Below are 57671 nucleotides of genomic sequence, written 5' to 3' on the forward strand. Positions count from 1 at the left end.
AAGAAGGCTTGAGCCGTATGATGGGAAACTGTCACGTACGGTTCTGAGGGGAGTTGGGGGCAGCGATGCCCCCCGCTTACCCGACTAAATAAGCTATCCATATGGGGCAGCTTTTTTGTTTTTTGCTCAGTGTAGCTTTTTAAATTGTATATGAATTCAATATTAATAATATATATCCTAAAATTTGGTTTTTGTATTTTGGGATTTTTTTCTTTTTACCTACATTAATTATTTATTAGAATATCTTTTATGTTTAAAATAAAATTTTTTGATAAAAGGGGATATAAGTATTTTTATAATAAGTCACCTAGAAAAACAATGTATTATTGTATTTTTTTACTAACTAATTCAGCTTTAAGCGATAAAAACAATGGCTACATGCTAACTGTAAAATATTATCCATATAAAATTATTCCTCTTTAATATTTCTGAAAATATAAAAATATTAATTTTATAAATATACACGTTATAATGAGGGCGTCGAGAGAAATTTTATTATCTCTGGAGAAAATATAAAAAATGCGATTATTAGTAAGAAAGGTGTGTGATTAGAGGCGAAATGTATGTAATGTGCTTCAGTGGCTTGTGTGAGCAATATCATCAGTGCTACCGAAGTTATGAAAGTAATGTATAGAATTGAGAAAGAAATGCCTCGCAAATGAAGAGAGGCCGGTTTAGCTAAAATTACTTTTAAAAGTAAAAAAGAGAAACCATTAAAGTAATACACTGTTATTAGAAATGTTGCAACGTATTTATGAAGTCTATTCTATATTGTTCTCTTAAGGGGTCTTTATATAAAGAGCGGATATTACGAGTAAACTTTTTTGTGAACGCTAACAATTATATTAGGACGCTAATTAGCGAATGTTTCAATTTGGATTCATTATGATGAAGGACATACAATGTGGGGCAACTTGTAAGGAATTCATTTTCCAGAAAGGGAATATTTGTTAGGTGCAAAGAGAGATGCAGGAATAGATACAAGGGGGAGTTATTATATGAACGGGAATACTGCAAAGAAAATAGAAGTTCAAGCTGAAAATACCGCACGAAAAAATGAGCAATATGCAGATCCGAAAAAGTGGCATAAGCAGGATACTACATGGGCACTCAGTCTATTTGGAACTGCAATTGGAGCAGGGGTGCTCTTTTTACCGATTAATGCAGGTTCAGGTGGTTTATTATCTTTACTACTAATTACATTACTTGCATATCCAGTTATGTATTACTCACATAGGGCGCTTGCTAAAATGATATACGCTTCTAATTCTGCTGATGAGGGGATCACAGGTACAATTAGAGAGTATTTCGGAAATAAAGCGAGTATCATTTTTAACATCGTATATTTCGGTTCAATTTATACAATCGTACTAATGTATTCGGTTGCGCTTACAAACACTGCAAGTAGTTTTATCGTGCATCAATTGCACATGCCAGAACCTCCAAGAGCTATTTTATCACTTGTATTAGTTCTTGGTCTTATCGCTATACTGAATTTTGGTCAAGATATTACTGTAAAGGTAATGAGTATGTTAGTGTATCCTTTCATAGTTTCTCTACTTTTTATCGCAATATCTTTAATTCCACAGTGGAATACGTCAATGCTTAGTTTTTCAGCTGTTTCAACTGCTTCAACAGGAACAGGCTATTTTGGAACGATATTGATGATTCTACCAATCATCGTATTCTCATTTAATCATTCACCTATGATTTCATCATTTGTTGTGAAACAGAGAGCTACGTATGGAATCGAAGCCACTGATGCTAAATGTGCGCAAATACAAAAGGTTTGTTATATCATGACATTCGCTGTTGTTATGTTCTTCGTTTGGAGTAGCGCATTGAGCTTGACTCCAGATGATATAAAAATGGCAAAAGAACAAAACTTATCAATTCTTTCATATCTTGCTAATGAGCTTAATTCGCCTGTAATCACTATTGCAGCTCCAATTATTGCTTTTGTGGCTATTACAAAGTCTTTCCTTGGCCATTATATCGGAGCATTTGAAGTAATGCGTGACATGATTATTAAGTTCGGTAAATCACGTGGAAAAGATATTGAAGAAAAAACAATTAAGACAATAATCCTTACTTTTGTTGTATTATCATGCTGGTTTGTTGCTTATACAAATCCAAGTATTCTTGGACTTATTGATTCTCTAAGCGGTCCTTTAGTTGCTGCTATCTTATGTCTATTACCGATGTATGCGATTCAAAAAGTGCCGGTACTAGCTAAATACAAAGGGAAAATGAGTAACGTATTTGTTATTATTGTAGGTGTACTTACTGTCTTAGCAAGTATTAAATCATTATTCTAATTCACTACTGTTGGTTTTAGTATCAAAATAGTTGGATCTGAGAAAAGAAGGAGCAAGTTTTGAATAGTTTTTTTCAAAACTTGCTCTTAAAATATTCTAATGAATTAATTTTACAAATAAGTTTATTCATATTAGTCATCTAGCATTTTGGTTATATACTCATCCAATATTATCAAGACCTAAATCGAGAAATTTTAAATATCAAGCGCCTAACGTATTATATATCCCTAATATGTTAGGCGCTTTTATTTTGGATAATAAATTTTGAACCTGAATTTGAATAGTATCTCTATTTGATGCTTATTTAATATTGTAAAATTTGTATTGAAAATTCGAGGTTTTAAAAGTACTATATACATATTCAAACATTTGAAGATGTATATGGTACTTTTGAAAATTGAGGAAAAGTAACGGAGGGATTTCAATGGGAAACGAAATGCAACAATTTAAAGCAGATTTCTTTAAAGCCTTAGCACACCCTTTGCGAATAGGTATCTTAGAATTATTGTCAGAAGGTGAAAAAAGCGTAAACGAAATTCAAGATATTCTAAATAAGGAAGGTTCAGCTGTTTCTCAGCAATTAAGTGTACTACGTTCAAAAAACATTGTTGTTGGTAGAAAAGATGGAAAAAGAGTTTTATATTCTTTACGAGACCCTATTATTGTGGATTTATTGGTGGTTGCACGGAAGATTTTTAACAACCATTTAATCGATACGATTTCAATGTTAGAAGAGCTAGATGGAGCAGAAAGTGAAATGATGGCTAAGGAGGGATAGGTTGAGTATTGAGGTTAAGAAAGAAGATATCATCCAACATGGGATTGAAACATTTCGCTCATTAGGAGCTCATTACGTTTGTGAAGTTTGTATAAAAAGTGGAAATTCTTGTTGTTTTTCATGCCAACATTTACAAGATGGAGTTGGATGTCGAAAAAGAAATACTGCTTGTACAGCTTGGTTATGTGGAATTCAAGGTTTTTTATTTGATCAAATAGGATTACTGGATGAATGGAATCGTTTTTGGAGTGAAATTCCAGGACAAATGTTTCGTAGAGATATTACTCCAGATAAGGTAAGGATTAGATCGTTTATTGATACGAAGAAGCTAGATAGTCGAGCCGGAGAACGTCTAGCAGAAAGATTGAAATCCTATGTACAACAAGGTGGAGATATAGGTGAATTGGAGTGTCATTTAAGTAAAACATATAGTAAATATTAGGATGGTTTTTCTTTTTGTGAAAAGGACAATTTTCTGTATAAGGGACCGAGAAATACATTTGTAATCCAGATCTATTAAAAATAGAAAAGAAGGGTTTGTAATGAGAAAGTTATTTACAGGAAGGTTTGAAGGATATTCATTAGCACATTTTCAAAAGGATCTTCTTTCAGGAATGATTGTTGGAGTTGTTGCGATTCCACTTGCTATGTCTTTTGCTATTGCCTCTGGTGTTAAGCCAGAGTATGGGATTTATACAACCTGTATTGCTGGAATACTCATTTCACTGTTTGGTGGTTCGAAGTATCAAATTGGAGGACCTACAGGTGCTTTTGTTCCGATTCTTTTAGGAGTTGTAATTACCTATGGATACGAAAATTTACTACTCGCGGGTTTGTTAGCTGGAATTATTTTATGTCTTATGGGAATCTTCAAGCTAGGCTCTTTAATTAAGTTTATTCCACGTCCTGTAACAATTGGTTTTACTTCAGGTATTGCTGTTATTATTTTTACGGGACAAATTGCTAGTTTTTTAGGTTTAACAGGTATAAAAAAGCATGAGGAATTTCTAGCGAATTTGAAGGAACTCTTCACTCATATCAGTACTACCAATTTTTATAGTGTTATAACTGCTTTGATTTGCTTTTTTGTTATACTCATAACACCAAAGATTTTACCAAAAGTGCCTGGTTCATTAGTAGGTGTTGTTATTTCAACTGTAATTGCAACTGTATTTTTCTCAGGTTATGTACCTACTATTGGTACAGCATATGGTACGATTCCAAATACACTTCCTCATTTTGATATACCAGAAATCACATTAGAACGTATAAAGCAGTTAATTGGTCCTGCATTTGTTATTGCGATGCTCGGTGGAATTGAATCACTTTTATCCGCTGTCGTGGCAGATGGTATGACAAATAGTAAACACAACAGTAACAAAGAGCTTATCGGTCAGGGGATTGCCAATATTGTTACCCCGTTATTTGGCGGAATTCCGGCAACTGGAGCGATTGCACGTACAGCAACTAATATTAAGAGTGGAGCTGTATCTCCGATGGCGGGTGTTATTCACGGAGGATTTGTGTTATTTACACTTCTACTGTTAGCGCCATATGCTTCACATATTCCACTTGCTAGTATGGCCCCGATTTTAATGGTGGTAGCTTGGAATATGAGCGAGCAGAAACATTTTTATCACATACTTAAAATGAAGACGGGAGATTCTCTTGTATTATTGGTAACATTTTTACTTACTGTATTTACTAGTTTAACAACAGCTGTAGAGATTGGTCTTATATTAGCTATTATTTTGTTTACAAAACGTATGAGTAATATGCTTGTCATATCAAAAGTGCTTCCTGATCATACAAAAAGAAATGAAAAATTGCTACCACATGTGGTAAATAAAGCTCATGATTGCCCACAAATTAGCATTTATACAATAGAAGGGCCATTATTTTTTGGGGCTGCTCAAACATTTGAACAAAATATTTTAGCGACTATTCATTATAAACCTAATGTTTTAATTTTACGTATGGGAAAAGTTCCTTTTATTGATACCACAGGAGAGTCTTACTTTAGGAATATTGTTCAGCACTTCAAAAAACAAGGTGGCGTACTTCTTATTTCTGGAATTCAATCAGAGCTAAAAGCCAATCTAGATAAGAATGGATTGTACGCTGAGATAGGGGAAGAAAACTTTTTTAATCATACCGGAGAAGCAATTAATTGTGCTTTAGGACATCTGAATACAAAAAAATGTATAGGGTGTAAGCATTTTGCTTTTCATGAATGTACAGGGCTTTCTCAGCAATCTCAGGAAATCAATACAATAAAGAATAAAGAAAATGCATTAGATTTTTAAAAATTTCACTTCACATACAAAGTTTGTTTGAGTTAATCTACTTTTTTAATCATTTTATTAAAAAAGTAGAGAAGAAGAAAGTTTGCTTTGGAGAATGTGGAGAAGATTTTTTACAAGGTGTGAACAAGTAGTTTTTTTATACATTCAACAAATAAGTATCAAAAAGCAAGAAGAGAATATTTTCCGTACATTTAAACGAAAAACGGAAATTAAAAATAATATTTATTTAATAGAATAAACGAAAACGAGTGGAGGAAATAAAAATATGCCTAATTTACCAAATTGTCCAAAATGTAATTCAGAATACACTTACGAAGATGTGAATCTTTTTGTTTGTCCAGAATGTGCTCATGAGTGGACTTTAGAATTAGAAGCTGAAAATAGTGAAGATACAAAGGTAATTAAAGATGCAAATGGAAATATTTTAAACGATGGTGATTCTGTAACAGTAATTAAAGATCTTAAAGTAAAAGGAACTTCATCAGTTGTAAAAATTGGTACAAAAGTAAAGAGTATCCGATTAGTTGATGGAGATCATGATATTGATTGTAAAATTGATGGTTTTGGAGCTATGAAATTAAAATCTGAATTCGTTAAAAAGGTATAAATACAAATTTTGTTACATCAAAATTAGTTTGAAGTTAATGAATATACACTGTTTTTCAGCTGTACCCCGTGCCCGACAACTTAAGAATTTCGAATTACCCCGAAATGATAAAATGAACTTTTTGGTTATGATTCAGCAGATTTTTTTTGAGTACCATGAAATTTTAGCTTGCTAGCGATATAGTACTGCCGAAATATTTGAAATAGCTATAAGACTATTCTTTCGATGGTATGATGAAAGATGTGGAAAAGGAATAGGTCTCAATCAGACCTCAATATTAATCTTCACCATTAGCAACAAAAAACCACCTCTCATAAAGGTGGTTTTTCAGTATTAATATATTTTAATTAATCACGTCTAAATGGACCTTTTGGAGCAATTAGCTCTAAATTAGTACCATCTGGATCACGGAAGTAGGCAACGCCTGTGCCAAATCCAGATTTCTAGCCGTCTTCTTGAAAGATAATTGGTTCGTCATATGGGTACTATCCTATGCCCATCAAGCTAACAAAATGGATTGCCTCTGAAACAAAAATGATTTTTATTACTATAAAAAACGTAAAGTATCTGTTTTTAGAAAAAATTAATTTTTATAAATTGATGGAGATATAACTCAATTCTTTTATATATGTAGTTAAATATGATTGTCAGAATGAACTTAAAGTAATTATGATTTCTAGAAATGCGAACTGATGTTTTGAATTGGTTTAAAGTTGCTGGAACAAAATAAAACCAATTGAGCAAAAAAACTTGCAAAAATAAAAAGAGAGATGTATATTAATTGATGTATCAATAATTGATATATCAATTAATATTTTAACAAGAAAGAAAAGGAACTTTTTATGAAGGAAATGTTCGTAAATATCAGTGGAGAAGAACGAAAAATACTTATTCATGTTCTATTACAGATGCAAAAAAATGTAGAGAATATTAAAGAATAGAGAGTGTAGGGGGCAGAATAGTGTGGAAATAATCGCAGCTATTTTAGTCGGGATCGTAGCATTAGAACATTTGTTTATCATGATCCTTGAAATGTTTTTTATTGATTCAAAAGTAGCGAAACGTGCTTTCAAATTACCGAAGCATTTAGAAGGAGATCGAAACGTAGCCATTATGTTTGCAAACCAAGGTTTATATAATGGATTTTTAGCGGCTGGTCTCATTTTGGGACTTGTACTTGGGCTCAATCCAATTGGTTATATGGTCCAATTATTTTTCGTGATTTGTGTGGTGATAGCAGCTATTTTCGGAGGTTTCACATCTAATAAATCGATTATTGTGAAACAAGGATTTCCAGCTGTTTTAGCACTGGTTGCCCTTTTATGTATGATATAGAATCAAAGTTTCTCAATAAAAGAACTCATTTTTGAAAAGAATACGCTATTCTTTCTTTAGAATTATAGGAAAGGATGGCGTTTTTGTATGTCTATTTCTATACGTAGTGAATTATAACTATTCCCTCAAGGGACTCAACTGCTTTTCAGCTTTTGGATATACTTTCATCCATCTTTGTTTCCTCCTATTGTTGGATAGTGTAATAATTGATAAAAATTTTGATGAAATTGGATTATAACGATTGATCAAAAAAGTTAGTGATTAAAAATATTATTCTTTAGTACATACATTTTTAAGATGTTAAATATATTTCATAATAGTCTCTGTAAGATAGGGATAAGTAGAATAGTACTTTTTATAACTTTGAATGTCATTCATAATAGCACCAGTAAGAAGAAAACAAGCTTTACGGTACTACTAGTTATCAAAAATGTTACAGTAGTTTATTTAGAATCAGTGTGATTGAAAGGTTGTACTATATGGCCTAATAATTTCGAAAACATGTCGGTGTGGCATAAAACAATTATGGAGGTTAAAGATATGAGTACTTCAAATTTGAATGAAATAAGTAAACAAATTTTAAAAGAGGAGGAAACACTTCAATTTTCCTCTTTTACAAATGAAGATGCCTTGCAACTAGGTTTATTTATCGTTGAAACAGCAAAGCAAGAGGGGAAATTGATTGCTGTTGATATAACGAAAAATGGTGTGCAATTATTTCATTTCAAGATGACAGGGACAAATGAGGAAAATACGAAATGGATTGAGCGTAAAAAACGAGTCGTTTCCCTGCATGATCGTAGCTCGTATTATATGCAGATACAAAGTGAAATAACTGGGGTCTCCTATAATGAAAAATATCTTTTAGATACTTCAGAATACGCTGCGTTTGGTGGATGTTTTCCTATCAGAATAAAAAACGTAGGGGTTATTGGAATGATAACAGTTTCAGGATTACCACCAGAAGAAGATCACGAATTGGTAATAAGGGCAGTTAAAAATCATTTGAAGCAATAGTAAAAATAAATGTGATGGTTAAGTAAAAGCCAAGAATGAACATATTATTGTTCGTTTTTGGCTTTTTATTATTTTTTCTTATAGTCGGCTAAGAGGGTTCTTTTACAGGTAGTACTTAATTTTGCAATGTTCTTTAAATTGCGTCGTTTTGTTCGAGTGAGCGAAATTGCTGTAATTGAAGATGCTCTAAATTAATGTGAAATTTGGTGATTAAAGTAGCTACATTTCATATTTGTGTAAATATGAAACAAGCAGGATACATGAATAGAGAATGGGTAAAATAGTACCGAATGATGATTAGATTTTATGAATGATGTTATAAGGCTTTTTTTAGGAAAACTGAAGGAAGCAGTGTGTTTAGATTTAGAATGACTGGCAATGGGTGCTAGGAAGTTCAATGATTCAAAAATGAACTCATTTAAACGCATACTATCTTCGAGATGTATCATTTTGAAGAATATTAAAACTTAGGAGGAACGGAATTATGACAAAAGATTTCTATACTGCACTGAAAGAAAGACGTACTTACTATGGGATTAATAAAGAGGTACAAGTATCGGATGAAAAAATTAAAGAAATCGTGGAGTTTGCTGTGAAATATACTCCATCCGCTTTCAATTCTCAAACTGCACGATTAGTTGTATTATTTGGTGAAGCTCATGATAAATTATGGGATATTACCACTGAAACATTAAGAAAAGTAGTTGGAGATGGAGACTTTTCAGGAACGCAACAAAAAATGGATTCTTTTAAAGCTGGTTATGGAACAGTATTATTCTTTGAAGATGAGGCTATCGTTAAATCGCTTCAAGAAAAGTTTGCTGCATATGCTGAAAACTTCCCAATTTGGTCACACCAAGCATCAGGTATGCACCAATTAGTCGTGTGGACAGGTTTAGAAGCAGAGGGATTAGGGGCATCATTACAACATTATAATCCATTAATTGACGATGAGGTAAAACAAGAATGGAATGTCCCTGCTAATTGGAAACTAATTGCACAAATGCCATTTGGTAATCCAACAGCTGCACCAGGTGAAAAAGAATTCCAACCACTTGAAGAGCGTGTGAAATTTCATAAGTAATATTCGAATGTAATAAAATAGAAATTTAATCAGTGGTGGTCTTACTGTCCGCAAATAGCAGGGGAAGCTAACTGTATTGTAAAAATAAAACTGTTTATTAATAAAAAAGCTTATTCGTTTTTTTTATTAATCGAGTATGTATGAATAAAAGATTTTAAAACACTATTTTAATCTGTAAGGGAACAAGGTGATCGTTTTGATCACCTTGCTTTATTTCTTACATTTTATTTATTAAAAAACGCTAGTTTTTCATAAATGCTTGAAAAATTAGCGTTTTAATAATAGGTATCTGTAATTTGATTACTTAAAACTATATACGAAAAAGCTTTTATGTTATTCCTCAAGTTCTATCCATTCCTGTGACCATTCTTCTATTCCGCGAATAATAGCTTCTAAAGCAAATCCTTTTTGAGTTAAAGAATATTCTATACGAACTGGTGTCTCAGGAAAGACTTTACGTTCGACAATTCCTTCTAGTTCTAATTCTTTCAATCTTTCTGAAAGTAATCTTCCGCTAACAGGAAGAGAAGATTCAAGTGTACAAAAGCGCTGAGATCCAGAAAAAAGTTGGTAAATAATTAGTGCTGTCCATCGTTGACTAAAAAATTTCATTCCTTTTTCAAAGCGAGGGCATAATGTAGAATCATTCATTTTCCTTCACCTCCTAAAATAAATTATATAACATCTTACTATTAGTAACAAATGTTTTTATAATTAATTACTTGACGTAAATTGATTACAAATGTATACTCACTTACATAAAGTAACTAAGTTGTTTTATGTAACTAAAACTCTTTTCTTTAAATGGCCAAAGTTGTAATGATACATATTGCATATAAGCTGAGAGAAAAAAGAATAGCATCTGTAAAAACACTTACGTTGTGTAAGTTAAACAATAAAAAATATAACAATGGAAGAGAATTTTAGAGATTCTCTATACTAGGAGGTACCTAATGGTTACAACAGATACAATTCATATGTTAGAAGATAAAATTCAATTTATACATCAAGATGGAAAGGATATTTATTTAGTAGGCCCTATCAAATTGCCAATTAATTTATATGGGGAGACTAAAGTTTTTCAATGGTATTCTTGGTTACAATGTAGTGAGGTTACAAATAGTGTAGAAGGAATTATCGAAAAACTCTCATCTATTAATTTAGCTGATATGCAGCAATCTAGTGTACTTGTATATGGTGATTTTGAGAATTCTGAAGATGCCCTAATTCGTATGCATAGTATTTGTCACACCGGTGATATCTTTGGTAGTAAACGTTGTGACTGTGGATTCCAATTAAAGCAGTCTTTACAAATGATTACAGAACATGGTTCAGGTGCTTTATTTTACTTAGCGAATCATGAAGGAAGAGGAATTGGCTTGTTTAGTAAAGCTATGACGTACCTCTTGCAAGAAAATGGGTTAGATACAGTAGAAGCTAATCTGAACCTAGGTTTTGAAGATGATGTTCGAAACTATGATGATACAATTGAAGTATTAAAAGCGCTACGCTCAAAACCTGTAAAACTTATTACAAATAATCCGAAAAAATTAGAAGCGTTACAAAAAGCTGGATTAAATGTTACGAGTCGTGAACCGTTATGGGGTGATGTCTCAGAGTTTAATGAGAAATATTTGCAAACGAAGATTCAGCGTTCTGGACATTTTGAAGGGGGACACTTACATGCTTGAGCATGAATTGTATATGAAGCTAGCACTAGAAAATGCCAAGGCTATGAAGGGACAAACGACTCCAAATCCATTGGTTGGATCTGTAATTGTAAATGATAATCGAATTGTAGGGGTCGGAGCACATATGAAGGCCGGAGAACCACATGCCGAAATACATGCGATACGTATGGCTGGAGAACAGGCACGTGGTGGTACAATTTATGTAACTCTTGAACCTTGTTCTCATCATGGTAGAACAGGGCCTTGTGCTGAAGCAATTGTACAAGCAGGAATTAAGAAGGTAGTAGTTGCTACACTTGATCCAAACCCGCTTGTTTCTGGACGTGGAATTAAAATTCTACAAGATGCAGGTATTGAAGTACTTGTAGGAGTGTGTGAAGAAGAATCTAAAAAAATGAATGAAGTCTTTAATAAATATATTTTGACAAAGCGCCCATTTGTAACGATTAAATCAGGAGTTACATTAGATGGGAAAATCGCTACGTCTTTATCGGATAGTAAGTGGATTACATCTACAGAAGCAAGACAAGAAGTACACCAAATACGAAACGAAAATGCGGCTATTTTAGTAGGAGCGAATACTGTTCAAAAGGATAATCCATCATTGACAACGCGTATTCCAAATGGCCGAAATCCAATTCGAGTAATATTGGACTCGACATTACGCATACCGATGGAAGCTAACGTTGTTACAGATAGAGAAGCTCCTACCTGGATATTTACAACAAGTAATCATGCAGAGGAAAAAAAGAAAGCATTAGAAAATGCAGGAGTTAAAGTATTTGTTACTAGCGGAGAAAAGCATATAAACTTACATGAAATGCTTGATGTTTTAGGACAAAAAGGAGTTTCCTCCCTACTTATTGAAGGTGGTGGAGAAGTAAATGCTTCGTTTATTGAAAATAAACTAATGGATAAAATTATTTTATATTTCGCACCTAAAATTATTGGAGGTAGATTGGCGCCTAGTTTTGTAGAGGGGACTGGTATTACTAAAATGAAAGATGCAATTGAATTTAAGGATATATCATTTACCCAGATTGGAAAAGATTATAGATTTATTGGCTATCCAGCATATCGGAAAGATGAGCAATAAGGGGAATAAAAACTACTTATATGTTCCGATAAATGGATTGCAGAAAGGAGCGATGAAGAGTGAAGTTTGGATTTGATATCGATGATACACTAATTGATTTAAGGCAGCATGCTTTTCATTTATATAATAAGAAATTAAACAAAAAAGTAGGGTTGGATGTATTCCATTCTTTAAAAACAATTGAAATTCATGAAGCATTTGGCATGACTTCCGAGGAAGGCGGTCATATGTGGAATAGTTTGCTGGATGAGATTTATTATACTTCTTGTTCACCGTTTCCGTATGCTGTAGAGACATTGCAAGAATTAGAAAGACAGGGACATGAAATTTACTATATAACGGCGCGACCTAAAGAGCATGGAGAGCAAACAAAAAAATGGTTAATAGAAAAAGGATTTCCGGTACATGAAGATCGCTTTTTCTATGGAATGAAGGATGAAGAAAAAATACACTTTATACAAGAAATAAAATTAAACTATTTCTTTGATGATAAGCCGGCTGTTTTAGAAACGTTAATAGGAAAACCGATAAATGTATATGCAAAAACTACTTCTTACAATCAATATCTCAATATCCCGCGTATTACAAATTGGATGGAGTTAGGAGATATTATAAAGAAAGATATGTGAGGATTTAAATGGAAAATCAAATAGAGCCAAGAGCATATTGAGTATTACAATTTTAGAGGAAAGACATACGTATTATGTCTTTCCTTATTTTTTAATATTATCGTTTTTATTAGTGTGATGTGCTAGGAGTACTTCTAATAGAGGGGGAATAGAAAAATGAGCAATAAGAAAAATATTTTTAAGCTAGTCTTGTATGGAAGCGTAATTTATATATCATACCAGTGATGGTTTTCCCTGGTGCCACAGTATATGCGGATATTTTGGGTAAGAAGTTCAAGAATTAATGAGATGTGTTCATGATCATGAATTTTTGGAAAACGAAAATTACAATGTTAGGTTATTTTGAATCAGTAGTGGACGATATGCAAAATTACATATTACAAAATAAACATCGTAATTTTTGGATTCTTGGTATAAAATACATTACTTAAACTATATATTAGAATGGAGAAAGTGAATTGGGATTATTAAGAAACAGTAAGATTGGTACAAAACTAAACATATTAATAACTATATCAAGTATTGCATGTATAGTATTATCCCTAATAGGGTTTTGGGGGTTAGAAAGAGGGAAAAGTACTTCCTCTAATATGTATGAGGATAATTTACTGCCAATTGAGTGGATTGGAATTGTAGAATCTAATTTTTATCACGTTAATATGAACTTTATGGAAATAATGTTATCAAAAGATGAAAAAAGAATGAACGAATTAATAAGAGAAATGGATGGGATTCGTAAGGAAAATGATCATCTTTTAAAGCAGTTTGAGGCTAAACTTATTTCTACTAAAGAAAAAGAATTATATAACACGTTTCATGAAACATTTAATGAATTAAGGACTCAAATGAAGAAAGCACAAGAATTAGGGAAGTCTAATAATGAGGAAGCATATGCATATTATCTAAAAGAGATTGAACCTAATATGCAAAAATCAATTCGTGAATTGATTTTATATAATAGTAATAATGCAGAGCTTTTACAGAAGGAAAATAATAATAGTGCTCAAAATACAATGATAATGTTTGTTAGTATTTCGATTTTAGCAATTTTAATAATTATATTAATTGGATATGTTATTAAATTAACTATCCGAAAACCACTTGCATTACTACAAAATGATATGGAAAAAGTAGCAGCTGGAGATTTAACAACACGTACTCCTTATAAAGCAAATAATGAATTAGGGCATATTGTTCAGTCTTTTAATAGTATGTTAGATAACCTTCAACAATTAATTGCGAATGTTAAGATGACAACACAAGAGGTTATTTTTACTACGGAGGGTGTATTACAAGATACAAATCGAGCGTCTAGTATTTCAAATGAGGTTGTACAGACTGTTTTAGAAGTAAAAACAAAAATAGAAGGACAGGTAACTAGTATTCAGGAGAGCTCATCCTCAATGGAAGAAATTACAACCGGGGTGCAAACTGTAGCTGAATCTTCAGCAGTAGTCGCTGAGGTAGCAGTAACGACTACAGAACGAATAAATATCGGTAGTGAAGTGATAAATCACTCTATTCTTCAAATGAATAGTGTGCATGATGTTGTCGAGGAAACATCAAAAGTAATAAATAAACTTGTTACACGTACACAACAGATTGATACAGCTCTCGCTGCAATTACTAATATTGCCGAACAAACGAATCTTCTTGCCTTAAATGCCGCTATTGAAGCGGCACGTGCTGGAGAGAATGGGAAAGGATTTGCAGTGGTTGCCGCAGAAGTTCGAGACTTGGCTGAGCAATCTAAAGAATCTGCAAAAGAAGTTAATCATTTAATAAAATCCATTCAAAAAGATACCCAAGATACAGTTAATGTCATGCAAAAAGGACAACAAAAGGCAGTAGAAGGAAAAGAAGCTGCTTACAAAGCGAATCAAACCTTCTTGTCTATTATGAGAGATATTGATAAGATTACAGGTCAAATTCAAGAAGTATCCGCAGCGACAGAAGAGATGTCTGCTGGTACAGAAGAAGTAAATGCTTCTCTTTCGCTAGTTTCTGAAACTGCAACGGATGTGAAAAAGGAGACTCTTCAAACTGTAAATTCAATTCAATCACAGGCCGTATCAATTGAACAAATATCAATCCAATCCAACAAAATGAAAGAAAAGGTGGAAGAATTAACGGAATTGGTTTCAAAATTTAATATTACAGAACAAAAAGAATAAGTAAATTGTAAAAGATTAGGTACGGCTATCAGCCTAAAAATAATTGATTTTTTACGATTAAAAAGATTTTAGTAATTAATTCAATCACAAGTGTAATAACATGTATAAAAAACATGAAGACTTAAGAGTCTTCGTGTTTTTTTTATTGAATAATGTCTGAAAAAATATTGATAATTATACGATATTTTGGAATTTATCACAAAATATTCATATATGCAAAATTACATACATTTAATGATTGATAATCACGAGTTAATGTAACTATAATAATTACACTGATAAGTAACTTATTGACGACAGTTATAAGTGAAGAAGGAGGGCTTTATTGTATTTTGTATATAAAAAAATAGAGAAGGAGATATGCAAATGAAAAGGTTACTTGTTATAGGCCTAATGTATACAATGTTTTTCCTCATAGGAAATATACACTTACATGCTGATGAACGAATAAAGGCAAAAAAAATTACTAGTTTAGAAGAGCCTACTTGGATATTTCAGGCGGGCATAAGTAAGGGGAAATATCATGACCGACAAGATTTAGGATTTATTTTGAAGAGAAATACACCATTAAAGGTAAGACAAACAAATCCTAATTTTAAAGACAAATTAACATTACGTTTATTGTCTAATGACTCAAAAAATGAAAAATCCATACAAGTAGGAAATGAATGGGTTACTATCCAAGGTGATACGTCTTTAGTTCCTTTCATAGATACTCCGTACGGTGAAGAGCACGCTGTACTTGAGTACCAAGTAGGGAATGAAAGTGCTACTAAACCCCTTCCCATTTATAAACAACAAGGAAGTGTATCTCAATTTTTTAGTGCATGGGATCAATTTGATGGAGAGTATGCGTTACTTCAAGGGGAGAGTTTTCAATTATTTGTACCTAAAAAAGATAAAGAGTTAGTAAGATCTTTAAAAGATTTTCAATCGTTGGATGAGTTAATTGCGTATTATGAAGATATTTTTGTGATGTATGATTCAATTATTGGTTTAGATGGCTCAACGTTTGAAAATAAAAAAAGTCAAAATCGTTATTTCTTAAAAGCAGATATATCTGGTGCTGGCGGTGCCTATTATGGCACAAATTGGACAGCGAATAGTACAGATAGTACAAAGATGTGGTTAGATAAACTAAGTTGGGGAACTTTACATGAAATCGCTCATGGATACCAAGCTGGTTTTGATAATCAAGGAATATTTACAGGAGAAGTTTCTAATAATCTATTTGGTGTTCAATATCAATATAGTAAATACGGCAAAAAAGCAGATCAAGTTGGTTGGTTGTTTAATTTCGGGAAAAAGGAACAGGTAGAACGGAATTTATATAATGCTCTAATGAAAGAAAATAAAAATTATGATGATTTAGATTTACGACAAAAACTTATTCTTTTAACGATGGCGAAACAAAAAGCTGGCGATGAAGCATTTGCAAAAATGTATCAAGGTTATCGAAAACTAGCTAGCAATACTGCTTTCAAAAAAGGTGACCATTCTTTACCAGATTTAATGAATCAGTATTATAGTGAGAATGGACAAGTTGATTTTACACCTGTTTTTGAAAGGTGGGGTTTTAAGCTTAATCATAAACAAATAGAGATGAATAGGGCGAAAGGTTTTCCGGCTGTTACTTCTTTAGCTTATATAGTGCCTGAATCACAATTAGCGAAAGCAAGAGCTATAGTTGATCCTGATATTCCGATAAACTCCAACTTCGAAATAGTTACGAATCAGCAAATTGCTCCACTTGGGCTAAAAGGGAATTTGCATATCCATTTAAATACAAATGAAATAGATACATTAAAAGGAGGAAAAATTAAATTAAAAGAAGGGAATACAGTTATTCAAGAGAAAACAATTGAAACAACAGATATCAATTTACAAGACGTACCAAATGGAGTGTATACGGTTGAAATTTCAGGTGGGAAAACGAATAGTATGTACCATTTCAGTTCGTATTATGCCTATGTAAAAGAAAAAGATAATAGTCTAAAGATTGATATTAACGAAATGAAAGTGAGTAAGTTGGTAAATGAAACGATTCAATTCCTAGGATTAGGAGATGACCAGTTTGCCGTATTAAATACAGACTTAGAGCAAAATCGAGCTATTTTTACGATTACTACTAAAACGCCTCATAGCTATTATGCAGGTGAAAAATATGCATCGATAGAGGTCTTTAATGAAAAAGGTGAAAAAATTTATACGAAGGAAATGGAAGGAACAAATGTAACAATTGTAAAAGATATCATTCCACTAAAAGAGGGATATAGAATTAAAATCTATCATGATGAAATAAAAAAACGATTAACTAGTAAAGCTACTATTATTAATCCTATGAATAAAACGAATGAATTTATAATAACAAAATGGGGATTGAAAAATACTTCTTTGCAAAATAATCCAGAAGAAAATCTTATACAAAGAATTGATGAAGAAATGGAAGCGATTATAGGTAATCAGTTTTTAAAAGAGATACCAATGCAAAAATTAGAAATGAAAAAGAATGTGTGGATGGCAATAAATATGTTATCAGAACCACAAAAAATAACGTATATGAATAAATATAAAGATAGCTTATATAATGAATAATTTTTGAGAAATGAATTGAATCTAAAAAAGTAGCAAACCAATCTATTAACCTATGTATGTAGAGGTATGTAAAAACGATTGGCTATAGTTAAAATTTTTTATCTATGCTTAAAATTCTAAAATACATTTATTTAATTTAATAATACGATTATAAAGGAGTAAAAATATGAATAATTTCGTAAAGTTAGGTTTAACTACAGGAGTGGTGTTATCGGCGATTATGCCTTATGGAGGAGTACATGCGGAAACAGAAGATTTAAAAGTGGAAACAAAGGAAGATACGTTCCGAACAGGTAATTTAACAGCACCTTCTCAAAATTCGGCAGAAAATGTAGCAAAGGATGCACTAAAAGGAAAAACAGAACAAGCATTATCATCAAAGCAAGTTAATACGGAATCCAAAGTTAATTATAATGTTACGCAAATTCGTAAATCTTATGATGGTACTACATTGGTACGTCTTCAACAAACGTATGAAGGACGTGATGTATACGGATATCAACTAACAGCACATATTAATGATGATGGTGTACTTACGAGCGTTTCGGGAGATAGTGCCCAAAATTTACAACAACAGGAAGATTTGAAACAACCTATTACTCTATCAGAAGAGGATGCAAAGAAACAGCTTTTCAACATCTATGGAAATGATCTCACATTTATCGAAGAACCAGAAATTAAACAAGTGGTATATGTAGATGAAAATACAAATAAAGCTACAAACGCATATCAAATTACTTTTAGTGCATCTACACCTGAATATGTATCCGGTACAGTATTAATTGATGCTTTTGGTGGTAATCTATTAAAAGAACTCGTTCAAAAATTGGGTATACAAGTAGAGAGTAGTATTGTCCAATCTGCGACATCAAATAAATCAACAGATCCTTCAAAATTAACAGGTACAGGAAAAGATGACTTAGGTATTAATCGTACGTTTGGAATTACACAAAGAAGTGATGGAACGTACATGCTTGCAGATTATTCTCGTGGTAAGGGAATTGAAACATATACTGCTAATTATAAAGATTATAATAATTATAGAAGAAATGTATGGGGTTATCTCGATGATTTAGTAACAAGTAATTCTACAAATTTTACAGATCCTAAAGCAGTTAGTGCCCATTATTTAGCAACGAAAGTATATGATTTTTATCAAGAAAAATATGGCCGTAACAGCTTTGATAATAACGGACAAAAAGTAATTTCTGTCGTTCATGGTTGGAACACAAATGGTACGAATAAAGGAAATCCTAAGCAGTGGTTTAATGCATTTAGTAATGGCGCTATGCTAGTATACGGAGATCCAATTGTTAGAGCATTTGATGTGGCAGGACATGAATTTACACACGCGGTTACAAGAAATGAGTCTGGACTTGAGTACGCAGGAGAAGCTGGTGCAATTAATGAAGCGTTATCTGATATTTTAGGAGTAGCCGTTGAAAAGTATGCCAATAACGGAAAGTTCAATTGGACAATGGGAGAACAATCAGGTCGTATTTTTAGAGATATGAAAAACCCATCATCTATCTCTTCTAGATATCCAGAGGATTATAGGCATTATAATAACTTACCTATTGATGCTGACCACGATCATGGTGGTGTACACACGAACTCTAGCATTATTAATAAAGTAGCTTACTTGATTGCTAGTGGTGGAAGCCATAATGGAGTAAACGTACATGGCATTGGAGAAGATAAAATGTTTGATATTTTCTATTATGCAAATACGGATGAATTAAATATGACTTCTGATTTTAAAGAATTAAAAGAAGCTTGTATTCGTGTAGCAACGAACTTATATGGTAAAGACTCATTAGAAGTACAAGCTGTCCAACAAGCCTTTAAAGCAGCGTATATTTAATATTATTGTGATGAATTACAAACTCTTTCATTTTAATATAGTGATTAATTTGTATTTATAGAAAAAAACCTTGTAGAATTTTTCTGCAAGGTTTTTTGAATGTTATCCCGCTATTTGCTGGGCAGTAAGACCCCCACCTCAAAATTTAGCTGTTATTTTTTTACTTGTTGTAAAGGATGGAAAGCTTTTAAGGTTGTGGCACGCCTCTTAAGAAAAAGATAAGGCGAAGCGATCTCGCTGTTATTTCCCAACAACAAACATTTTATTTAGTGAAAGTTACCAAACGTTTTTCAAAACTATTTTACCTATTGCTTTATTTGACTCCAAATATTCATGTGCTTGTGCAACTTCATCAAACGTAAAAGATTTAGAATCTAGCAATGGACGAAGTTTTCCTTCTTCTACAATTTGCGTTATTTTCGTTAAGATTTCTCCGCAATCATTACGCTTATCTGTATGTAATATTTTTAATGCCATAAAAGTAACGTGCAGAGAGAGTCCTTTTGCGTGTAAAGGAGAGAGGTCATGGGTTGAACGAGCTGCAATAGTTACGACAGTTCCATTGACCGCAGCAGCTTCAAAAGAATGATCAAGATTCTTGCCGCCTACTGTATCAAATATAACTTCAAATCCGTTTCCGTTCGTATGTTTTTGTACATATTCTTGAACAGATTCTTCTTTATAATTAATAGCTATATCGGCTCCTAAACGATGGGCTATTTCCATTTTGTTTTGCTGAGAAGCTGTTGTAAAAACTTTAGCGCCTGCCCATTTAGCTAGTTGAATGGCTACGTGTCCTACGCCACCAGTAGCTCCATGAATGAGAACATTTTGACCAGGTTTAATATTTGCACGATCAAATAAAGATTCCCAAGCTGTAATTGCAACTAATGGTAGAGCAGCAGCTTCTTCCATTGTTAAATTATTAGGTTTGTGAGCAATTAATCGTGCATCAGCAAGCATAAATTCTGCAAGTGCACCTCCAGTTTCTTTAAAACCTCCGGCACATCCGTAAACTTTATCCCCTGATTTGAATTTCGAAACACCTTCTCCTACTTCAATAACAATACCAGCTACATCGCCGTGTAATATAGCTGGAAACTCAGGAGCGACGGCTGAAACGGCACCACTACGCATTTTTGTATCGATTGGATTTACACTTGTTGCTTTTACATCGATTAGAACATGACCTGGTAAAAGTTTCGGTTTTGAAACTTCTTCTAATTGAAATACAGATGAATCCCCAAAAGAATGGATAATTTGTGCTTTCATAGTTTATACCTCCTGTTTGTGGTTATAGCATAGCAAAGTACGAAAAATAAGTATAATATTTTGAATTTGGTTAGTGAGAATTTTATATAAAGAAGAGGAAAGTGCATGAAATGAAATGAAATGAAATAATGTAACGTACTTCTAAAAACTACTGTAAAGCTTTTTGAAGAAAGGGTAGATGTTATTTTTGCAGCATGATTTATTCATTATGTTTATTATTACTCACTTAGTATAGGTATTTTAAAGTGCCTACATCACTTTAAAGTACGTACTGCTATTCATGTTATGGCCGATTTATAATAACACTCGTAGCACAAAGAAAGTTATAACGGTTACAATAGGCAACAATGTGGTGTTACAGTATTGCCTATCAATTTTGAGTAGAAATATGAAAAGTATAGATTTATATGAATGAAGGAAAGAAAGTGGATTGTGAGCTACAAAAGGATTAAATCGTCTTATTATAGAGAAGCCTTTTGGTTATAATGTAACGTCTGCTCGTGAGTTTAGCGATAAATTAATTGAATATTTTGATAAAAATGATATTTATTATAACGATCATTATCTTTGAAAATGAATGGTAACTAGGAATACACTTAGAAAAGTATTACGAAATAAATCGTATGTAATTCAAGACATTTTTATTGACGATAATAATTTATGTGGTTAATATATTAGACGTAAGATTATTTAATTACTAAAAGTAATCAAATATAAAATGTTTCGTTAAATTCTATAAATAAGTAAGTTGTGGTAGAAATGCTTTGAATTGCCACTATTAATATTGGGGACAATTAAAAAGCGAAAGGTATAAAAAGAATTGGGATTTGATAACTCTTTGTTTTTATAAAACATGAGCTTCTGTACAATTCATTTTTAAAATATTGACAAGGATTATACAACAAGAGGGGGACTGAAATTGGAATCAATGACCTTTGTTTTATTTGGAGCGACAGGGGACTTAGCGAAACGCAAAATTTACCCAGCACTATATAATTTATATAGAGATCAAAAGCTTCCAAAGCAAATATCCGTTATCGGGCTTGGGAGACGTCAAGTATCTCATGTAGATTTTCAAGAAAGAATAAAAGAATCAATAGAGACGTTTTCCCGTCATAGAGAAGAAGGTACTCCGGAACTGGAAGGTTTTTTAGATAATTTTCGCTATTGTCCATTAGATGTGAGTAAGCCGGAAGACTATGAGAGGTTATTACAAGTCGTTCGTGAAAGGGAAGAAGAATTACATATAAAAGGAAATAGAATGTTTTATCTTTCCGTTGCTCCTGAATTTTTCGAGACCATTGCTTTAAATATTAAGGAAAGCGGACTTGATAAAACGGATGGATGGAAACGTCTGATGATTGAGAAACCATTCGGGCACGACCTTACATCTGCTCGTGAGCTTAACGATAAGCTTAGTCGCACGTTTGAAGAAGACGAGATATACCGTATCGATCATTATTTAGGTAAACCGATGATTCAAAATCTTGAAGCATTAGAATTTGCAAATCCTGTTCTCCAATCAATTTGGAATAAAGAACATATAGCGAATGTACAAATCACAGCGAGTGAAACAGTTGGGGTTGAAGAAAGGGCAGGATATTATGACCAGGCAGGGGCCATTCGAGATATGGTTCAAAATCATATGTTACAAATATTAATGATGACTGCTATGAATCTGCCGGAAAAGGTTAATGCATGTGAAATTCGAGAGGAAAAGCGAAAGGTAATGGAAACGCTTCGTAAAGTGAAAAAAGAAGACGTTCAAAGCCATATCATTCGCGGACAATACGCTGCAGGTGAGATAAAAGGCGGGCAAGTTGTAGCATACAAAGAGGAGCCAGGAGTAAATCCTTCTTCTAACATAGACACATTTGTTGCTGCTCGCCTGTGGATCGATAATCCATTTTGGACTGGCGTTCCCTTCTATATACGAACAGGCAAACGAATGAAAGAAAAGTCTACTCGTATTGTAATCGAATTTAAAAATACGTTAAAACAGCAATATCAAGATAATAATCCAAATGCAGCACCTAACTTATTAATAATTGAAATTAGCCCAGGTGAGAACGTTTCATTACAGTTAAACAGTAAAAATCCATTGAAAAATGGAGAAATTGAACCGATGCGTATTAACTTTACTTGTGAGCAAGCGGATGTGGGAGTACCTGAAGCGTATGAAAGACTCATTCATGATGCTGTGAGTGGAGACGCTACATTCTTTGCACATTGGAGAGAAGTTGAATTGTCATGGGAATGGGTACAACCAATTCTTGAAGCGTTCGAGGAAAACTTATTGCCGCTTTATGAATATGAGTCTGGTTCATATGGTCCAGAAGCGTCTAATGAACTGTTGCAAGAAAGTGGATTTAAATGGTGGTTAGATCAAGAGACGGAAAAATAAGTACTTTCTTTAATGAAAGCATTTAAGGGGACGATTACTATGACACAAAACATAAATCAATTAGCAGTGAATACACTTCGTACGTTATCGATTGATGCTATTAATGCGGCAAACTCAGGTCATCCAGGTCTTCCGATGGGAGCAGCACCAATGGCTTATGCATTATGGGCGAATCATTTAAATTACAATCCTAATCACCCAGAATGGTTTAACCGTGATCGTTTCGTTTTATCGGCGGGACATGGATCTAGTCTGTTATATAGCCTACTTCATTTAGCTGGATATGACGTTTCAATTGATGACTTGAAAAATTTCAGAAAGTTAAATAGTAAAACACCTGGACATCCTGAGTTTGGGCATACTCCTGGAGTTGAAGCGACTACAGGCCCGTTAGGACAAGGGATTGCTAATGCTGTAGGAATGGCAATGGCAGAAGCTCATTTAGCAGCGAAGTTCAATAAGGATGGTCACTCTATTATAGATCACAATACGTATGCTTTAGTCGGAGATGGTGACTTAATGGAGGGTGTCGCTTATGAAGCGATGTCAATGGCAGGACATATGAAACTTGGCAAGTTAATTGTACTGTATGATTCAAATGAAATTTCACTTGATGGTGAATTAGGCATTGCTTTCTCTGAAGATATTCAGAAAAGGGCAGAATCTGTACATTGGCAATATGTAAGAGTTGAAGATGGAAACGATGTTGATGCGATTACAAAAGCTATTCAATCAGCGAAAGAAAATACGGATCAACCTACTCTTATAGAAATTAGAACCATTATAGGTTATGGAAGTCCAAAAGTTGCTGGAACGAACAAAGCACATGGTAATCCGCTTGGAGTAGAAGAAGCGACAGCGACAAAACAAGTGTATGGTTGGGATTATGAGGAAGATTTCTTTGTACCTGAAGAAGTAAAAGCTCATTTTAATGAACTAAAACAAAAAGGTATTGAAAAAGACAATGACTGGAATGAGCAGTTCAACTTATACAGAGAAGCGAATCCTACACTGGCAGATGAATTAGAAAAAGCGATTACAGGTGAGGTTTTAATTGAAGCAAAAGACATTCTATCTTTTGATACTGAAAAAACGATTTCCACTCGTGTTGCAAGTGGGGAAGCTATTAATCATTATGTGAAATCGATTCCTTCTATTTTCGGTGGAAGTGCGGATCTTTCTCATTCTACGATGACAGATATAAAAGGTGAAGCAGTATATGCAGTAGAATCATATGCTGGACGAAATATATATTTCGGTGTACGTGAACATGCAATGGGCGCTGCAGCGAATGGATTGGCGCTTCATGGAGGAGTAAAACCTTTCGTAAGTACATTCTTTGTATTTAATGATTATCTTCGTCCGTCCATTCGACTGGCTGCACTGCAAAAGTTACCTGTTACTTACGTATTTACACATGATTCGATTGCTGTAGGAGAAGATGGTCCAACGCATGAACCAATTGAACAATTGGCAGCTCTTCGAGCAATTCCTGGTTTAACAGTTATCCGCCCGTCAGATGCAAATGAAACAGCAAGTGCTTGGGCGTATGCTTTACAGCAAACGGATGGTCCAGTCGTTTTAGTACTGAGTCGTCAAAATTTACCGGTGTTTAATGAAACGAAAGCGAACATAGAGAATTTCTCTAAAGGAGCTTACGTATTAACACAAACAAATGAAAATCCGGATGTAATTTTAATTGCGACAGGTTCTGAAGTATCCTTAGCGGCTAGTGCGAAAGCAAAATTAGAAGAAGATCAAGTTTCTGTTCGCATCGTTGCAATGCCGAGCTGGGAGTTATTCGATCGCCAATCGAACGAATATAAAGAATCCGTTCTTCCGTCTTCTATAACGAAACGAGTATCTCTTGAGATGGGTGTATCTCTCGGTTGGGAACGTTATGTAGGACAAGAAGGAAAAGTAATATCAATTGAAACATTTGGAGCTTCAGGTACTGGAGCTGAAGTCATGAATCTATTTGGATTTACGACAGAAAATGTTGTTCAAATTACAAAAAATGTGTTGAATTCTTAAGCTATGACTGTGAATACCTTTCTGTACATATTAAAATTTCAGTGCTGAAAGGTATTCCAGATTGTAGTGATATGGATTTTTAATAAAAGATGATTTGAGGAGGAATTATATTATGCAAGTAGGATTAATTGGGTTAGGTAAAATGGGATTAAATTTAGGGAAAAATTTAATGGATCATAAACATGAAGTAGTAGCGTTTGATTTAAATACGAGCGCAGTAGAAGAAATGAAAGAGTACGGGGCAACAGGTACATCTAGTTTAAGTGAACTTGTTCAGTCATTACAATCACCAAGAATTCTTTGGGTAATGGTACCACACGCTGTTGTTGATTCTGTTATTGATGAGGTTACACCACTTTTATCAAAAGGAGATATTTTAATTGAAGCTGGTAATTCACATTATAAAGAGTCTATCCGCCGATATGAGCAATTAAAGAAAGATGGCATTCAATTTATGGATGCAGGAACTTCTGGTGGAATGGAAGGCGCTCGTAATGGTGCTTGTTACATGATCGGAGGAGATCAAGAAGCTTGGGACATCGTTGAACCTATCTTCCGCGATACTGCTGTAGAAAATGGATTCTTATATGCTGGAAAAGCTGGTAGTGGTCACTTCTTAAAAATGGTTCATAACGGAATTGAATACGGTATGATGGCTGCTATTGGTGAAGGATTTGAGATTCTAGAAAAAAGTGAATTTGACTACGATTATGAAAAAGTATCAAGAGTATGGAACAACGGTTCAGTCATTCGTTCTTGGTTAATGGAATTAACAGAAAATGCATTTTCTAAAGATGCAAAACTGGATGAGATTAAGGGTGTTATGCATTCTTCTGGTGAAGGAAAATGGACAGTAGAAACAGCATTAGACCTTCAAACAGCAACTCCTGTTATCGCAATGTCTCTATTAATGCGCTACCGCTCATTAGACAATGATACATTTACAGGAAAAGTTGTAGCAGCTCTGCGCAATGAATTTGGCGGACATGCAGTAGAAAAGAAATAAAGTGAAACTTTAATAAGTAGGGGCTTCATTCCACACAAATCGGGCTTTTACGGGATAAGCATATTAAACATGTAACTCATCAACGTTTAAAAACTGGAGGGAATTAATCATGAAATTTTTTATTGATACTGCAAATCTTGAGGATATAAAAAAAGCATATAAACTTGGAGTTTTAGCTGGTGTTACAACGAATCCTTCTTTAGTAGCAAAAGAGGGCATTAAATTTGAAGACCGTATTGCAGAAATTTGTCAGGCGGTTCCTAAAGTTGAATCTGTTTCGGCAGAAGTAACGCCAGATGCTGTTACAGCTGAAGAGATGATCGCCCAAGCAGAAGAACTGATTAAAATTAACGGTGGCGATGAAAAAGTTACAATTAAACTTCCGATGACGTTAGCAGGATTAGAAGCTTGTCGCTACCTTACTGAAAAAGGTGTGAAAACGAATGTTACACTTATTTTCACGGTGAACCAAGCACTTTTAGCTGCTCGAGCAGGTGCAACGTACGTTTCTCCATTTTTAGGACGTTTAGATGATATTTCTGAAGATGGTGTACTATTAGTTGCTAAAATTGCTGAATTATTCGATGTTCATCAACTAGATACACAAATTATTGCGGCTTCTGTTAGACATCCAGATCATGTAACTCGTGTAGCGATGGCAGGTGCTCACATTGCAACAATCCCTTATAAAGTAATTGAACAACTTGCTATGCACCCATTAACAGACCAAGGTATTGAGAAATTTGCTGCTGATTGGGCGAAAGCGCCTAAATTATAATGTTATGAAAGTGAAGGTGCTTTCCGAAAGTTGTTTTTCATGAGAAGACAAATCCTAAGTAACTTCATCGTTTAAAGTGGATACTGAGTTTGTAGTCTTACTACGTGAAAACAGCAAGAGAAGAAAGTGTCATTCACTTTTAAAAAAGGGAAAATTGATCGCGCGAAGCGTTTATCACAATAACATTATAATTATGGAAGAGAAATCCCCTTATCAGAGAGGTGAGTTAACATGTATCTCTGATAAGGGAGATTCTTTTTGTATAAATTATTATTTTGTGAAGATGATTTGTATATCGATATATAAATTCTTACTCATGAAAGAACTATATAGGTTCTCTTAATTGTATAGCAATTTTGAAAGGGTTTACATAAAGGGGGATTGAGTATGAATATGTACCTTTTAATGATTACATTATTATCAATTGTAATTGTTATTTTAGGGGTATCTTGGTGGAGATGGCATGCGTTTATTAGTTTAACGATTGCAAGTTTGTTTTTAGCAATTATGTCTGGAATGCCAATGGATAAAATAGTGAGTGCTTATGAAACGGGAGTCGGAAGTGTTCTAGGACATTTAGTAGGCATTTTAGTATTAGGTACAATTTTAGGGAAAATGATGGCAGAGTCAGGTGCTGGAATGCAAGTGGCAGAGTTCTTTATTAAATCCTTTGGGATAAAAAACTTACCATGGGCTATGTTAATTGCAGGTTTTATTATTGGAATTCCGGTGTTTTTTGAAGTAGGTATTTTAATATTACTGCCGTTAGTAATTTCAATTCATAAAACTACGAAACAAAATATTTTATTGATAGCGTTACCAGCAATTGCTGGGCTATCTGTCGTACACGGCCTTGTTCCTCCGCATCCAGGGGCCATAGTTGCAATTGGTATTTATAAAGCGAATCTTGGGAAGGTACTAATGTATTCACTCATTATTACATTTTTTGCAGCGATTATTGCAGGTCCTATATTCGCTAAATGGATTCACGAACGTGTAATTCCTGAAAATGAGCCAGAATTGATTCGTGTAAATACAAAATCAACGAAATTACCAGGAATAGGAGTTTCATTTTTAGTTATATTGTTACCTGTTATGTTAATGGTTTTAGCTGCAGCAGCTCCTTATGTGCCTCTTTCTAATACTTTGATGAAGATTGTCACATTAATCGGTAGTCCTATAATTGCACTATTGATTGCATGTTTTGCGGCGTTCTATTTTCTTGGATTTCGTCAAGGTATCGATAAAAAAGCTATTAAGAAGATAACAGAAGATAGCTTATTACCAATCGGTTCAATTGTTGCGATTATTGGTGCTGGCGGGGGATTTAAGCAAATTCTTATCGATAGTGGTGTAGGCAATGCTATTGCTCAAATGTCTGAGCATTTAGCTCTATCCCCAATTGTATTAGCATTTATAGTAGCAGGATTAATTCGAATTGCGACAGGGTCAGCGACAGTCTCTTTAACAACAGCAGCGGGTATCGTTTCGCCAATCGTTGAAAATACAACAGGTGTGAACTTAGAGTTACTCGTTATTGCAACAGGTGCAGGAGCATTAATGTTTTCACACGTAAACGATGCTGGTTTTTGGATGGTAAAAGAATACCTAGGGTTAACAGTGAAAGAAACATTTAAAACATGGACTGTATTAGAAACGTTACTTTCATTTATCGCTTTTGGAGGAGTTTTAATACTCGATATGTTTGTTTAAAATAAGGATATTTTTATATGAATGTAGAGAGATAACTTTAGCACATAACGTTATGAATAGATAAAATAAATGTATTTTTATGGTTCTTATATTATTAGGATACTGTAGGGATTTTTGTTAGGAGGAAGAAATGGTGAGCTCAAAATATATGATTGGTGTAGACATTGGGACAACTAGTACAAAATCAGTTCTATTTTCTACTGATGGATCTGTTATTGCTAGTCATGGAATTGAATATCCTTTATATTCTCCTACGCCTGAAACAGCAGAACAAGACCCAGAAGAAATTTTTCGTGCAGTAATAAATACGATTAAAGAAACTGTACGATTAAGTAGTGTACAGCCAAGTGATATTCTTTGTGTCTCTTTTAGTTCGGCAATGCATAGTATCATTGCCGTAGATGAAAAGGGAGAGCCGTTAACGAGATGTATTACTTGGGCAGATAATAGAAGTGCAAGCTGGGCGGAGAAAATAAAGAATGATATGAATGGTCATGAAATTTACCTTCGTACTGGCACACCAATTCATCCTATGTCACCGCTTTCGAAATTAGTTTGGCTACAGAATGAGCAGGCAGAATTGTTTGCAAAAAGTTATAAATTCATTTCTATTAAAGAATATGTTTTTTACAAGTTATATAAAGAGTATGTAATTGATTATTCTATAGCGTCAGCAACAGGGATGTTTAATTTGAAATCTTTAAAATGGGATGAAGAGGCTTTACATGTTGCGGGAATTACAGATGAAAAGCTTTCTAAACTTGTTCCAACAACGCACAGTTTAACAGGATTAGATGAAGAGCTTGCCAAAGAGATGAATGTACTTGTTTCTACGCCTTTTGTAGTAGGAGCGAGTGATGGAGTACTATCTAATTTAGGTGTAAATGCAATAGATCCTGGCGTTGTGGCTGTTACAATTGGTACAAGCGGTGCGATACGTGCTGTAACAAATCGTCCTGTAACAGATCCAAAAGGTAGAATTTTTTGTTATGCGTTAACTGAAGACCATTGGGTAATCGGTGGACCAGTTAATAATGGCGGTATGATTTTCAGATGGGCTCGTGACCAATTGGGTACTTCAGAGATTGAGCTTGCAAAGCGTTTAGGGAAAGATCCATATGAAGTACTTACTGAAATAGCAGCAAAAGTGAATCCTGGATCTGACGGTTTATTGTTTCACCCGTATTTAGCAGGGGAAAGAGCTCCTTTATGGAATGCAAATGCACGAGGATCTTTCTTTGGACTCGGATTGCATCATAAGAAAGAACATCTTATCCGTGCTGTTTTAGAAGGAGTAATTTATAATTTATATACGGTTCTTCTCGCTTTAAAAGAGTTAATTGGCGAACCGAAAAAAATTCAAGCGACAGGCGGCTTTGCAAGGTCGGAACTTTGGAGACAGATGATGGCGGACATCTTCCATCAAGACGTATATGTTCCGGAAAGTTTCGAAAGCTCTTGCTTAGGAGCTGCAATCCTAGGTTTATATAGTTTAGGTGAAATAGATACATTATCTGTAGTTTCTGAAATGGTAGGTGCAGATTTCCATCATGAGCCAAACATGGAAAGTGTGGAAAAATATAAAGATTTAACGCCAATCTATATCCGTCTGTCCCGTCAATTGGAAGAAGAATATGAAAGTATAGCAGCGTATCAAAAAAAGTGGGTTTAAAAGCTATTTACCAAGAAAATATGGTAACGTATAAAGAGGTACTCCGATTTTTTAGGATACTCTTTCAACATAAAATATTTTAAGAAGCATGATGAACGAAAAATATAGGGAGAGAGGGTTATGAAAATGAAGGATAACAAAGAGTTTATTGGATATGTTGGAACTTACACGAAAGAAAATAGCGAAGGAATATATAAATTTACGCTAGATGTAGAAGCAAAAAAAATTAGTAATGTAACACTTGCCGCTAAGCTGGATAACCCTACATATGTAACGATTAACCGAAAGAATGAATATCTCTATTCTGTTGTTAAGGAAGGCGAATCTGGCGGTGTAGCTGCGTATTCCATTGATAGTCATACTGGAGAACTAATAGCGAAAAATAGACAAGTAGTAGAAGGTGCTTCTCCTTGTCATATTAGTGTTGATAGTGGAAATCATACAGTAGTTACAGCGAATTACCATAAAGGAACGATTGAGTCTTTTGAAATAAATGAAGAAAATGGAACTGTAAATCCTGCTTCATCTATTATGGCACATGAAGGTTCAGGTCCGAATAAAGAAAGACAAGAAAAACCACATGCACATTACGCGGGGTACACTCCTGATGAAAAATATGTAGTGGGCGTTGATTTAGGGATAGATAAAATAATTACGTATGAAGTAAAAGATAGTACATTAACAGAAGTGAATCGTTTATCTGTAAATCCAGGAAGTGGTCCAAGACATATTACTTTTCATCCGAATGGAAAGTATGCGTATGTGATGACGGAGCTTAGTTCAGAGGTTATTGTGTTAACATATAATCCTGCAGAAGGATCCTTTACAGAATTACAGTATATTTCTACTGTTCCAGAAGAGTTTGATGAAAATAATCAAGGAAGTGCGATTCATATTTCTTCTGACGGCCGTTTTGTATATGCAGGTAATCGTGGTCATAATAGTATCGCTGTTTATAGCGTAGATCAAAATTCAGGTCAGCTTACATTTGTTGAACACACATCTACAGAAGGAAATTGGCCAAGAGACTTTGTATTAGATCCTACTGAAAAGTTCCTTGTTGCTACAAATGAAAAGTCACATAATCTTGTGTTATTTTCAAGAGATGAATCTACAGGTAAGTTAACACTTTTACAATCTGATGTTGCTGTGCCAGAGCCTGTTTGTGTGAAGTTTGTAAATGTTTAAGTTGTGTTCGATATAATTTCATAAACTTAGAAAATAATAAAAAGCAAAGCTATCGCTTTGCTTTTTATTATTTCTTTTTCGGTCTACGTACTAATTCGCCGCCGCAGTTTGGACAAACGTTATGTCTTTCTTCTGTACATGGTGCGCAAAATGTACATTCATATACACAAATGTATGCTTCAGAATCTTGTTCGAGCGATTGATCGCAAATTTGACAGTTTGTTTTCATTTCTAGTGCCATAATAAGTCTCCTTTTTAGTTAGAAAATTTATAATTTAATTATAATTCATTAAATAGAAATAGTCCTTTTCAATTGAAAGGAAATCGAATAATAAATTTATGAATTGAAACGAAAGATGCTGGTTTATTTTAAAATTGATTATTTATTACAGTTGGAATATTATGAAATATTCAAAAGACAACAGGGGGTATAGATTTTGACTAATCATAACGATCATTTAAAAGCAAACTGTGAAAAATGCTTCGGTCTATGTTGCGTTGCATTACCGTTTGCAGCATCGGTAGATTTTGCAGTGAATAAAGATGGTGGTAAACCATGTTCCAACTTACAATCAGATTTTAAATGTAGTATACATAAAAATCTTAGAGGAAAAGGTTATAAAGGTTGTACAGTATTTGAATGTTTCGGTGCTGGGCAGAAGATTTCTCAGGGTACGTTTAAAGGGATTGATTGGAGGAAAGATGCAAAGCATGCAAGAAAAATGTACGATGCTTTTCCGGTTATGCATCAACTTCATGAAATGCTTTGGTATTTGAATGAAGCGATTCTTTTAAAGGCAACACAGCCAATTCATAAAGAGCTGGAGACCGCAATTGAGGAGACAGAGCGACTTTCGAATTTAAATCCAGATGAGTTAATGAAAATAAATGTTCCAATGCATAGGGCAGAGGTGAACATTCTTCTTTTAGAAACGAGCGAATTAGTATGGAAGGAAATGAATACTGCGCGTAAGAAACGAATCATTCACCGCGGAGCAGACCTTATGGGAGCGAATCTGAAAAAGAAAAATTTACAAGGTGCAAATTTAAGAGGAGCTTACTTAATTGCGGCTAACTTAAATGGTGCAGATTTAAGAGGAGCAGATCTCATCGGAGCAGATTTGCGAGATGCAGATATTCGCGGGGCTGATTTTACTAATAGTATTTTTCTGACGCAAGTTCAAGTTAATGCGGCGAGAGGGGACAAACATACGAAATTACCGAAATTATTGTCTCGTCCATCGCATTGGAGTGCGTAAAGAGTGAGGAGTATTTAGTGTGGATATATTTCAGTATTTAGAAGAGATGCAAGAGGATGTCTTTTCGTTAGCAGTAGAGCAAATAGAAGCGAAGTATTATGATATTTGTTGCATGTTGGCGTCTACAGAATATGCAGAACGAATTAAAGTAATTGATGTAGAGTCATATAAGGAAAGTATTCGAGTAGGTTTGGATGCAGCTGTAGAAATGGCTACTAATGAAGAAGCAAAAGCGATTTATTTTGAGTATGACCTTGATAACGAGTGGACTAGTCAGTTTTATATTTGTGAGGAGTATGCTCCACTTGAAGAAGAGGATGATGATTGGGCTTCTGAATGGACATATGATGTTGAGGGACCGGGGTCTGTAGAATTAGCGGATATGTATAATGAAAATGGCTTTGACACAAGTGAAAAAGCAATCGGTATCACTTTATATTTAATTGCTAAAACGCTGTGTAGTTTTATAAGTGTACGTAGTGAAGTGCAAAATAATATACCGATTTGTATTGGTTTTCACGATCAAGATCCAATAATGCGAACAGGCAGAGACTAAGAATCTCTGCCTGCTTTTTATTTCTTTTCAAAAGTAGTAATTAAAACGCTACATATAATAAGAATACCACCAATAAAAAAGTTACTATTTAATGTTTCATTTAAGAGCAACCAACCAAGTAACGATCCAACGATAGGTTGGAAGAAGAAAAATAAGGAACCTATGCTTGCATCCAGTAATTCTAATCCTTTATTCCAAAGGAAAAAGGCACCTGCTGTTGAGACGATTCCTAAGTATAATACGCCTAATATTACGTACGTATTTACTGTTCCGATAGAGGCCGCTTGTAGCTCCCATATCATAAAAGGTGTAATAAAAAAGAGTGAAAAGAAAATTGCGTACGTTGTAATAACTAAGGATGAAAATTGGATTGAAGCGATTTTTACATAAATAGATAGTAAAGCCCACGTAATAGCGGCTCCAACTAAAATGATTGTTCCGATAAAATAGGAGCCAATTTCAATATCCCATCCGATTACGATAATGACACCGATTGTCGCTATTATAGTAGATAAAAGTCTACGAGCAGTTAGTTTTTCTTTCAAAATGAGCGCTGCAAATATAACCATAAATGCAGGTGTAGCTGATGTAACTAACGAGCCTGTATGAGCGTCGGATAATTTTGTTCCGATAAATTGGCAAGTGATCGAAATGAAATATCCGATAAATCCAATCCACGCGAATAGGAGCCAATCTTTTTTGCGAATGGTTGCTTTTTTCTTTTGCTTTTTCTCAGCTAGTTTCAAGATGCCATACAAAACAACAAAAGCGATAATAAAGCGTAGCCAAACGAGTGTTAGTGGTGGGATAAAATCGAGTACGTATTTGCTAACAACATACATACCGCCCCATATACTTGCTGCTAGTGATAAGCATATAGCTCCTAAAATGGTTTGTTTCATTTGAAGTACCTCCGTCTATTTTTAGGGTAATATGAGTTCCCTAAGACGAGGCGTAGTGTATGTGTTATATGATTGCCCGTCTTAGTTTATAGACGGCCTACAGGTTGATCGTTTTCGAATGAAGTGTTGTAGTACATGCGTGCATTCCTCCTCTTTAAGTTATAATGATATTATAACTTAATTTTCTGATTATTGGAGGTTGTTATGAAATATATCGTTATAAAATCACATGTTAGCAATTATCCTAATCCAATTCGCTTAGAAGAGGGGGATGTAGTGAAAATGATAGAGAGTTACGCTGGTCCGGAAAACTGGATGTTTTGTCACGAAGAGAAATATGACCGGAAAGGATGGGTTCCGGAGCAAATTATAAAAAAAGATATGAATGGAACAGGAATTATTATAAAACAATATACTGCGAAAGAATTAAATGTGAGTATTGGAGAAAGAGTGATTGGATTAGAAGAATTGAATGGATGGGTTTGGGGCGAAGGAACAGATGATGAGAAGGGCTGGACACCAAAGGAAAACTTACAAAAATATTAATAATAATATTTGATCAATAATTAGGAAACATATTTTTGCTTATGAGTATATTGGTTGTAGGATAAAAAGTAGATTAATAGAGAAAGAGGAGGAGATTATTATAACTACAACCGTTATTTCGCATTTTTACAATGAAGAGTATTTATTGCCATGGTGGCTTATGCATCATACGAAACTTTTTGATCATGGTATTTTAATTAATAAAGGTTCGACAGATCGTTCCGTTGAGATTTGTAAAAAATTCGCACCGCATTGGGAAGTGCGAGATTCTGTAAATCCAGAGTTTGATGCATATGCGACAGATCATGAAGTGATGAGGATAGAACAAGAAGTACAAGGATGGAAAATGATTTTAAATACGACTGAGTTTCTTTGTGTGCAAGATAAAAATCAGTTTTGGAAATCGCTAAATGAATTGGGGGGGAGGATGTATTGGCTGGAAGGGCTTATTATGGTTGATGATCCTAACTATAATTATCCGGAACTTAACTTTGGAATACCTTTAATGAAACAGCGATTTCATGGTTATTTACCAGAGGAGTGGAGACTATGGAGAAGGGGCAGATTTATTCATAATCATGAGCATGGAAGTTATACGGTTGGAAGACATTTATCTGCGCATGAATCGATGATTTATCCACCTCTTGCCTGTATATTATGGTTTGGGTTTAGTCCGTGGAACGATGCGATAAGAAAGAGAAAGTTACAAATTGGTCCGACTCTTTCTGAAGCTAGTAAGCATGGGGGAATGGGTACGCATCATATTGTTACGCCGGAAAGATTAGAAGAATGGTATAAGGAATTAGCGAGAGGAACGAAGGATTTACGTTTTAATGATGCATATCGTTATGTTTTTGTATAAATGATTTCCACCATAAAATTGTTTCTTCAATTCCTGTATTTAAATCGTATGTTGGTTTCCAGTTTACTTCAGTTTTTAAACGTTCTACATTAACGCCGACGAATAAAGGTTCATCCTTAGAGAAAGGAATCGCGTCTAGTTTAATTAAATGTTCTTTTCCTATTTTTTTAGAGACGATAGAAGCTAGTTCTTTAATTTGTACAGATTGACCTGAAGCGATATTAATGGTGCCTGTAACGCCATGTTCTAATATTGTTACGAGAGCGTCAGCGACGTCACTCACATGGAGGAAATCTCTCGATTGTTTTCCATGTGTACATAGTGCTTCCTCATTTTTTAATAAGGAAGTGATAATGTTAGAAACGAGCCGATTCCCTTGTTCGTAAGGTCCATACATATGAAAAATGCGGCCCCAACACATGCTGAGGCCTGTTTGTTGTGCATACGTTTCTAACCAGGAGTGCAGTGCGTTTTTACATAATGAATACGGGGTTTTATAAGAAAGAAGCGGCGAATTTTCAAATAATACGCCGTTAAACCATTCGTATTCTGCGCCAGTACCTGCAACGACAACACGCTTTCCGCCGCATGTTGTGAAGTGTTGAATCAATGAAATACTAGACTTTAGCCAATAGTAATTATTAATAGATACATAGCATGCTGGTGGCACTGCTTCCCAAGCAAGGTGGATGAGATGGCTAGGCTGAACATCCGAAATGAATTGTTTTACTTCGTCATCGCGAAGCAAGTTTACTTTATGCCAATGGCAAGGAAGGTGAGAGGGTTTATTTTTATTATACGTGGCGTGCACTTCATATCCCTTTTGTATAAGTGAATGTACAACATATTTACCTATCCAGCCACTACCACCTGTTACAACAACTTTCTTCATGGCTCGATCACCTCAACTTCTGGAACCGTCACTAAAAATTTACCGCCCCATTCACGAATGAAAGAGCATTCTTTCATAATTTCGTCTTTTAAATTCCAAGGAAGTATGAAAATATAATCCGGTTTTGTACGTTTAATTTCTGCTGGAGATTTTACTGGAATACGAGTTCCTGGTAAAAGGAGATTTTGTTTGTGAGGATTTTTATCTACTGTATAAGCTAGAAATTCTTTACCTATCCCGCAATAATTCAAAAGGGTGTTTCCTTTAGCTGGAGCACCGTAACCAATAATTTGTTTGTTTAAAGCTTTCGCTTCAATAAAAAATTTTAAAATATTTATTTTCAATTGTTCGATGCGTTTAGAAAAAAGGAGATAGCAATCTAATGTATCTAGTCCGTGATCTATTTCTTTTTGGATTAATTTTGTAACATTGGAATGGATAGTTGATTGGGCACTTAGATGGTTTACAAAAATCCGTAAGGAACCACCATGCGTTGAAAGTTCTTCTACATCAATAATTTGTAAATGATGATAACTTAAAACTTTTTGAAGGCTTATAAGTGAGAAGTAGGAGAAGTGTTCATGGTAGATGGTATCAAATTGGTTAAAGGATATAAGGTTTAATAAGTGCGGGAATTCAATCGTTATCGTGCCATCACATTTTAATAGTGTTTTTAAACCAGCGACAAAATCATGTAAGTTCGGAACGTGTGCTAATACGTTATTTGCGACGATTAAATCAGCTTGTGGCAATTTTTTTGCTAAGTCATTACTGAAAAAATTTACTTCAGTAGGAATTCCTTTTTGGACAGCAATTTCTGCTACGTTTTTCGCGGGTTCAATTCCCAATGTCTCGATATTTTCTTTTTTAAAGTATTGTAATAAGTACCCATCGTTACTTGCGATTTCAATCACTTTTGAATGTTTCGTTAAGTTGAAACGCTTAATCGCCATTTCTACATATTGTTTAGCGTGTAGTAGCCAACTTGAGGAGTAAGAGCTGAAGTATAAATAGTTATGAAAAATATTTTGCGGGGATTCAAATTCATCTAGCTGTACGAGTAAACAAGAGTGACAAACAAATGTGTGCAGCGGATAAAAAGGTTCCATTTTATATGAGCTTTCAGGAGCTACAAATGAATTAGCGAGAGGGGAAACGCCCAAATCTAAAAAAGTGTTGGTTAGTAATGAGTGGCAAAAACGGCATTTTTTCTGTTCCATTTTATAGCCCCTTTATAAATTTTTGAATGCATCGATTTGTTGTCGTGTGAAAGATTCTATATTTTCACCAGATGCATATTTTTTGTACCAATCAACAGTCCAAGCGATAGAATCATCTGTTGATAACTTAGGAGTCCAGCCGAGTTTGTTTACTGCTTTTGTACTATCGAGTGTTAAAACAGGTGATTCATAAGGAGTATTTGTAGAGGAGGAAATGATTGTTAGTGGGTTATTCCATAATTTTATTACAGATTCAATGACATCATGAACGGTTCTGTTAGGTTCATTCATTGGGCCGAAATTCCACGCTTCTGCATATTTAGCATCATTCCAAAGTTTCTCAGCTAAAAGGATATAGCCATGTAGAGGATCTAAAACATGTTGCCACGGACGGACGGCATATTTGTTTCGAATACACAAAGTATGATTGTGCAAATATGCCCGAATGATATCAGGGAATAATCGATCTTCTGCCCAATCACCACCGCCGATGACGTTACCAGCTCTGACTGAGGCGAGTTTCTGGGTATTAGTGCGGAAGAATGATTTTTGATAGGATATTGCCACTATTTCAGCGCAAGCTTTACTAGCGCTATAAGGGTCGAAACCTCCAAGTCGGTCATTTTCCACGAACGCTCGGTCGCCACTACCGTCATTCTCATAACATTTATCGCTTGTCACATTAATAATGGCACGTACGCTTTCGACGGACTTTGCTGCTTCTAGCACGTGAACAGTACCTAAAACATTCGTTTTGAATGTATCGATAGGGTTTTTGTATGAAGCGGTTACGATTGGCTGAGCTGCTAAATGAAATATTATGTCAGGTTTATGCTGCTTCATGGCATGAAATAAAGAATGGTAATCTGTAATATTGCCTTTCATTGTCGTGCACTCTTTTGCTACGTTACCTTGTTCAAAAATGTTAGGAATGGATGGGGGATGAGAAGAAAAGCCTACTACTTCTGCACCTAAAGAACTTAAGAAAAGGGTGAGCCAGGAGCCTTTAAATCCAGTATGTCCCGTAATAAATACTTTTTTCTTATTCCAAAAAGATGATGAAGCCATATTACCAAACCTTCCACGGAGCGTTATTACTTTCCCATAGCTCGACTAATTTATTTTTATCGCGCAATGTATCCATCGGATGCCAAAAACCAGAATGTTGATATGCGCCAATTCATTTTTATTTACTAACTGAACTAAAGAGTCTGTTTCAAAAACAGACTTATCTCCACTAATGTAATTGAAAACTTCAGGATTTAAAATGAAAAATCCACCGTTAACCCATCCGCCATCACCTAATGGTTTTTCTTGAAAAGATGTTACAGACTGTTTATCTAATATGAGAGAACCGAATCTACCAGGAGGTTGTACGGCAGTAACAGTAGCCATTTTTCCATGTTTTTTATGGAATGTAATAAGTTCTTTTATATTTACATTACTTAATCCATCACCATAAGTGAGGCAGAAAGGTTCGTCTCCGACATAATTTTGAATCTTTTTCACTCGGCCACCCGTTTCGGTATTTACACCAGTATCGATTAGTGTAACTTTCCATGGTTCTACACGATGAGAATGGCTAGTAATTGTATTATCGTTTAACTGTATTGTGAAATCAGACATGTGTAAGTTGTAATTTAGAAAGAACTCTTTAATTGCATATCCTTTATAGCCTAAGCAAATAATAAACTCAGTAATCCCGTAATGACTATACAAACTCATAATGTGCTATAGAATGGGTTTTGTTCCAATTTCAATCATAGGTTTCGGTTTTAAATGTGTTTCTTCCCCAATTCTTGTACCGTACCCACCAGCAAGAATAACAGCTTTCATTTTTTCCTCCTAAAATAAAAATTTATTATTTATACAGTATTCATGTTTTATGCAAATGAGATTGTTTTTGATTAAGTGAATGAAAATGTTTGAGGTGATGACGATGCAGAAAATATTACGGTTTGAATTTTGGAAATAATTTTTGATATTCAGGGTTATGACGGAGGTCTTGTGTTAGGTTACTAAGCTCTAAAAAACGTATGTCCAGTACTTCAGGAGATTGACCGTAATGTGTTTGAAGTCCCATTTGAACACCCCTTTTTGAAAGGGTAGGTGTAATTTGTAATTTTCTTGCCTTTGATTGTTCATTCCAAGGGCTAAAATAAAATTTTAAAATAAATGAAGGATAGTCATAAATTATATATCCGTGCCGCGAATGATGTCTACCAGGTAAATATGCACCGTCTAGATGATTGTGAATAAATCTCCAAGCACATCCGAGATTTGGGTTATAAGGGAAGACACCGTGGTATCGCTGTTCTACTAAGGGGATAGAATATCTAGGCTTTGAATAATTATAATTATGATTATCTATCATTAAAATCATTCTAATCGCATACATGTTTTGGCCTAGTGTATGAAGAGATGAAAAAAATTCTTCAGTATTATTACAACAAAAGAATTCAGTAGTATTTAAAACGATTTTCCAACCTGAAACTTCTCTTTCAATTTCCATCACTTCAATATCAGTATTAGTTGGATCAAACTCAAGAAATCTTGAATTTCGTACTTCCCAGTGGGGTGCTAATAGTTTACAAATCTCTACAGAACGATCTGTAGACCCTCTATTAATTAAAATGCCGTGATCGAATATTTTCGTGTGATGCATAAGCCACCATGGAAGTAGGTATTCTTCATTATAAAAATGAGAAATGATTGTCTTTTTCATATTAATTCCCTCCTATACAAGCAATCATTATTAGTAGGATATGCTTTTAAATAAGAAAGGTTAAAAGTGGCAGACAATGTAGTGATTAGGTAGTAGTTTAGTAATTTTATTGTATAAGTGTAGATTACTCGTATTGAATCATCATAGGAGGAGATTGGAATTTTGTATAAATTGTGAATAATAAACCGTCACGTTTGACTGTACAGTTTATGTGTTGTATGATGTAAGTAATATAAACAAGGGGGGAAGATCGTTGGGAAGGTGTATCGAATCGGACAGTTGGCTCTCATGGCTCACGTGTCGAAACGAACGATTGATTATTATACGAATCTAGGTATCTTAAAAGCGGAGCGATCTCAATCTAATTATCGCTATTACGACGAAACAGCATTTGAGACATTACAATTTATTGAGAAGTGCAAAGAAATGCATATGCCGCTTTGTGAGATTAAAGAGAAAATCGAGGAGAAGAAGAAGCTGCTCGGTATCAATGAACACGTTTCGAAACAAGTGAATGAAGTGACAGACCATATTCATCAATTAGAAGTGGAGCTTACTGAGTTAAAGCCGCTTTTAGATGGATTGACTGATTCACAACGTGAAAAAATATCGAAATCTTTATCTGGTCAAACGACAGCTTTAATACAGACACTTGCTCTATTATTATAGAATAAGTGAAATCCGACCTCTTTAATTTTTGTATCGGGCTATGTTTTCTAACAAACAAATAAGAAAACATTATAGTATACAGGAGGTGGACACCTTAGTTTTTTAACTAAGGGGATTCATTGGAAATATTTAATTTAGTCATGGTTGCGATTTTAATCGCATTTACTGGATTTTTCGTAGCAGCAGAGTTTGCGATTGTAAAGATACGTTCAAGCCGTATCGATCAGCTTGTTGCGGAAGGAAAACGCGGTGCTTTAGCAGCGAAAAAGGTAACAACAAATTTAGATGAATATTTATCTGCTTGTCAATTAGGTATTACAGTTACAGCTATGGGATTAGGTTGGTTAGGTGAACCGACAATTGAAAAGTTATTACACCCGTTATTTGAGAAATGGAACTTAAATCCTTCTATTTCATCAGTATTAACATTTGGTCTTGCTTTTATGATTATGACGTATTTACACGTTGTAGTAGGGGAATTAGCTCCGAAAACGATGGCAATTCAAAAGGCTGAAAGGGTAACGTTATTATTGGCAGGTCCATTAATGATGTTCTATAAAGTAATGTATCCATTTATTTGGGTATTGAACGGTTCAGCTCGTGTGATAACTGGTTTATTCGGTTTAAAGCCAGCTTCAGAACATGAAGTAGCTCATACAGAAGAAGAATTACGTCTTATCCTTTCAGATAGCTATGAAAGTGGCGAAATTAATCAAGCTGAATACAAGTATGTAAATAACATTTTTGAATTTGATAATCGTATTGCAAAAGAGATTATGGTACCGCGAACAGAAATCGTTGGTTTCTACCTGGAAGATTCAGTAGAAGAACACATGAAAGTAATCCAAAATGAGCGATACACACGTTATCCGATTTTTGGAGAAGATAAAGATGATATTATCGGTATGGTCAACGTAAAAGATTTCTTTATTCGATATATGACCGAGGATCAAAAAGATTTATCATCTATTCGCTCGTATATGCGTCCGATTATTGAAGTGATGGAAACGACTCCAATTCACGATTTATTACTTCAAATGCAGAAGAAGCGAATTCCGATGGCTGTTTTATATGATGAGTACGGAGGAACAGCCGGAATTGTAACGCTTGAAGATATCTTGGAGGAAATCGTCGGCGAAATTCGTGACGAATATGATGAAGATGAGGCACCGCCAATTCAACATGTGAACGAGCAACATATCATTGTTGATGGAAAAGTGCTTATTTCAGAAGTGAAAGATTTATTTGGATTACACATCGAAGAAGATGATGTGGATACAATTGGTGGATGGATTATGATGCAAAATCATGAAATCGAAGAAGGACAACATGTTGACGCGGAAGGTTATGAATTTAAAGTGTTAGAAAAAGACGCTTACCAAATTAAACGTGTTGAAATTCGTAAGATGGAACAAGAACAAGAAGAAGAGAAAGCAGCAACTGTGTAAGTTGCTGCTTTTCTTCTAAAGTACAAAAAATGAGAACTTAGGAGCGGATATTTTGATTCAAGAAGCCTTACGTGTATATCGATTACAATTGTATGTGATCTTTAGTGGTTTACTACTTATGTGGACGATTACTCCGTTTGGAAAACAAGTGACAGGGTTCGGTATTGGATTAGCAGTAAGCGCCTATTGCCTTTGGTTATTAGCTCGCAGAGTGGAAAAACTCGGAAAAAGTATCGTAATGAAGGAAAAGGCTCCTGGATTAGGAGTTTTAAACCGATTTGCAGCTGCTATTTTAGGAGCTATCATCATGTATGAAATTGAGCATGAGATGGAAATGTGGGCATTCGGTACAGGTATTTTAGGTGGCCACTTTTTAATGATTGCAAATTTAGCGTATGCAAATATGCAGTTAGTGAAAGAAGAAGAGAAGCAAAGGGAACATGCTTCGAAAAACATAGAGCTATGATGAAAGGGACCTAATCGGGTTCCTTTTTTATTTTAGTGATTTGATACAAGTAAACAAATTAACGACAAATATAATACGCTTCTTTTTTACGTTTTTCAATAGTATGAAAAATAATAAAAAAATTTTAAAAAACCCATCGATTTCTAAAGGTTATGTATGTTATTATGACAAAAGACTTTTTGAAAGAGGTGGATACCAATGTTACAAGCGCTACTTATTTTTGTGCTACAAATTATTTACGTTCCAATTTTAACAATCCGTACGATTTTGCTTGTAAAGAATCAAACAAGATCCGCTGCTGGTGTTGGATTGTTAGAAGGAGCTATTTACATTGTCAGTTTAGGTATTGTGTTTCAAGATTTATCAAATTGGATGAACATCGTTGCCTATGTCATTGGCTTTAGTGCGGGACTGTTATTAGGCGGTTATATAGAGAATAAATTAGCAATTGGTTATATTACGTATCAAGTTAGTTTACTAGACCGTTGTAATGAATTAGTAGATGAGTTACGTCACTCTGGATTTGGCGTTACAGTATTTGAAGGCGAAGGTATTAATTCTATACGTTATCGCTTAGATATCGTCGCAAAGCGTTCTAGAGAGAAAGAGCTTTTAGAAATCATTAATGAAATTGCACCGAAAGCGTTTATGTCTTCGTATGAAATTCGCTCGTTTAAGGGTGGATATTTAACGAAGGCGATGAAGAAAAGAGCGTTAATGAAGAAGAAAGATGAACATGCATCGTAAAAAAGAGGAGTAGTGCTGCAGTAAAAGTGCAGTATAAGTCCAAATGTAAAAGGAGGAATCTATTTTGATGTAGATTCCTCTTTTTTTTTATGAAAAATATTGATCTGTTAATTCAAAAAAACTAAATCGTATAATTATTTTTTTTACTCATTCTCAAATTAATGATTAGCCATATAATTTGAAAAAATACCGGTATGATAAACGCAATTAATAAAACGATAAGTGATATCGATTTAATTTCAGGTGTTTGAATGACACCGGCACCATCAACCTCTCGTAGCCAAATAATAGCTGCCCATACTCCAAAAACGATAATCCAAAATATGTTACCAATCCACCAAGAAATCCATCGTTTTTTCATGTTAGCACCCCTTACATTTCTACTCTGTTAAAAGGATATTTTCGTTCGTTACATTTATAATGAAATAACTATAAAATTAGTTTTTCTTAACTGTATATCGAACTTGTTTAAAGGTTACCATTTCTCCATCATCATTATCATCTTTCGTTTGCAAAAGTTGAACTTTTGGTTTGTAGTCCGTCCTATGAGCGTGTTCGATATCTTTAATGTTAAGCTTGTAGGATTCACCATTCTTTAGCTTTTGTTCCAACACTTTTTTATTAGCAACATAAATAAAAGTTACTTTATTTTCATCAATGCCTTTAGTTTTAATTTCTAATTCATTATCTTTTGTTGTGATCGTTGGTGTTAATAATTCCATACTGCCATTCCCGCTTTCTAAAGAATTCTCTGCTATAGTTGAACATCCTGATAATATGATTCCAGTGAATAGAAGAACAGCTAATTTCTGTTTCATAACATCCCTCAATTCCATGTGAATTTTGATTTTGGTATTGCTAGATTACTAGTGTGGAGCGTAAATGTTTAGTTAGTACTCTTTTTATTGTACCATAATATGTAAATTTAAAAAGGCTGTATATCCAATGTAAGAGAGACTGAAAAATTTACTTATTGTTGTAAATTCGTGTGTTTTAGCTTCTAGTTCAATCGAAATATAGACAGGATAAAGAAATTTTTTATAGAAATTTCAATTTTTACATCTTAAAATAATGATAAAGCGTAGATGAATTTATTCACTTCGGAGGTAGTTATTTGAACATTAACGAGAAGGCAATTGAAATGTTTGAACAAAATAAATATGAGGAAGCAATGGAACTGTTTCAACAAGCAGTACATGAATCTAGAGGGGTACAATCTCTCAATAATCTGGCTTGGATGTACTTTTATGAGGAAGAGAATGATGAGAAAGCTCTTGAATTAATAAAAGAAGTTGTTAAGTTGAATCCTTCTTCATACTTTCCCTATAACATCTTAGGGGAAATTTATATGAAACAAAAAAAGTGGGAAGAAGCGAAAGAAGTATTACAAAAATCTATTTCGATTCAACCATCGGATGAAGCATATCATAATGTAGCTGTAGCTCATTATAACCTTGGAGAGCTGGAAAAAGCTTCGGAATTTTTTTTACGAGTTGCAGGGGATTCGGACTATATCATGTATAGCTATGTAAAATGTTTAATTGATTTAGAACGAACGACAGAAGCAAAAGAGAAGTTAGATACTTTTAACAGGGAATCTGATAATTTTTTAGGGGAAATTAATGTAGCAGATTTATATGTTGAATTGAATTGCTATAAAGAAGCAATTGAATGGTTCGAAAAGGGATATAAAGAATGCTGGAAAAGTCCTAATTGGATTGGTAGATTTGTGTATGCTCTATATAAAACGAATAATTTCTCCCGTATAAATGAAGTTATACGGGAATCTATCGAAGCGAAAACAGCAGAAATAGAAGATGTTCAGAGTGAAGAAGTAGAAGAAAACTGGACAGAAAATGATAAGAAAGAGTTAATTGAGGAATATACAGAAGAGAATAATTGTTATAAAACAATGGTAGAACGTATCAAATCTGGATACGTTCCAGGATTAGAGTTTGAAACTGATCATATAGGGGCTTGCTATTTATTTGGTTGTAAAAGACATAATCACCTTGAATATGAAAAATAAAAAGATTCGACTGTCACATATGATGGTCGAATCTTTTTCGTTATAGGTCGCTTGTATTACATAGGTGTATATCCTCTTTAGAGGCCACTTTTTTTATATTCAAAATATGTAGTGAAATAAAACCAATAAGTCCTATTCCGCCAAAAATAAGCCATGGTGTATACATTCCGCTTAAGTTGGATGTAAAAGACGTACCGGCATAATTACCAATGATAAAACCAAATGCGAGTGATAATTGATAAAATCCGAAGAAAGTGGCTGTATATGATTCATTACTGTAATTTGCAATAGCGATATCAGCGTTAGGTAATACGAGTGTTTCACCGATTGTAAATAAAATTACACAAATAAAGAGCCAATATGGGTGTTGAAATAAAGGAATGAGTAAAAAGGAAATACTCATTAATAAAACACCGTATTTAATAATCGAAAGTGTGTTGTATTTGTGGAATAATTTTCGGAATAATACCATAAATATAACGCCTGTTATCGCATTTATCGTAATAACGAGTGTAGCAAGTTGATTGCTATTACTAATGTTTTTCATATGAAGTGGAAGTGCGACAGTAAGCTGAGTAAACATAATATAGAAGAAAATCATGATAAAGGAAAACAGAAGGAAAGATTTGTTTTGTAAGATGACCTGTATTCCTAATGTAATAGACGTGTTTTCAGTAGTGACTTGGAAGTGATTTTTAAGTAAGTAAAAAATAAAAGCAAATAACAGCATAAGAGATCCTGTTAGAGAGAAAGCGTAGAGTGGATCGAGTAAGAGTAAGAATCCTCCTGCAATTGGTCCGATTATTGCACCGCAATTAAAGCTAAGGTTTAAATATGTAAATAAATTTTTTCTCAAATGAGCTGGCTGTGAGCCAAATATAGCGCGAGCGGCAGGTTCGTAAAATGCAGTTCCGAAGCCAACAAGTGCAGAAGAAATAGAAATTGTATAGAAATCAGAGCATATTCCTAAAGCGATAAATCCGACTCCTCTTAAAAATAATCCGGCTATCATCATAATGATATAGCCTATTTTGTCAGCAATTAACCCTGAGAATAATGGGATAACTCGTGATGTAATTGTCATAATCGTCAACACTGTTCCTACTTGGACAGCAGAAAAATGAAGAAAGGTTAATAGATAAATAGCTAAAAATGCGTATACTGCAAAATACCCAAAAGACATAAAAAATGAAGAAATAAGCATGAAACGTATCGGTGTTGAGAAACCTTTCATAGAAATCCTCCTAATTATGTAACCAGTAAAATTATTTGATGGTTAACTATTTTATACTATAATTATACATAAAGTCAGAAAAAAGTAAATTTTAAGAAGAAGGTGGATCGAATTGAATCAAAACGCTCCAAATGAACTAGAATATATTCGGGAATTTTTAAATACATGGAGAATACCAAACGATACGAGAGAGCCAATTGATTTGCTGCAAACAAAAGAAGATATAAAGCTCTTTATGAAAGAATATTTTGATGAAGAGTTTCCATTTCATACGATAGAGGAATTAAGAGGTTTTCGAGAAGATATTCGGATGACAATTGAAGGCGGAGAATCATTGCAAAAGTGGTTAGAGAAATACCCATTTCATGTACATATAAAGGAGGATATGAAAGGTATTACATATGAACCAGTATATGAAGAGAATGTGTATACAAAAGTGTTAAGCATTGTGTTAATGTCAATTCAAGAAAATGTGTGGGGAAGGTTAAAAGCATGTCCAGATTGCCGCTGGGTATTTTATGATCATTCACGTAATGGAAGTAAAAGATGGTGCGGTATGTATGCTGGAGAAGAAGGAGGAAGAGCGTGCGGTACAATTGCAAAAGTGAAAAATTACCGAGCGAAGAGAAAAGGAAGAACGGGTTATGATGTGTAATTAATAGTGGGGAAGAAAATGGATGGGGGAATGTAGCATATGAAAGGTACACAAATGTTAGCTTTAAATAAAAAGTGTTGGGATACAGTTGCACCTTATTACCTTATTTCTTTCAAGTGGATTGTTTACCGAAATATGGTCCTTATACGGCGTCTGAAGATGAGATTCATTTGTTCGATTCAATTAAAGATAAAAAGGTACTTGATATTGGATGTGGAAGTGGGCATTCGCTGAAATATATGGGGGAACATGGAGCAGAGGAAGTATGGGGCCTGAATCTTTCAAGTGAACAAATTAAAATAGCGAATGAAACGTTAAAGAGTTGGAATCCAAAGTTAATATGTGGAGCAATGAAAGAAGAAGGGGATATACCGAAAGATTATTTTGATATTGTATACTCCATTTATGCATTAGGCTGGACTTCGGATTTAAGAAAAACGTTGGAATTGATTTATTCGTATGTAAAGCCAGGAGGAAGTTTTATTTTTAGCTGGGAGCATCCCATATATTCAAACTTACAGTATGGTACAGAAGAAGTTGCTATAAAGTCTTCTTATCATGAGGAAACGCCCATTACGTTTGAAACATTTAAAGGAGAAAATGTACAAGCGACATTATATAAGAGAAAAATAAGTACATACATAAATGAGTTAAATAGAGCGGGATTTAAAATTGAGAGAATAGAAGAGCCTGAACCATCAAGCTCGTTTGATGGAGAACTAGCTGAGCCGTCTACGAAGTATTATTCTTTATATAAAGCTAGAATGGTGCCGACTACTTTTATTATTAAAGCTAGAAAATAAACTGTTTTTATAAAAGAAGCCTATCATTTCAAACAAATGATAGGCTTCTTTATTTTAATAAAATTCAGGTTAAATGTGTACTTTTCTTATAAAAATGCATTTCATATAAAAGGTGTAATTATTTTGGGGAAGGGGGATTGTTGTGCGTCATCATAGAAAGTGCAAAAAATTTGGAGTGGCACTGCCTCTTCCGCTTATAGGAGCAACGGGTCCGACAGGTAATAGTGGTCCAATCGGTCCAACTGGAGGGCATGAAGGTCCTGTTGGTCCTACAGGGGTGACTGGACCGACGGGAGCAACTGGGCCCCAAGGTCCTCAAGGTATCAGGGGGATACAAGGTCCCCGAGGGACAACAGGAGCACAAGGAATACAAGGGGTTATTGGTGATACAGGAGAGCAAGGTATAACTGGCCCAACTGGTCTCCAAGGTGCTCAAGGATTAATTGGTAACCAAGGTCTAATTGGTGATATTGGAGTACAAGGATTAGAAGGAATACAAGGAGCTACGGGTCCTGCTGGTAGTCAAGGTATACAAGGCATACAAGGAATACAAGGGGAAATAGGTGAGCGAGGACAAACAGGGGCACAAGGAATGCAGGGAGAGGCATAACTGGAGTCTCGGGTATAACTGGTCCACAAGGCCCTCAAGGTGTTCAAGGAATACAAGGAGAGCAAGGGGCTATTGGTATACAAGGGGAAGACGGCTTCCAAGGTATACAAGGAATTACTGGAGAAGAAGGCCCACAAGGAGCTCAAGGAATACAAGGTGAAGTGGGTCCAACTGGTTCTACTGGAATGCAAGGTGCCCAAGGTATAAGTGGAATAAAGGGGATAACAGGTGTAATAGGTTTACAAGGACCACAAGGTGTGCAAGGAATACAAGGTATAACGGGAGCAACAGGTTTTCAAGGGATAAAGGGAATAAGAGGTATAACAGGAGCGACGGGTAGTATTGGCACTCAAGGCTCAGAAGGACCACCGGGCGGTCCGACGGGAGTGACCGGTCCAATTGGCCCTTCTAGTGGGGTGACTGGACCAGCTGGCCCACCCGGTCCACCAGGAGGTCCAACAGGTCCAACGGGTGCGACCGGTTCAACAGGTGTAAGCGGAGGGATAGGACCAATTGGAGCGCAAGGAGTGCAAGGTATAACAGGTCCAACAGGTTCTCAAGGTGTAAGGGGAGCGCAAGGTTCCCAAGGTGTAGTTGGAGCAGTTGGAGTACAAGGAGCACAAGGTCCTCAAGGTAACCAAGGTATAACAGGTCCAACTGGTGCAGAAGGTTCTCAAGGAATACAAGGTCCGCTGGGAGTAACTGGTCCAACTGGTGCAGAAGGTCCTAAAGGTATTCAAGGTATTCAAGGTGTGATAGGTCCAACAGGTGCACAAGGAATGGTGGGAATACAAGGGATAGCTGGTCCAGTTGGTGTTACAGGAGCGGAAGGAGCTCAAGGAACACAAGGAATCCGAGGAGCAACTGGTCCTGCTGGAGCACAAGGTATACAAGGAGTTCAAGGAATTCAAGGGGAAACAGGAGCAGTTGGAACACAAGGTCCTCAAGGTGTTCAAGGGATACAAGGGACTACCGGATTGACAGGTACACAAGGTGCCCAAGGTCCTCAAGGAGTGCAAGGAATAATAGGACCGACTGGAGCTATTGGTTTGCAAGGTCCTCAAGGAGTGCAAGGAATAATAGGACCGACTGGAGCTATTGGTTTGCAAGGTCCTCAAGGATTACAAGGAATAACTGGTCAGGCGGGTCCAACCGGTCCAACCGGTCCAACCGGCCAGGCGGGAGCAACGGGTCCTCAAGGTCCACAAGGAATTCAAGGACCACAAGGAGCAACCGGTCCAACTGGAGCAACCGGCCAGGCGGGAGCAACGGGTCCTCAAGGTCCACAAGGAATCCAAGGACCACAAGGGGTAACGGGGCAGGCGGGAGCAACCGGCCAGACGGGAGCAACGGGTCCTCAAGGTCCACAAGGAATCCAAGGTCCACAAGGGATAACGGATCCAACAGGAGTAACGGGCCAGACGGGATTGACTGGTGCAACTGGACCGACCGGAATACAAGGCATACAAGGAATAACAGGAGCGACAGGGGGAACAGGAGTAACAGGCCCAACAGGTGCCACGGGTCCAACAGGCTTAACTGGAGCAACAGGATCATCTGCTATATCGACAGGTGGCGGATATTTCTTTTCTACATCAACAAGCACAATTGCAGCAAGTGCCAACATCCCAATTAATTCTGGATCCACTGTATATGGAACTGGTGTATCTTTAACTAGTGCTACGACAGTCACAGTAACGACGCCAGGAATATATTTAGTAAGCTACTATTTTCAAGGGGATGCAAATGGTGGGAATGAGACAGTATCTGTTAGATTGCTATTAAATGGAACGCAACTAACAGGGAGTTTTATACAAAACGTAACGACATCAACTGTAGTAATCGAACCAGCCATTTCAAATACACTTCTTGTGAATGTGACGAGTGCCAATTCAACATTAATATTACAAAATGGCCCGTTAGGTGTAGGGCGTGTGACTACTATAGCAGGTGCGATTACAGCAAGCTTAAATGTAGTGAGAATTTTATAAAGAATATAAAAAACACAAGGAATGTCTTTGTAAGACACACCTTGTGTTTTTTAATATTAAATAAACATTTTCTTTATCTTTTCGGTTGAAAAATATGCTGAAAGAAGTATTTGTGATGTAAGTTATCTACAACCTTATTTGCTTGATATGTGCGTTGTTTTTCAATTCGAAGTCTTTGCTCCATCATTTTAATTGCGTGATCAGATAAACGTAACATAATACATTCTCCTTTTCTATAAATATAGGTGACTATTTGATATCGATCCCATATTTATAATTAAGGAGGCAAAATGTGTAACATAGGCAAAAAGCACCTTCCTCTCCCATTACGCTTACGAGGTTAGCTGTCGGACTCGGGAAGTGAGAGTTTCCCTACTTAAAAAAGATTCGCCCCAAGTAGCATAGCTACAAAAATGGTTCCCCCGCTCCAAAATTTGGACTCAGCAAAAGGTTTTATAAAGTAAAAAATAACATAAAGGAGCTAAAAAGTCAAATTATTTTGTGTATTCTGTCTTTTTTAATTGCGTAAGAATCATACCGTCAGGAAGTATTGTATCTGATATTGTAATGAATCCGTGTTTTTTATATAAAGTAATAGCAGGGGTATTCGCTTTACCTGTTTGTACAATGTATGTCATTGAAGAGGGAAACATGTTAAATATATAAATTAGGAGTTTCGTTGCGATTCCTTTTTGAAAAAAATCGGGCGATACAACTAACCTGTGGATATCGATTAGTTTTTCTTCTTGTACAAAAGAAATAAAACCGACAAGTTTATTTTCAGAAAAATATCCATAGAATGTTTCAACGCAATTTTGAATATCGTTTACAGTATCATATAAACGAGGTATGGCAGTACTATTTAAGTAGTCTGCTTCAACTTTATAAGCTGGAATTTGAACCTGTAAAATGGATGTTGCTACTTCAAAAGAAGTGGAATTTAACTTAAGAATCATAGATAATGAAGCCTCCTTTAAATATGGTATATGAATATAATTGCTTTATGGGTGAGTTTGACAATATTTTTCTTTTTTGCATATAATATATGTATCTCCATATGTAAAATAGTAGTAAATATATTTCTATAGTGAAATATGATTAGCAATGATAAATACATATGTTTGTATTAAATCATACAAACTATAATAGAAATGGAGGACTAAAAATGGGATGGATTATCACATTAATAGTTGGTGCTATTATAGGTGCAATTGCTAGTTCTATAACAGGTAAAAATTTCCCAGGTGGTATGTTCGGAAATATTATCGCAGGTTTATTAGGTGCTTCGTTAGGTGGTAGATTATTTGGATCCTTTGGGCCATCATTTGGTGGGATTCATGTCGTGCCAGCATTATTAGGTGCAATCGTGTTAATTTTTATTGTATCATTTGTAGTGAAAGCTACAAAGAAATAGATATATAGATTATGATGAAGAGCCCTGAATAAGGGCTTTTCATCATTCGAAGAGGTGGTTTCGTTGGAGAAAATAAATATAAGAAAAAGAGATAAGTTAAGAAAGTTTTTTAGAGAACAAAATTATTTGGCGGTATTACTTGGATTTGCGTTATTGTTCATTAATATTTTATTGCTAACAAAAATATCATTTGTTTTTACACCGTTTATCGTATTTTTAAAAACAATTTTCTTCCCAGTACTATTAGCAGGCGTGCTATTTTATATTTTACATCCATTCGTTTCGCTTTTAGAAAAGAAAGGTGTTTCAAGAATCGTATCGATAGCTTCCATATATTTAATCGTACTAGGATTATTTGTATTTTTAGTTGTAACGGTTATCCCTATTATTAAAGATCAAATTGATGCATTAATTGATAACTTACCGTATTTTGGCCATGAGATTGAACAAGCAGCACGTAGATTCGGGGAAAGTAATTTACTCGGTAAAATTCAGGAGAATTTAAATATTAATGTTGCGAATATGGTAAAAGAATACACAGTTGATTTTACAAAGTCATTATCATCAGTAACTGGGAATGTAACTGGATTTTTGAGTACTGTTACAGAGGTTGTTTTAACATTTGTAATGGTTCCATTTATATTGTTCTATCTTTTAAAAGATGGTGAGCAATTGCCGAATCACTTTTTAAAGTTTATTTCAGAGCAAAGACAACCAGCAGCAATGAGAATACTAGATGATATGCATTATGCGATTAGCTCGTATATTAGAGGTCAAATTATCGTGAGCTTATTTATCGGTATTATGCTATTAATTGGTTATCTTATTATTGGTATTAAATATGCGGTATTACTTGCGATTTTAGCGATGATTGTAAATATCGTTCCGTACGTAGGACCAATTATCGCGATTACACCAGCGTTAATTATCGCATTCATCGACTCGCCAGCAATGGTGTTAAAAGTAATTATCGTTATGATGGTTGTACAATTAGCAGAAGGTAAATTTATTTCTCCGCAAGTTATGGGTAAAAAGTTAGATATTCATCCGATTACTATCATTTTTATCATTTTAACTGCCGGAAACTTATTCGGGATTATGGGCATTATTTTAGCCATTCCAGGATATGCGATATTAAAAGTGTTAGTTACGCACGGTTATAGATTTGTTAAGTTGAATACGTGAAAAAAGAGCTAAAATGAAGTGACCCCTAAAAGTTAGACACGGTTATTTCATTAGGCAGCTTGATAAAAGTGAGTCCGGTATTGTACCGGGCTCATTTTTAATTTTGCCTTAATCCGTTTCGTATTATAATAATCTATATATTTTTCTAATTCTATTTTAAAGTGCTCTACATTTTCAAATTCTTTTATGTAGAGGAACTCCGACTTCATAATCCCAAAGAAATTTTCTATTACTGCGTTGTCGTAACAGTTACCTTTTCGAGACATACTCTGGACGATAGCTCTTGATTCAAGTGTACGGACGTATTGTCTCATTTGATAATGCCATCCTTGATCCGAATGCATTAATAGTTGATGGTTTTCAGGTAAACGTTTTAATGCATTCTCTAACATCTCTGAAACAAGTGAATATGTCGGTCTAGAACCAATTGTATAGGTAATAATTTCACCATTATACAAGTCTAATACAGGTGATACATACAGTTTCTCTCCAAACAATTTAAACTCCGTGATGTCCGTTACCCATTTTTGATTTGGGGCATCTGTGTAAAAATTACGCTCTAAAATATTAGGTGCAATTCTACCGACTTTTCCTTTATAGGATTTATATTTCTTCATACGCACGACACACTTTAACTCAAGCTCTTTCATAATGCGCTGAACCTTCTTGTGGTTCACCTTCTGGCCACGATTCGTTAATTCATCACGAATGCGACGGTAACCATAACGACCTTCATTTTCCTCATAAATCGCTTTAATCTCAGCTTTCAAATCGGCATCTACATCTGGACGATTCATTTTCTTTACTAAATCATAATACGTGCTTCGAGGAATAGTAGCTAGCTCCACAAGTGCCTTCACCGAATATTTATGTCTTAATTCATAGACTACTTGCGCTTTGTCTTGTTTTGTGATTTTTCCTTGTTTTGAACTAAGGCATTTAACTTTTTTAAGTACTCATTTTCCATTTCAAGCTGTTTAATACGTGCTTCAAGTGCCTCGACTGACCCGTCAGCTAAAGCTTGTTTTAATTGTTTATTTGAATCTTTTTTCATGGATGGACGCCCCTTTTTCTTAGATTGAAGGGCATCAATTCCTTGTGTTTCGAGCTGTTTTTTCCAAACAGAAATCGTTGAAGGGGCAGGAATATTAAAGATAGCTGCCGTCTCAAATAAGGACATACCGTTTTCAATCATAAAGTTTAGTACATCTAGTTTAAATTGTTGTGTATAATTTGTACATCGTTTTAGAAAAGCTTCCAGACCATTCTGTTTATATTGGTTTACCCAATTCAAAATGATTGTGTCACTTATACCGAGTGATCTACCCATTTCTCGATAACTTTCATTTCCATTCAAATAACGTAGAACGATTTGTATTTTTTCATCAGCTGTAAATTTAGCCATAGAAAAACTGCACCTCCAATTGTTAGACTGTGTCTAACAATTGGGGTGCAGTTCAAAACAGTATTATCTGTTTTAGCTCTTTTTTATTAACAATTCATTTGCATATTGGCGTGCCCATTGATCCGCTTCTAATATAGCATCTAGTGAAGGATCTTTTACGTTATGATGAGCTTCAACTGTTTTGTAAATTGTTTTTTCAATATCGAAAAAGGCAATTTCATTTTTTAAGAATAGTGCATTCGCAAGTTCATTTGCTGCATTTAATACAGCGGGAGTAGTACCACCGATTTTGCCACATTCATATGCGTATTGTAGACAAGGGAACTTCTCTAAATCTGGTTTTTCAAAATGTAAACTACCGATTTCTAATAAATTTAATTTTTCATAGGAAGAAGGTAGCCGAGTAGGATAGTGAAACGCATATTGAATCGGCATTCTCATATCAGGAGCACCGAGCTGTGCCATAACTGATCCATCAATAAATTCTATTAAAGAATGAATGATACTTTCTTTATGAATCATTACATCAATTTTTTCATATGGAATATCAAATAGCCATCTCGCTTCCATTACTTCGAACCCTTTATTCATTAATGTGGCAGAATCAATCGTTAGTTTTGCGCCCATTAACCAGTTTGGGTGCTTTAAAGCATCTTTTGCTTGTAATGTTTGCATTTCATCACGTGTTTTATCACGGAATGCACCGCCAGAAGCTGTAACGATTAATTTCTCAATTTCCTTATTATTTTCTCCGTTTAAACATTGGAAAATAGCTGAATGTTCGCTATCTACTGGAATTAAGCGACATCCGTTTTGTTTCGCTAGTTCAGTTACGATATGTCCAGCTGCAACTAACGTTTCTTTATTAGCGATGGCAATATCTTTCTTCGCCTTTAATGCTTCAATCGTTGGAAGTAGTCCGGAAACTCCGACAACAGAACTTAATACAAGATTTGAATCAGGGTGAGTAGCTACCGCAATTAAGCCATCAGTCCCGTATGTGATTTTTGTATTCGCTGAAATACGCGTACGAAGCGTGTCTGCTAAGTCTTTTGTTGCAACGCTTACAATACGAGGTTGAAACGTTTTGATTTGTTGCTCAAGAAGATCGATATTATAATTTGCGGTTAAACCGACGATTTTGAAATGTTCAGGATGAGCTGAAACGACATCTAATGCAGATGTGCCGATGGATCCTGTGGAACCTAAAATGGATATGTATTTTACCATGAAAAAACCTCCAAAGTTGTTTCGAATATTTCTGCAAACCTATATAATATTAGACAATTGAAGTGGAAATTCCTGCTATATAAAATAGAAAATTCGGGTTTGTTTGGAAGTGAAATGTGATAAACTGTAAAAAATAACGAAAAAGCAATGAAAGAGAAGAGTACATATTCGAAACTTTTCAGAGAGCTGATATGTGGTGAGAATCAGTAAGGGATGAATATGGAATGGACTCTGGAGCTTCTAACTGAAATGAGTAGGTAAAGACGGTTACTTCACGTTATTGAAGTATGAAGTGAGCTAATGATAGCTAATTAAGGTGGTACCGCGGGAGTCTCTCGTCCTTTTTAAGGATGAGGGGCTCTTTTTATTTTGCGAAAGGAGGAGTTAGTGTGAGTGAAAAAATAATGTTAACAGGAATTAAGCCGACAGGTTATCCGCATTTAGGGAATTATATTGGTGCGATTAAACCTGCATTACAAATGTCAAAGAATAATGAAGGAAAAGCATTGTACTTTATAGCTGATTATCATGCATTAAATGCTGTGCATGATTCAGAAAAGTTCAGCAGTTATACGAAAGAGGTAGCAGCTACTTGGTTATCGCTTGGACTTGGGGAAGATGTTGTTTTTTATCGGCAAACAGAAGTACCAGAAATTCTAGAATTAGCTTGGATTTTAGCTTGCCTAACTCCGAAAGGTCTTATGAACCGTGCTCATGCGTATAAAGCGAAGGTGGAGCAAAATAAAGAAGCGGGGTTAGAGGTCGATGCAGGAGTGAATATGGGGTTATATACGTATCCGATTTTAATGGCAGCTGACATATTATTATTTCAAGCTACACATGTACCTGTCGGAAAAGACCAAATTCAACATATTGAAATCGCGCGTGATATTGCGACGTATTTTAATCATACATTTGGCACGACATTTACACTACCGGAGTATGTCATACAAGAAGAAGGAGCTATTTTACCTGGTCTTGATGGAAGGAAAATGAGTAAAAGTTACGGAAATGTAATCCCATTATTTGCAGAGCAAGAAAAACTTCGAAAGTTAATATTTAAAATCAAAACAGACTCTTCACTTCCAAATGAACCGAAAGAATTAGAAACATTATTTATGATATATAAAGAGTTTGCGACCGAAGATGAAATACAGTCGATGTGTGAAAAGTATGAGACTGGAATCGGATGGGGCGATGTGAAAAAAGAGTTGTTTCGCGTTGTAGATCGTGAGTTAGCTGGACCTCGTGAAAAGTACGCA

The 57671-nt window shown here is 34.9% G+C and carries 50 protein-coding genes, 5 pseudogenes, 1 riboswitch and 1 other annotated feature (1 of these 57 running past the window's edge); of the genes and pseudogenes, 38 read left to right on the forward strand and 17 right to left on the reverse strand.

Annotation, left to right across the window (positions count from 1 at the left end; translation table 11 throughout):
* Window positions 1-998: 998 nt before the first annotated feature.
* The 5 genes from QO049_RS16520 (at window position 999) to QO049_RS16540 (ending at window position 6009) form a co-directional block, all read left to right on the forward strand.
* Window positions 999-2318, forward strand: a complete 1320-nt coding sequence (locus tag QO049_RS16520) for an aromatic amino acid transport family protein (RefSeq protein ID WP_001014189.1) — start codon at window positions 999-1001, stop codon at window positions 2316-2318.
* 424 nt (window positions 2319-2742) lie between these two features.
* The gene (locus tag QO049_RS16525; protein ID WP_000526189.1) at window positions 2743-3096 is read left to right on the forward strand and encodes an ArsR/SmtB family transcription factor; all 354 of its coding nucleotides are present in this window, start codon (window positions 2743-2745) and stop codon (window positions 3094-3096) included.
* Between the two features lies 1 nt (window position 3097).
* Window positions 3098-3538, forward strand: coding sequence for a hypothetical protein (locus QO049_RS16530; RefSeq protein ID WP_000021461.1), 441 nt, complete (start codon window positions 3098-3100; stop codon window positions 3536-3538).
* A gap of 100 nt (window positions 3539-3638) precedes the next feature.
* The gene (locus tag QO049_RS16535; protein ID WP_001228488.1) at window positions 3639-5402 is read left to right on the forward strand and encodes a SulP family inorganic anion transporter; all 1764 of its coding nucleotides are present in this window, start codon (window positions 3639-3641) and stop codon (window positions 5400-5402) included.
* 265 nt (window positions 5403-5667) lie between these two features.
* Window positions 5668-6009, forward strand: coding sequence for a zinc ribbon domain-containing protein YjdM (locus QO049_RS16540; RefSeq protein WP_246960657.1), 342 nt, complete (start codon window positions 5668-5670; stop codon window positions 6007-6009).
* A gap of 347 nt (window positions 6010-6356) precedes the next feature.
* On the opposite strand, the pseudogene QO049_RS16545 reads toward QO049_RS16540, so the two are convergent.
* Window positions 6357-6491: pseudogene (locus tag QO049_RS16545) on the reverse strand (VOC family protein); the annotation flags it as partial.
* A 481-nt stretch (window positions 6492-6972) separates the two neighbouring features.
* Here QO049_RS16545 and QO049_RS16550 point away from each other — a divergent pair.
* The 3 genes from QO049_RS16550 to QO049_RS16560 all read left to right on the forward strand — a co-directional run bounded on the left by QO049_RS16550 (window position 6973) and on the right by QO049_RS16560 (window position 9445).
* Window positions 6973-7344: a DUF1304 domain-containing protein gene (locus QO049_RS16550; RefSeq protein WP_098595183.1), complete on the forward strand. Its 372-nt coding sequence runs from the start codon at window positions 6973-6975 to the stop codon at window positions 7342-7344.
* A gap of 501 nt (window positions 7345-7845) precedes the next feature.
* Complete coding sequence (locus QO049_RS16555; RefSeq protein WP_002061924.1) at window positions 7846-8361, forward strand: heme-degrading domain-containing protein; 516 nt, start codon at window positions 7846-7848, stop codon at window positions 8359-8361.
* A 484-nt stretch (window positions 8362-8845) separates the two neighbouring features.
* Window positions 8846-9445, forward strand: coding sequence for a nitroreductase family protein (locus QO049_RS16560; RefSeq protein WP_000158938.1), 600 nt, complete (start codon window positions 8846-8848; stop codon window positions 9443-9445).
* A 333-nt stretch (window positions 9446-9778) separates the two neighbouring features.
* Here QO049_RS16560 and QO049_RS16565 read toward each other — a convergent pair whose 3' ends face one another.
* Entirely contained in the window at window positions 9779-10096 is a 318-nt protein-coding gene (locus tag QO049_RS16565; protein ID WP_001000104.1) for a winged helix-turn-helix transcriptional regulator, read from the reverse strand.
* A gap of 302 nt (window positions 10097-10398) precedes the next feature.
* On the opposite strand from QO049_RS16565, the gene QO049_RS16570 reads away from it, so the two are divergent.
* From QO049_RS16570 to QO049_RS16600, 7 genes are all read left to right on the forward strand, one after another.
* The gene (locus QO049_RS16570; RefSeq protein WP_000258865.1) at window positions 10399-11136 is read left to right on the forward strand and encodes a GTP cyclohydrolase II; all 738 of its coding nucleotides are present in this window, start codon (window positions 10399-10401) and stop codon (window positions 11134-11136) included.
* Complete coding sequence (gene ribD / locus QO049_RS16575; protein WP_000889429.1) at window positions 11129-12232, forward strand: bifunctional diaminohydroxyphosphoribosylaminopyrimidine deaminase/5-amino-6-(5-phosphoribosylamino)uracil reductase RibD; 1104 nt, start codon at window positions 11129-11131, stop codon at window positions 12230-12232. Before QO049_RS16570 ends, ribD begins: the two co-directional genes overlap by 8 nt.
* A 59-nt stretch (window positions 12233-12291) precedes the next feature.
* On the forward strand, window positions 12292-12861 hold the full coding sequence (locus tag QO049_RS16580; RefSeq protein WP_000668223.1) for a 5' nucleotidase, NT5C type: 570 nt from the start codon (window positions 12292-12294) through the stop codon (window positions 12859-12861).
* A 296-nt stretch (window positions 12862-13157) separates the two neighbouring features.
* The gene (locus tag QO049_RS16585) at window positions 13158-13292 is read left to right on the forward strand and encodes a hypothetical protein (RefSeq protein WP_000605687.1); all 135 of its coding nucleotides are present in this window, start codon (window positions 13158-13160) and stop codon (window positions 13290-13292) included.
* Window positions 13293-13319: 27 nt separating this feature from the next.
* On the forward strand, window positions 13320-15035 hold the full coding sequence (locus tag QO049_RS16590; RefSeq protein WP_284489333.1) for a methyl-accepting chemotaxis protein: 1716 nt from the start codon (window positions 13320-13322) through the stop codon (window positions 15033-15035).
* A gap of 366 nt (window positions 15036-15401) precedes the next feature.
* On the forward strand, window positions 15402-17630 hold the full coding sequence (locus QO049_RS16595; RefSeq protein WP_246960651.1) for a putative mucin/carbohydrate-binding domain-containing protein: 2229 nt from the start codon (window positions 15402-15404) through the stop codon (window positions 17628-17630).
* Window positions 17631-17796: 166 nt separating this feature from the next.
* Window positions 17797-19494: a M4 family metallopeptidase gene (locus QO049_RS16600; RefSeq protein ID WP_246960648.1), complete on the forward strand. Its 1698-nt coding sequence runs from the start codon at window positions 17797-17799 to the stop codon at window positions 19492-19494.
* A gap of 276 nt (window positions 19495-19770) precedes the next feature.
* Here the strand turns inward: QO049_RS16600 and QO049_RS16605 are convergent, their stop codons facing one another.
* A complete protein-coding gene (locus tag QO049_RS16605) occupies window positions 19771-20766 on the reverse strand; it encodes a zinc-dependent alcohol dehydrogenase family protein (protein ID WP_000647254.1) in 996 nt (331 codons plus the stop codon).
* 418 nt (window positions 20767-21184) lie between these two features.
* Between QO049_RS16605 and QO049_RS16615 the strand changes: the two are divergent.
* From QO049_RS16615 to QO049_RS16650, 8 genes and pseudogenes are all read left to right on the forward strand, one after another.
* Window positions 21185-21337 (forward strand): annotated as a pseudogene (locus QO049_RS16615) (glucose-6-phosphate dehydrogenase); the annotation flags it as partial.
* A gap of 348 nt (window positions 21338-21685) precedes the next feature.
* On the forward strand, window positions 21686-23170 hold the full coding sequence (gene zwf, locus QO049_RS16620) for a glucose-6-phosphate dehydrogenase (RefSeq protein ID WP_000445363.1): 1485 nt from the start codon (window positions 21686-21688) through the stop codon (window positions 23168-23170).
* Between the two features lie 39 nt (window positions 23171-23209).
* Window positions 23210-25204: a transketolase gene (gene tkt, locus QO049_RS16625; RefSeq protein ID WP_000193045.1), complete on the forward strand. Its 1995-nt coding sequence runs from the start codon at window positions 23210-23212 to the stop codon at window positions 25202-25204.
* A gap of 112 nt (window positions 25205-25316) precedes the next feature.
* A complete protein-coding gene (gene gnd, locus QO049_RS16630; protein ID WP_284489334.1) occupies window positions 25317-26210 on the forward strand; it encodes a phosphogluconate dehydrogenase (NAD(+)-dependent, decarboxylating) in 894 nt (297 codons plus the stop codon).
* Window positions 26211-26319: 109 nt separating this feature from the next.
* Entirely contained in the window at window positions 26320-26988 is a 669-nt protein-coding gene (fsa, locus tag QO049_RS16635) for a fructose-6-phosphate aldolase (RefSeq protein WP_000667676.1), read from the forward strand.
* A gap of 387 nt (window positions 26989-27375) precedes the next feature.
* Window positions 27376-28701, forward strand: coding sequence for a gluconate permease GntP (gntP, locus tag QO049_RS16640; protein WP_246960642.1), 1326 nt, complete (start codon window positions 27376-27378; stop codon window positions 28699-28701).
* A gap of 130 nt (window positions 28702-28831) precedes the next feature.
* Window positions 28832-30373, forward strand: coding sequence for a gluconokinase (gntK, locus tag QO049_RS16645; protein WP_000254950.1), 1542 nt, complete (start codon window positions 28832-28834; stop codon window positions 30371-30373).
* 120 nt (window positions 30374-30493) lie between these two features.
* Window positions 30494-31561, forward strand: a complete 1068-nt coding sequence (locus QO049_RS16650; protein WP_246960639.1) for a lactonase family protein — start codon at window positions 30494-30496, stop codon at window positions 31559-31561.
* A gap of 67 nt (window positions 31562-31628) precedes the next feature.
* Here QO049_RS16650 and QO049_RS16655 read toward each other — a convergent pair whose 3' ends face one another.
* Window positions 31629-31802 carry a DUF1272 domain-containing protein gene (locus tag QO049_RS16655; RefSeq protein WP_001162788.1) on the reverse strand — a complete coding sequence of 58 codons (174 nt, stop codon included), beginning with the start codon at window positions 31800-31802 and terminating at the stop codon, window positions 31629-31631.
* A gap of 196 nt (window positions 31803-31998) precedes the next feature.
* Here QO049_RS16655 and QO049_RS16660 point away from each other — a divergent pair, with 196 nt between their 5' ends.
* Window positions 31999-32820 (forward strand): pentapeptide repeat-containing protein, encoded by an 822-nt coding sequence (locus QO049_RS16660; RefSeq protein WP_000181430.1) that lies wholly within the window; start codon window positions 31999-32001, stop codon window positions 32818-32820.
* 19 nt (window positions 32821-32839) lie between these two features.
* Complete coding sequence (locus tag QO049_RS16665; RefSeq protein WP_043936689.1) at window positions 32840-33376, forward strand: hypothetical protein; 537 nt, start codon at window positions 32840-32842, stop codon at window positions 33374-33376.
* Between the two features lie 17 nt (window positions 33377-33393).
* Here QO049_RS16665 and QO049_RS16670 read toward each other — a convergent pair whose 3' ends face one another.
* Window positions 33394-34278 carry a DMT family transporter gene (locus QO049_RS16670; protein WP_246960636.1) on the reverse strand — a complete coding sequence of 295 codons (885 nt, stop codon included), beginning with the start codon at window positions 34276-34278 and terminating at the stop codon, window positions 33394-33396.
* A 204-nt stretch (window positions 34279-34482) separates the two neighbouring features.
* Here QO049_RS16670 and QO049_RS16675 point away from each other — a divergent pair, with 204 nt between their 5' ends.
* Both QO049_RS16675 and QO049_RS16680 read left to right on the forward strand, forming a co-directional pair.
* Entirely contained in the window at window positions 34483-34824 is a 342-nt protein-coding gene (locus tag QO049_RS16675; RefSeq protein WP_246960633.1) for an SH3 domain-containing protein, read from the forward strand.
* Window positions 34825-34885: 61 nt separating this feature from the next.
* Window positions 34886-35686: a glycosyltransferase family 2 protein gene (locus tag QO049_RS16680; protein ID WP_246963084.1), complete on the forward strand. Its 801-nt coding sequence runs from the start codon at window positions 34886-34888 to the stop codon at window positions 35684-35686.
* Here the strand turns inward: QO049_RS16680 and QO049_RS16685 are convergent.
* The 5 genes and pseudogenes from QO049_RS16685 to QO049_RS16705 form a co-directional block, all read right to left on the reverse strand.
* A complete protein-coding gene (locus QO049_RS16685; protein ID WP_284489335.1) occupies window positions 35655-36578 on the reverse strand; it encodes an NAD-dependent epimerase/dehydratase family protein in 924 nt (307 codons plus the stop codon). The two genes, QO049_RS16680 and QO049_RS16685, sit on opposite strands and share 32 nt — an antisense overlap.
* Entirely contained in the window at window positions 36575-37798 is a 1224-nt protein-coding gene (locus QO049_RS16690; protein WP_246960627.1) for a class I SAM-dependent methyltransferase, read from the reverse strand. The genes QO049_RS16685 and QO049_RS16690 overlap by 4 nt, the downstream gene beginning before the upstream one ends.
* Before the next feature lie 12 nt (window positions 37799-37810).
* On the reverse strand, window positions 37811-38866 hold the full coding sequence (gene rfbG, locus QO049_RS16695) for a CDP-glucose 4,6-dehydratase (RefSeq protein ID WP_246960624.1): 1056 nt from the start codon (window positions 38864-38866) through the stop codon (window positions 37811-37813).
* Between the two features lies 1 nt (window position 38867).
* A pseudogene (gene rfbF / locus QO049_RS16700) lies at window positions 38868-39634 on the reverse strand (glucose-1-phosphate cytidylyltransferase).
* Window positions 39635-39749: 115 nt separating this feature from the next.
* Complete coding sequence (locus QO049_RS16705; RefSeq protein ID WP_000750974.1) at window positions 39750-40523, reverse strand: glycosyltransferase family 2 protein; 774 nt, start codon at window positions 40521-40523, stop codon at window positions 39750-39752.
* A gap of 261 nt (window positions 40524-40784) precedes the next feature.
* Here QO049_RS16705 and QO049_RS16710 point away from each other — a divergent pair, with 261 nt between their 5' ends.
* The 4 genes from QO049_RS16710 (at window position 40785) to QO049_RS16725 (ending at window position 43853) form a co-directional block, all read left to right on the forward strand.
* Window positions 40785-41192, forward strand: a complete 408-nt coding sequence (locus QO049_RS16710; protein ID WP_000285635.1) for a MerR family transcriptional regulator — start codon at window positions 40785-40787, stop codon at window positions 41190-41192.
* Between the two features lie 119 nt (window positions 41193-41311).
* Window positions 41312-42640 (forward strand): hemolysin family protein, encoded by a 1329-nt coding sequence (locus QO049_RS16715; protein ID WP_000402256.1) that lies wholly within the window; start codon window positions 41312-41314, stop codon window positions 42638-42640.
* Between the two features lie 52 nt (window positions 42641-42692).
* On the forward strand, window positions 42693-43106 hold the full coding sequence (locus QO049_RS16720; protein WP_000613876.1) for an ATP synthase subunit I: 414 nt from the start codon (window positions 42693-42695) through the stop codon (window positions 43104-43106).
* A 198-nt stretch (window positions 43107-43304) separates the two neighbouring features.
* A complete protein-coding gene (locus tag QO049_RS16725) occupies window positions 43305-43853 on the forward strand; it encodes a DUF2179 domain-containing protein (RefSeq protein ID WP_000938438.1) in 549 nt (182 codons plus the stop codon).
* A 121-nt stretch (window positions 43854-43974) separates the two neighbouring features.
* Here QO049_RS16725 and QO049_RS16730 read toward each other — a convergent pair whose 3' ends face one another.
* Both QO049_RS16730 and QO049_RS16735 read right to left on the reverse strand, forming a co-directional pair.
* Window positions 43975-44214: a DUF3923 family protein gene (locus QO049_RS16730; protein WP_098283480.1), complete on the reverse strand. Its 240-nt coding sequence runs from the start codon at window positions 44212-44214 to the stop codon at window positions 43975-43977.
* Between the two features lie 76 nt (window positions 44215-44290).
* Window positions 44291-44689 carry a hypothetical protein gene (locus tag QO049_RS16735; protein WP_098283479.1) on the reverse strand — a complete coding sequence of 133 codons (399 nt, stop codon included), beginning with the start codon at window positions 44687-44689 and terminating at the stop codon, window positions 44291-44293.
* 278 nt (window positions 44690-44967) lie between these two features.
* Here QO049_RS16735 and QO049_RS16740 point away from each other — a divergent pair, with 278 nt between their 5' ends.
* The gene (locus QO049_RS16740) at window positions 44968-45882 is read left to right on the forward strand and encodes a tetratricopeptide repeat protein (RefSeq protein WP_284489336.1); all 915 of its coding nucleotides are present in this window, start codon (window positions 44968-44970) and stop codon (window positions 45880-45882) included.
* Between the two features lie 40 nt (window positions 45883-45922).
* On the opposite strand, the gene QO049_RS16745 is transcribed toward QO049_RS16740, so the two are convergent.
* Window positions 45923-47116 carry an MDR family MFS transporter gene (locus tag QO049_RS16745; RefSeq protein ID WP_284489337.1) on the reverse strand — a complete coding sequence of 398 codons (1194 nt, stop codon included), beginning with the start codon at window positions 47114-47116 and terminating at the stop codon, window positions 45923-45925.
* Between the two features lie 112 nt (window positions 47117-47228).
* Between QO049_RS16745 and QO049_RS16750 the strand changes: the two genes are divergently transcribed.
* From QO049_RS16750 to QO049_RS16760, 3 genes and pseudogenes are all read left to right on the forward strand, one after another.
* Window positions 47229-47771 carry a CGNR zinc finger domain-containing protein gene (locus QO049_RS16750; RefSeq protein WP_284489338.1) on the forward strand — a complete coding sequence of 181 codons (543 nt, stop codon included), beginning with the start codon at window positions 47229-47231 and terminating at the stop codon, window positions 47769-47771.
* Between the two features lie 39 nt (window positions 47772-47810).
* A pseudogene (locus QO049_RS16755) lies at window positions 47811-48574 on the forward strand (class I SAM-dependent methyltransferase).
* A gap of 142 nt (window positions 48575-48716) precedes the next feature.
* A pseudogene (locus tag QO049_RS16760) lies at window positions 48717-51175 on the forward strand (collagen-like protein).
* Between the two features lie 73 nt (window positions 51176-51248).
* Here QO049_RS16760 and QO049_RS16765 read toward each other — a convergent pair.
* Complete coding sequence (locus QO049_RS16765; protein WP_000945243.1) at window positions 51249-51392, reverse strand: hypothetical protein; 144 nt, start codon at window positions 51390-51392, stop codon at window positions 51249-51251.
* A 96-nt stretch (window positions 51393-51488) separates the two neighbouring features.
* A riboswitch (cyclic di-AMP (ydaO/yuaA leader) is annotated at window positions 51489-51631 on the reverse strand.
* 38 nt (window positions 51632-51669) lie between these two features.
* The gene (locus QO049_RS16770) at window positions 51670-52131 is read right to left on the reverse strand and encodes a GNAT family N-acetyltransferase (protein WP_284489339.1); all 462 of its coding nucleotides are present in this window, start codon (window positions 52129-52131) and stop codon (window positions 51670-51672) included.
* A gap of 209 nt (window positions 52132-52340) precedes the next feature.
* Between QO049_RS16770 and QO049_RS16775 the strand changes: the two genes are divergently transcribed.
* The gene (locus QO049_RS16775; RefSeq protein ID WP_000539731.1) at window positions 52341-52589 is read left to right on the forward strand and encodes a GlsB/YeaQ/YmgE family stress response membrane protein; all 249 of its coding nucleotides are present in this window, start codon (window positions 52341-52343) and stop codon (window positions 52587-52589) included.
* 63 nt (window positions 52590-52652) lie between these two features.
* Complete coding sequence (locus QO049_RS16780; RefSeq protein WP_000411484.1) at window positions 52653-53774, forward strand: AI-2E family transporter; 1122 nt, start codon at window positions 52653-52655, stop codon at window positions 53772-53774.
* Window positions 53775-53824: 50 nt separating this feature from the next.
* Here QO049_RS16780 and QO049_RS16785 read toward each other — a convergent pair.
* A protein-coding gene (locus QO049_RS16785) for an IS3 family transposase (RefSeq protein WP_284489340.1) occupies window positions 53825-55179 on the reverse strand; the annotation gives its coding sequence in 2 pieces (ribosomal slippage) (window positions 53825-54726 and window positions 54726-55179; 1356 coding nt in all).
* A gap of 72 nt (window positions 55180-55251) precedes the next feature.
* Window positions 55252-56409: a 1-deoxy-D-xylulose-5-phosphate reductoisomerase gene (locus QO049_RS16790; protein WP_284489341.1), complete on the reverse strand. Its 1158-nt coding sequence runs from the start codon at window positions 56407-56409 to the stop codon at window positions 55252-55254.
* Between the two features lie 138 nt (window positions 56410-56547).
* Window positions 56548-56755: a binding site (T-box leader), on the forward strand.
* A 43-nt stretch (window positions 56756-56798) separates the two neighbouring features.
* Here QO049_RS16790 and QO049_RS16795 point away from each other — a divergent pair.
* Window positions 56799-57671 carry the 5' portion of a tryptophan--tRNA ligase gene (locus tag QO049_RS16795; RefSeq protein ID WP_284489342.1) on the forward strand. Its footprint extends 126 nt past the window's final position, so only the first 873 of its 999 coding nucleotides appear in the window; its start codon is at window positions 56799-56801; its stop codon lies beyond the right edge, outside the window.

This window comes from Bacillus sp. RB3 (genome assembly GCF_030164735.1).
GTDB lineage: Bacteria > Bacillota > Bacilli > Bacillales > Bacillaceae_G > Bacillus_A > Bacillus_A cereus.

Excerpts from the sequence above, each read along its gene's own strand:
- QO049_RS16735 (WP_098283479.1), bottom strand. The coding sequence starts at position 44,689 with ATGGAATTGAGGGATGTTATGAAACAGAAATTAGCTGTTCTTCTATTC.
- QO049_RS16675 (WP_246960633.1), top strand. The coding sequence starts at position 34,483 with ATGAAATATATCGTTATAAAATCACATGTTAGCAATTATCCTAATCCA.
- QO049_RS16540 (WP_246960657.1), top strand. The coding sequence starts at position 5,668 with ATGCCTAATTTACCAAATTGTCCAAAATGTAATTCAGAATACACTTAC.
- QO049_RS16520 (WP_001014189.1), top strand. The coding sequence starts at position 999 with ATGAACGGGAATACTGCAAAGAAAATAGAAGTTCAAGCTGAAAATACC.
- QO049_RS16650 (WP_246960639.1), top strand. The coding sequence starts at position 30,494 with ATGAAAATGAAGGATAACAAAGAGTTTATTGGATATGTTGGAACTTAC.
- gnd (WP_284489334.1), top strand. The coding sequence starts at position 25,317 with ATGCAAGTAGGATTAATTGGGTTAGGTAAAATGGGATTAAATTTAGGG.
- QO049_RS16605 (WP_000647254.1), bottom strand. The coding sequence starts at position 20,766 with ATGAAAGCACAAATTATCCATTCTTTTGGGGATTCATCTGTATTTCAA.
- QO049_RS16570 (WP_000258865.1), top strand. The coding sequence starts at position 10,399 with ATGGTTACAACAGATACAATTCATATGTTAGAAGATAAAATTCAATTT.
- QO049_RS16585 (WP_000605687.1), top strand. The coding sequence starts at position 13,158 with ATGATCATGAATTTTTGGAAAACGAAAATTACAATGTTAGGTTATTTT.
- QO049_RS16770 (WP_284489339.1), bottom strand. The coding sequence starts at position 52,131 with ATGATTCTTAAGTTAAATTCCACTTCTTTTGAAGTAGCAACATCCATT.
- fsa (WP_000667676.1), top strand. The coding sequence starts at position 26,320 with ATGAAATTTTTTATTGATACTGCAAATCTTGAGGATATAAAAAAAGCA.
- QO049_RS16725 (WP_000938438.1), top strand. The coding sequence starts at position 43,305 with ATGTTACAAGCGCTACTTATTTTTGTGCTACAAATTATTTACGTTCCA.
- gntK (WP_000254950.1), top strand. The coding sequence starts at position 28,832 with ATGGTGAGCTCAAAATATATGATTGGTGTAGACATTGGGACAACTAGT.
- QO049_RS16745 (WP_284489337.1), bottom strand. The coding sequence starts at position 47,116 with ATGAAAGGTTTCTCAACACCGATACGTTTCATGCTTATTTCTTCATTT.
- QO049_RS16525 (WP_000526189.1), top strand. The coding sequence starts at position 2,743 with ATGGGAAACGAAATGCAACAATTTAAAGCAGATTTCTTTAAAGCCTTA.
- QO049_RS16765 (WP_000945243.1), bottom strand. The coding sequence starts at position 51,392 with ATGTTACGTTTATCTGATCACGCAATTAAAATGATGGAGCAAAGACTT.
- QO049_RS16535 (WP_001228488.1), top strand. The coding sequence starts at position 3,639 with ATGAGAAAGTTATTTACAGGAAGGTTTGAAGGATATTCATTAGCACAT.
- QO049_RS16730 (WP_098283480.1), bottom strand. The coding sequence starts at position 44,214 with ATGAAAAAACGATGGATTTCTTGGTGGATTGGTAACATATTTTGGATT.
- QO049_RS16555 (WP_002061924.1), top strand. The coding sequence starts at position 7,846 with ATGTCGGTGTGGCATAAAACAATTATGGAGGTTAAAGATATGAGTACT.
- QO049_RS16655 (WP_001162788.1), bottom strand. The coding sequence starts at position 31,802 with ATGGCACTAGAAATGAAAACAAACTGTCAAATTTGCGATCAATCGCTC.
- ribD (WP_000889429.1), top strand. The coding sequence starts at position 11,129 with ATGCTTGAGCATGAATTGTATATGAAGCTAGCACTAGAAAATGCCAAG.
- QO049_RS16595 (WP_246960651.1), top strand. The coding sequence starts at position 15,402 with ATGAAAAGGTTACTTGTTATAGGCCTAATGTATACAATGTTTTTCCTC.
- QO049_RS16775 (WP_000539731.1), top strand. The coding sequence starts at position 52,341 with ATGGGATGGATTATCACATTAATAGTTGGTGCTATTATAGGTGCAATT.
- QO049_RS16560 (WP_000158938.1), top strand. The coding sequence starts at position 8,846 with ATGACAAAAGATTTCTATACTGCACTGAAAGAAAGACGTACTTACTAT.
- QO049_RS16600 (WP_246960648.1), top strand. The coding sequence starts at position 17,797 with ATGAATAATTTCGTAAAGTTAGGTTTAACTACAGGAGTGGTGTTATCG.
- QO049_RS16670 (WP_246960636.1), bottom strand. The coding sequence starts at position 34,278 with ATGAAACAAACCATTTTAGGAGCTATATGCTTATCACTAGCAGCAAGT.
- QO049_RS16685 (WP_284489335.1), bottom strand. The coding sequence starts at position 36,578 with ATGAAGAAAGTTGTTGTAACAGGTGGTAGTGGCTGGATAGGTAAATAT.
- QO049_RS16790 (WP_284489341.1), bottom strand. The coding sequence starts at position 56,409 with ATGGTAAAATACATATCCATTTTAGGTTCCACAGGATCCATCGGCACA.
- QO049_RS16690 (WP_246960627.1), bottom strand. The coding sequence starts at position 37,798 with ATGGAACAGAAAAAATGCCGTTTTTGCCACTCATTACTAACCAACACT.
- rfbG (WP_246960624.1), bottom strand. The coding sequence starts at position 38,866 with ATGGCTTCATCATCTTTTTGGAATAAGAAAAAAGTATTTATTACGGGA.
- tkt (WP_000193045.1), top strand. The coding sequence starts at position 23,210 with ATGACACAAAACATAAATCAATTAGCAGTGAATACACTTCGTACGTTA.
- QO049_RS16565 (WP_001000104.1), bottom strand. The coding sequence starts at position 10,096 with ATGAATGATTCTACATTATGCCCTCGCTTTGAAAAAGGAATGAAATTT.
- gntP (WP_246960642.1), top strand. The coding sequence starts at position 27,376 with ATGAATATGTACCTTTTAATGATTACATTATTATCAATTGTAATTGTT.
- QO049_RS16705 (WP_000750974.1), bottom strand. The coding sequence starts at position 40,523 with ATGAAAAAGACAATCATTTCTCATTTTTATAATGAAGAATACCTACTT.